38 protein-coding genes, 2 tRNA genes and 2 pseudogenes are annotated in these 42542 nt (G+C 61.9%); 16 read left to right on the forward strand and 26 right to left on the reverse strand.

Annotated elements, in window-relative coordinates:
• Positions 1 to 198 precede the first annotated feature (198 nt).
• Together SxD43FB_RS19230 and SxD43FB_RS19235 are read right to left on the reverse strand one after the other, a co-directional pair.
• Positions 199 to 908, reverse strand: a pseudogene (locus SxD43FB_RS19230) (response regulator transcription factor).
• A gap of 168 nt (positions 909 to 1076) precedes the next feature.
• Complete coding sequence (locus SxD43FB_RS19235; RefSeq protein WP_255245815.1) at positions 1077 to 1613, reverse strand: hypothetical protein; 537 nt, start codon at positions 1611 to 1613, stop codon at positions 1077 to 1079.
• A gap of 226 nt (positions 1614 to 1839) precedes the next feature.
• Between SxD43FB_RS19235 and SxD43FB_RS19240 the strand changes: the two genes are divergently transcribed.
• Entirely contained in the window at positions 1840 to 2808 is a 969-nt protein-coding gene (locus tag SxD43FB_RS19240; RefSeq protein ID WP_096063572.1) for a magnesium and cobalt transport protein CorA, read from the forward strand.
• Positions 2809 to 2936: 128 nt separating this feature from the next.
• Here SxD43FB_RS19240 and SxD43FB_RS19245 read toward each other — a convergent pair.
• From SxD43FB_RS19245 to SxD43FB_RS19265, 5 genes are all read right to left on the reverse strand, one after another.
• Positions 2937 to 3013, reverse strand: a tRNA-Arg gene (locus SxD43FB_RS19245).
• Positions 3014 to 3049: 36 nt separating this feature from the next.
• On the reverse strand, positions 3050 to 3523 hold the full coding sequence (locus SxD43FB_RS19250) for a DUF1178 family protein (RefSeq protein WP_096063573.1): 474 nt from the start codon (positions 3521 to 3523) through the stop codon (positions 3050 to 3052).
• Entirely contained in the window at positions 3520 to 4350 is an 831-nt protein-coding gene (locus SxD43FB_RS19255) for a carbon-nitrogen hydrolase family protein (RefSeq protein ID WP_096063592.1), read from the reverse strand. The genes SxD43FB_RS19250 and SxD43FB_RS19255 overlap by 4 nt, the downstream gene beginning before the upstream one ends.
• 5 nt (positions 4351 to 4355) lie before the next feature.
• On the reverse strand, positions 4356 to 4613 hold the full coding sequence (gene grxC, locus SxD43FB_RS19260; protein ID WP_037472139.1) for a glutaredoxin 3: 258 nt from the start codon (positions 4611 to 4613) through the stop codon (positions 4356 to 4358).
• 50 nt (positions 4614 to 4663) lie between these two features.
• Entirely contained in the window at positions 4664 to 5413 is a 750-nt protein-coding gene (locus tag SxD43FB_RS19265; RefSeq protein WP_096063593.1) for a ComF family protein, read from the reverse strand.
• A 40-nt stretch (positions 5414 to 5453) separates the two neighbouring features.
• Here SxD43FB_RS19265 and SxD43FB_RS19270 point away from each other — a divergent pair, with 40 nt between their 5' ends.
• Entirely contained in the window at positions 5454 to 6302 is an 849-nt protein-coding gene (locus tag SxD43FB_RS19270) for a class I SAM-dependent methyltransferase (RefSeq protein WP_096063574.1), read from the forward strand.
• A gap of 13 nt (positions 6303 to 6315) precedes the next feature.
• Here the strand turns inward: SxD43FB_RS19270 and SxD43FB_RS19275 are convergent, their stop codons facing one another.
• Positions 6316 to 7062 carry an HAD-IIB family hydrolase gene (locus tag SxD43FB_RS19275; protein ID WP_096063575.1) on the reverse strand — a complete coding sequence of 249 codons (747 nt, stop codon included), beginning with the start codon at positions 7060 to 7062 and terminating at the stop codon, positions 6316 to 6318.
• Between the two features lie 353 nt (positions 7063 to 7415).
• On the opposite strand from SxD43FB_RS19275, the gene SxD43FB_RS19280 reads away from it, so the two are divergent.
• The 4 genes from SxD43FB_RS19280 (at position 7416) to SxD43FB_RS19295 (ending at position 12064) form a co-directional block, all read left to right on the forward strand.
• Positions 7416 to 8114, forward strand: coding sequence for a hypothetical protein (locus tag SxD43FB_RS19280; RefSeq protein ID WP_176482850.1), 699 nt, complete (start codon positions 7416 to 7418; stop codon positions 8112 to 8114).
• A 258-nt stretch (positions 8115 to 8372) separates the two neighbouring features.
• The gene (gene rfbB / locus SxD43FB_RS19285; RefSeq protein ID WP_096063577.1) at positions 8373 to 9443 is read left to right on the forward strand and encodes a dTDP-glucose 4,6-dehydratase; all 1071 of its coding nucleotides are present in this window, start codon (positions 8373 to 8375) and stop codon (positions 9441 to 9443) included.
• A gap of 66 nt (positions 9444 to 9509) precedes the next feature.
• A complete protein-coding gene (locus tag SxD43FB_RS19290; protein WP_096063578.1) occupies positions 9510 to 11861 on the forward strand; it encodes a glycosyltransferase in 2352 nt (783 codons plus the stop codon).
• Between the two features lie 129 nt (positions 11862 to 11990).
• Positions 11991 to 12064 (forward strand) — tRNA-Gln (locus SxD43FB_RS19295).
• A 50-nt stretch (positions 12065 to 12114) separates the two neighbouring features.
• Here SxD43FB_RS19295 and SxD43FB_RS19300 read toward each other — a convergent pair.
• The 8 genes from SxD43FB_RS19300 to thiS all read right to left on the reverse strand — a co-directional run bounded on the left by SxD43FB_RS19300 (position 12115) and on the right by thiS (position 20042).
• The gene (locus SxD43FB_RS19300; protein ID WP_096063579.1) at positions 12115 to 13398 is read right to left on the reverse strand and encodes a capsular biosynthesis protein; all 1284 of its coding nucleotides are present in this window, start codon (positions 13396 to 13398) and stop codon (positions 12115 to 12117) included.
• On the reverse strand, positions 13391 to 14905 hold the full coding sequence (locus tag SxD43FB_RS19305) for a beta-3-deoxy-D-manno-oct-2-ulosonic acid transferase (RefSeq protein WP_096063580.1): 1515 nt from the start codon (positions 14903 to 14905) through the stop codon (positions 13391 to 13393). The genes SxD43FB_RS19300 and SxD43FB_RS19305 overlap by 8 nt, the downstream gene beginning before the upstream one ends.
• A 52-nt stretch (positions 14906 to 14957) precedes the next feature.
• Complete coding sequence (locus SxD43FB_RS19310) at positions 14958 to 16253, reverse strand: glycosyltransferase family 1 protein (protein WP_037477285.1); 1296 nt, start codon at positions 16251 to 16253, stop codon at positions 14958 to 14960.
• Positions 16254 to 16286: 33 nt separating this feature from the next.
• Positions 16287 to 16727 (reverse strand): HIT family protein, encoded by a 441-nt coding sequence (locus SxD43FB_RS19315; RefSeq protein WP_096063581.1) that lies wholly within the window; start codon positions 16725 to 16727, stop codon positions 16287 to 16289.
• A gap of 10 nt (positions 16728 to 16737) precedes the next feature.
• On the reverse strand, positions 16738 to 17373 hold the full coding sequence (locus tag SxD43FB_RS19320; protein WP_096063582.1) for a CoA transferase subunit B: 636 nt from the start codon (positions 17371 to 17373) through the stop codon (positions 16738 to 16740).
• A gap of 2 nt (positions 17374 to 17375) precedes the next feature.
• A complete protein-coding gene (locus SxD43FB_RS19325) occupies positions 17376 to 18203 on the reverse strand; it encodes an HAD family acid phosphatase (protein WP_096063594.1) in 828 nt (275 codons plus the stop codon).
• A 44-nt stretch (positions 18204 to 18247) separates the two neighbouring features.
• A complete protein-coding gene (locus SxD43FB_RS19330; protein ID WP_037477278.1) occupies positions 18248 to 18958 on the reverse strand; it encodes a CoA transferase subunit A in 711 nt (236 codons plus the stop codon).
• Positions 18959 to 19040: 82 nt separating this feature from the next.
• Positions 19041 to 20042: a sulfur carrier protein ThiS gene (thiS, locus tag SxD43FB_RS19335; protein ID WP_076605529.1), complete on the reverse strand. Its 1002-nt coding sequence runs from the start codon at positions 20040 to 20042 to the stop codon at positions 19041 to 19043.
• 123 nt (positions 20043 to 20165) lie between these two features.
• Between thiS and aroQ the strand changes: the two genes are divergently transcribed.
• From aroQ to arsC, 4 genes are all read left to right on the forward strand, one after another.
• A complete protein-coding gene (aroQ, locus tag SxD43FB_RS19340; RefSeq protein ID WP_037477276.1) occupies positions 20166 to 20606 on the forward strand; it encodes a type II 3-dehydroquinate dehydratase in 441 nt (146 codons plus the stop codon).
• A gap of 118 nt (positions 20607 to 20724) precedes the next feature.
• The gene (gene accB, locus SxD43FB_RS19345; protein ID WP_037477274.1) at positions 20725 to 21198 is read left to right on the forward strand and encodes an acetyl-CoA carboxylase biotin carboxyl carrier protein; all 474 of its coding nucleotides are present in this window, start codon (positions 20725 to 20727) and stop codon (positions 21196 to 21198) included.
• A 14-nt stretch (positions 21199 to 21212) separates the two neighbouring features.
• Entirely contained in the window at positions 21213 to 22565 is a 1353-nt protein-coding gene (gene accC, locus SxD43FB_RS19350) for an acetyl-CoA carboxylase biotin carboxylase subunit (protein ID WP_037477272.1), read from the forward strand.
• Positions 22562 to 22906: an arsenate reductase (glutaredoxin) gene (gene arsC / locus SxD43FB_RS19355; protein WP_037477270.1), complete on the forward strand. Its 345-nt coding sequence runs from the start codon at positions 22562 to 22564 to the stop codon at positions 22904 to 22906. The genes accC and arsC overlap by 4 nt, the downstream gene beginning before the upstream one ends.
• A gap of 42 nt (positions 22907 to 22948) precedes the next feature.
• Here the strand turns inward: arsC and SxD43FB_RS19360 are convergent, their stop codons facing one another.
• Entirely contained in the window at positions 22949 to 25081 is a 2133-nt protein-coding gene (locus SxD43FB_RS19360) for a TonB-dependent siderophore receptor (RefSeq protein WP_096063583.1), read from the reverse strand.
• A gap of 174 nt (positions 25082 to 25255) precedes the next feature.
• Here SxD43FB_RS19360 and SxD43FB_RS19365 point away from each other — a divergent pair, with 174 nt between their 5' ends.
• Positions 25256 to 26005 (forward strand): ParA family protein, encoded by a 750-nt coding sequence (locus SxD43FB_RS19365; protein ID WP_037479079.1) that lies wholly within the window; start codon positions 25256 to 25258, stop codon positions 26003 to 26005.
• On the opposite strand, the gene SxD43FB_RS19370 is transcribed toward SxD43FB_RS19365, so the two are convergent.
• Both SxD43FB_RS19370 and SxD43FB_RS19375 read right to left on the reverse strand, forming a co-directional pair.
• Positions 26006 to 28303 carry an EAL domain-containing protein gene (locus SxD43FB_RS19370; protein WP_096063584.1) on the reverse strand — a complete coding sequence of 766 codons (2298 nt, stop codon included), beginning with the start codon at positions 28301 to 28303 and terminating at the stop codon, positions 26006 to 26008.
• Between the two features lie 116 nt (positions 28304 to 28419).
• Positions 28420 to 30156 (reverse strand): fatty acyl-AMP ligase, encoded by a 1737-nt coding sequence (locus SxD43FB_RS19375; protein ID WP_096063595.1) that lies wholly within the window; start codon positions 30154 to 30156, stop codon positions 28420 to 28422.
• A gap of 186 nt (positions 30157 to 30342) precedes the next feature.
• Here SxD43FB_RS19375 and SxD43FB_RS19380 point away from each other — a divergent pair, with 186 nt between their 5' ends.
• Positions 30343 to 30870 (forward strand): RecX family transcriptional regulator, encoded by a 528-nt coding sequence (locus SxD43FB_RS19380; RefSeq protein WP_096063596.1) that lies wholly within the window; start codon positions 30343 to 30345, stop codon positions 30868 to 30870.
• Positions 30871 to 32163: 1293 nt separating this feature from the next.
• Here SxD43FB_RS19380 and SxD43FB_RS19390 read toward each other — a convergent pair.
• A complete protein-coding gene (locus SxD43FB_RS19390; protein ID WP_096063586.1) occupies positions 32164 to 33381 on the reverse strand; it encodes a dipeptidase in 1218 nt (405 codons plus the stop codon).
• Positions 33382 to 33486: 105 nt separating this feature from the next.
• On the opposite strand from SxD43FB_RS19390, the gene aat reads away from it, so the two are divergent.
• Positions 33487 to 34236 carry a leucyl/phenylalanyl-tRNA--protein transferase gene (gene aat / locus SxD43FB_RS19395; protein WP_096063587.1) on the forward strand — a complete coding sequence of 250 codons (750 nt, stop codon included), beginning with the start codon at positions 33487 to 33489 and terminating at the stop codon, positions 34234 to 34236.
• A gap of 35 nt (positions 34237 to 34271) precedes the next feature.
• Here aat and SxD43FB_RS26365 read toward each other — a convergent pair.
• From SxD43FB_RS26365 to SxD43FB_RS19425, 6 genes and pseudogenes are all read right to left on the reverse strand, one after another.
• Positions 34272 to 34679 (reverse strand): annotated as a pseudogene (locus SxD43FB_RS26365) (DUF2155 domain-containing protein); the annotation flags it as partial.
• Positions 34676 to 35074 (reverse strand): NADH:ubiquinone oxidoreductase subunit NDUFA12, encoded by a 399-nt coding sequence (locus SxD43FB_RS19405; RefSeq protein ID WP_096063588.1) that lies wholly within the window; start codon positions 35072 to 35074, stop codon positions 34676 to 34678. The pseudogene SxD43FB_RS26365 and the gene SxD43FB_RS19405, both read right to left, overlap by 4 nt.
• 195 nt (positions 35075 to 35269) lie before the next feature.
• Positions 35270 to 35797: a DUF192 domain-containing protein gene (locus SxD43FB_RS19410; RefSeq protein WP_096063589.1), complete on the reverse strand. Its 528-nt coding sequence runs from the start codon at positions 35795 to 35797 to the stop codon at positions 35270 to 35272.
• A gap of 168 nt (positions 35798 to 35965) precedes the next feature.
• Complete coding sequence (locus tag SxD43FB_RS19415; RefSeq protein WP_037476896.1) at positions 35966 to 36769, reverse strand: LytTR family DNA-binding domain-containing protein; 804 nt, start codon at positions 36767 to 36769, stop codon at positions 35966 to 35968.
• A complete protein-coding gene (locus SxD43FB_RS19420; RefSeq protein ID WP_037476898.1) occupies positions 36766 to 37872 on the reverse strand; it encodes a histidine kinase in 1107 nt (368 codons plus the stop codon). The genes SxD43FB_RS19415 and SxD43FB_RS19420 overlap by 4 nt, the downstream gene beginning before the upstream one ends.
• Positions 37873 to 37916: 44 nt before the next feature.
• The gene (locus SxD43FB_RS19425) at positions 37917 to 38399 is read right to left on the reverse strand and encodes a helix-turn-helix domain-containing protein (RefSeq protein WP_037478935.1); all 483 of its coding nucleotides are present in this window, start codon (positions 38397 to 38399) and stop codon (positions 37917 to 37919) included.
• A gap of 110 nt (positions 38400 to 38509) precedes the next feature.
• Here SxD43FB_RS19425 and SxD43FB_RS19430 point away from each other — a divergent pair, with 110 nt between their 5' ends.
• The 3 genes from SxD43FB_RS19430 to rplL all read left to right on the forward strand — a co-directional run bounded on the left by SxD43FB_RS19430 (position 38510) and on the right by rplL (position 42021).
• On the forward strand, positions 38510 to 40615 hold the full coding sequence (locus SxD43FB_RS19430; RefSeq protein WP_096063590.1) for a bifunctional (p)ppGpp synthetase/guanosine-3',5'-bis(diphosphate) 3'-pyrophosphohydrolase: 2106 nt from the start codon (positions 38510 to 38512) through the stop codon (positions 40613 to 40615).
• A gap of 442 nt (positions 40616 to 41057) precedes the next feature.
• Positions 41058 to 41573, forward strand: coding sequence for a 50S ribosomal protein L10 (gene rplJ / locus SxD43FB_RS19435; protein WP_043149471.1), 516 nt, complete (start codon positions 41058 to 41060; stop codon positions 41571 to 41573).
• A 76-nt stretch (positions 41574 to 41649) separates the two neighbouring features.
• On the forward strand, positions 41650 to 42021 hold the full coding sequence (rplL, locus tag SxD43FB_RS19440) for a 50S ribosomal protein L7/L12 (protein ID WP_037476909.1): 372 nt from the start codon (positions 41650 to 41652) through the stop codon (positions 42019 to 42021).
• Positions 42022 to 42542 lie beyond the last annotated feature (521 nt).

Consider the following 42542-nt stretch of genomic DNA (forward strand, 5'->3'; position numbering starts at 1 on the left):
CAGCGCCGCATTATACGCGCTCCAGTTTGTCGTGCGATACTTTGGTGAGGCTGGCTTGGGCATAGCCGCCCCCTAAAGCACTCGATTCACCTGAGGAATCCCCCAGGCGCAATTTCGCAACAAAGCCGTCTGGATGGCAAAATCGTTACGGGGTGATCGCCATTGCGAAAAACCAGCAATTCCGGGCGTTTTGGTGGGTCAGCGTCGCTCCACCGCCGCGCTGAACATATAGCCTGCGCGTCTTACGGTAACAATTGGGGCAGGTTCATTGCCCCATTGCAGCTTTCGACGCAAACGGCTGACCAGCACGTCGATGCTGCGATCGGACGATGGCGCATCGCGCACACCTGCCAACTCCATCAGTCGCGCGCGCGTGAGCACGATTTGCGGATGATCGAGCAATACGCCGAGCAAGGCGAACTCGGCCGCCGTCAGACCAACAGTTGCGCCCGCCGGATCAGCCAGCGTCCGGCGCGAAAAATCTACGGTCCATCCGTCGAAGAACGCCATGGATTGGCGCGGCAGGCCGATCGCGCGCTCGCCCCGCCCCCGCCGCAGGACGGCACGCAGGCGCGCCGCCAGTTCACGCGCGGAATAGGGTTTGTTGATATAGTCGTCCGCGCCAAGCTCCAATGCGACGACGCGATCGACCTCCGAACTATTGGCACCCACCAGGATCACCGGCACCTCGCTCCGCGCACGCACGTCTCGGCACAAGTCCATGCCATCCGCGCCGCGAAGCGCGGCGTCCAGCACTATGACGCCAACGGGCATGGTAGCCAGCGCCTGAAAATCTGGGCAGCACCACCGCTTGGCACAACTCTAAAGCCGGTTTCCTCCAGATGCGTGCGGACCGCTTGCTGCTGCGCGGCTTCCGTTTCCGTCACCAGAATGAGCGGCGGAGTCATGCCCAACGATCGTGCCATCCACACTTGCCTCGATCGCCGATCATGCGCGTACCTCCAGAAACAGACAGACGCCCGCAATGCGCCCACAACGCACCCGGACTTAGATCGCCTGAATGTCTCTGAAATTTGCCGAACGTTACAAATTATTGCGCAGGCGACACAGCAGCGTCAAACCGACGATAATTCCGGCATTTTCGTCCCAATCTGCGGTGGTGCAGAGGTGGGAAGATGCGCCAGCATGGTGGCGAGCCACAAGGCATCGGTGCCCGCGCGATGGCGTGTGGGGCATCGGCGGTCGGCGATCGCTACGGCCTCACGGACTTGCGCATCGTCGGCATGCCGTTCCGCAACAATCGCAGAAACATGCTCGATCAGGAACGGCGTGGGTCGACCCGCAGCGGTGGCGAGCGTGTCCAGCCATTGTTGATCGATGCGGCTGTCGGCCACCACGCGCCGACCGATCGCGGCATCGCTCAGCAATGCCCATACCGCATCAACATCCAATCCTTTTTGCACGAGCGTCGATCGATCAAGACCGTGCAAGGCCTGCGCCTCCTGCGTCCAGCCCCAGTCTTCCCAATCCTGATGCGGCCGTATCAACCAACTGCACGACCAGCCTTCCACCGCAATACCGACCTCGATCGGGAAGGACCGACCATGGCGCGGGAGGCAGGATGCCTCGAAATCAATGGTCAGGATAGACACGGATGTAGCTCCACTGTGCGCGTGACCCGGTTTATCCCGGCCTGGGTGCCCGCATCGATACATCCCTTTCGCGCTCGACTGTGTCAGAGCGAAGTCAGCTTACGATGGTTCCCGATAAAATTGCGCCGGGCGAGGCTGGCGAGCGACGAACGGATGGGCGTGCCTGGAGGACGCGGGAAAGGCCATCTGCTAATCGGCATGTCCGACTCCACATGCAGGATCACTCATGACCGTCATCGCCGCCTATCTCTATCGCAATGGCCGCCGCGTCAGGCCGGTGACGATCGACGAGCGGATCGACTGCGCGCATGACAAATCCGAATTCGTCTGGATCGGCATGGCTGAACCGACGATCGCAGAAATGGAGACCCTCCGGCGCAGCTATGACCTGCACCCGCTGGCGATCGAAGATGCCATCAAGGCCAATCAATTGCCCAAGGTCGACATTTATGGCGACCAATTGTTCGTCGTGGCACGCACGGCCCATGTCGAAGAGGGCAGCATTTGCTATGGCGAGACCGCGATCTTCGTCGGCCACAGCCATATCATCAGCGTGCGTCATGGATCGGCCCGCGCCCATCGCGCCCTGCGGCAGGAATTGGAAGCCGTGCCGGATCGATTGGCGCAAGGCGTGGACTATGTGCTGCATGCCGTCCTCGATTTCATCGTCGATGGCTATCTGCCGGTCATCGAGGGCGTGGAGGACGAAGTGCTGGCGATGGAGCAACAGACCGTCGATCAGTTCCTGGGGCGGGAAGACATCACCCGGATATTCAATCTGCGCAGGCAGGTGATGCGCTTCCAGCGTATCCTGACGCCCATGCATGAAGTCGCCAACAAGTTCGTCAAACTGGACCTGCCGTGCATCGATGCGGATACGCGACCCTATTTCAGCGACGTGCGCGATCATGTCCGCCGGGTCCAGACCATGGTCGATGATCTGCGCGAGATATTGATGTCCGTGTTCGAATTCAGCAATCTGCTCGAACAGCAGCGGACCGGCGCGATCACTCGGCAACTTGCCGCCTGGGCCGCGATTCTGGCGGTGCCAACCGCGATCGCGGGCATATATGGCATGAATTTCGACAATATGCCCGAACTGCGGACGCGCTACGGCTATTTCGTCGTGTTGGGCGTGATCACAATCATCTGTAGCCTACTCTATGCCCGCTTCCGCAAGCTCAAATGGCTGTAGGTAGATGGTGCACCCGGTAAGAGCGATTTCGAACCCGCTAGGGTTCGCAAGGCCGAACGGCCGCCCGAGCTTATGCGAGGATAGCCAAGCGGGCGGATGCCCGCGCCGGCGCTTGAGGCTAAAAAAGATGGTGCACCCGACGGGATTCGAACCCATGGCCCTTAGATTAGGAATCTAATGCTCTATCCTGCTGAGCTACGGGTGCACGCCTCGGTCGCTCTATTATGCGCGAACGGTGCGGTCAATTCTTCGCTTCGGGCGGGATAACCGGGAAAGGTAACGGCGCGACTTCAACCCCCTCGGCGATGAGCGCCTTAGCCTCCTGCGGCGCGACCTCGCCATGGATGCTGGCGCGGTCCTGCTCGCCATAATGCATGGCGCGGGCCTGTTCGGCAAAGCCGCGCCCGACCCAGGTCGATCCCTCCAGCGCCTTGCTTTGCGCCTTTGCCAGTGCATCGACCAGCGCCCGCATCTTCGCCTCGTCGCCGCCATTGGCGACCACCGGGGTTGTGGCTTCTGGGCGCGGTACCACCGCGCGACTATTGCCCTTGGCCGCAACGGCCGGGGCCATCACTGCTTTCATCACGCGCGCGTCACCACAAAGCGGACACGCAATCAAACCGCGCGCCTGCTGGTCGGCATAGTCGTTGCTGGAGCCGAACCAGGCTTCGAACACATGGCCCTGCCCTTCGCATTTGAGGTCGAACACGATCATGCCAGCGTCACCTGCGTCGGGATCGGGCGGCGGTTGGCAATGGCGGGCACGCGTCCGCGCACGGCCTCGATCCGCGACAGGTCGAGATCGACAAGGGCGAGCCCAGCCGTCTCGCCCATGTCGAGCAGAACATCGCCCCACGGATCGACCACCAGGCTATGGCCATAGGTCGTCCGGCCATCCGCATGATTACCGACCTGCGCCGTCGCGATCAGGAAGCAGCCCGCTTCGATCGCGCGGGCACGCAGCAGCACATGCCAATGCGCCTGTCCCGTCGGCACGGTAAAGGCAGCCGGTGCCAGCAGGATCGTGGCCCCTGCATTGGTAAGCGCGCGATACAGGTCCGGGAAGCGCATGTCATAGCAGATCGAAAAGCCCATCCGGCCCCAGGGCGTATTGGCCGCGACCACTTGTTCCCCCGGTCCATAGACCGACGATTCGCGCCAGCTCTCGCCCGTCGCCAGATCGACATCGAACAGATGGATCTTGTCATAGGTCGCGCGGATCGCGCCTGTATCGTCGATCAGGAAACTGCGATTGGCCCAGCGCCCGTCCGTTCGCTCGTCCTTGAGCGGCAGTGAACCGATATGCACCCACAGCCCTTCGCGCGCCGCCGCCTCGCACACTGCCGCCAATACGCCATCTTCCGCCTGGCAACGCAAGGTCGCCGCCGCGCGTGCCCGGTCCCGATCGAGATAGCCCGCCATTTCGGGCGTGAAGAGCATGTCTGCCCCCTCGCCCTTGGCGCGCGCGATCATCTCCACGATCGCGGCGGCATTGGCGGCGGGGTCGATCCCGCTGGTCATCTGGAACAGCGCGGCGCGCATGTGCATCAGAGGCCGAGCAAGGCGTCGAGCTTGCCCTGTCGGTTGAGCGCCGCCATATCGTCGCTGCCGCCGATATGCGTACCGTCGATGAAGATTTGCGGCACGGTCACCCCGCCATTGCTGCGCGCCAGCATTTCCTCACGCTTGGGGCCGCCCATGCTAATGTCATATTCCTCGAACGCCACGCCCTTGTCGCGGAACAACGCCTTGGCGCGCGCGCAATAGCCGCAAAATGCCTTGGTATAGATTTCGACCTTCGCCATATGCCTGTCATACTCCTTAGCGTCCGAAATTGGGCGCGCACACCGCTTTGTCAATCCGCAGCGTCGCGCGGCAAGGCCCGTGCCCAGCACAATAGACGCACATGACTCGCCCCGCCACGATGCAAAACTCTTGCGCAGGCTCCGGCTGTCGCGCCGCTGGTGTGGACATCGTCGATGAGCAGTATGCGCCGCCCCTTCACCCCATGCCCATCCGCCAGCGCAAAAGCACCGCGCACCGTCTTCGCCCGTGTCGCCGGATTCATGCCCCGCAAGGGCTGGGTCCGACGGGTCCGCAGCAACAGATGTTTTTCCACCCGCAAGCCTGTCAGGCGACCCAGGTGATCGGCGATCAGCGCCGACTGGTTGAACCCCCGCCCCCAAAGCCGCCAGCGATGCAGCGGCACTGGAACGATCAGTGGCGGATCATCGCTACAGTCAGGCACATGCCGCACCATCTGCCGCGCAATCAGCCGCGCCAAGCCGATCCGCCGCCCATATTTGAGCCGCAGCGCGACGGTGCGCGCGACATCGCCATAGGCCAGCACCGCCCGCGCGCTGTCGAAGGGCGGCGGATCGGCGAGACACCGCGCGCACTCCGCCTCCTCCCCCATGTCATGCGGAAAGGGCAGGCCGCAGCGCGCGCAGCAGGGTTCGCCCAGCAATTCCATCCCGCCCCAGCAATCGAGGCAGAAAGCAAAATCCTCCTGCACGATCGCGCCGCAACCTGGACAACGCGGTGGCAGCGCATAATCGACCAGCGGACGGACCGCGCCCTTGAGAAGCGGCAAGACGGACATCATCTGCTTGTTCCCGCTTGCCGCCCGATGCACAAGGCCCGCCATGACCGCCCCTGACATATTCGACCGATCGCGCCGTGCCCAGGGCCGCGACCGCATGATCGCCCGCTTTGCCGATCACGACTTTCTGTATCGCGCCATGCTGGAGGAATTGCTCGACCGGCTGGCCGACGTGCAGCGCGACCTACCCGAAGCGCTGGTGATCGGCTGCCCTGACGACAGCCCGAAGGCGGCGCTGGAAGCGATGGGCAAGCGCGTCGCCTGCATCGATCCCGGCTTCCTCGCCGCGCGCGGGGCAAACGGCGTGCAGGGCGACGAAGATGCCCTGCCCTTTGCCAATGACAGTTTCGACCTCATCATCGCCTGCGGCACGCTGGACAGCGTCAACGACCTGCCCGGTGCGTTGATCCTGATCCGGCGCATCTTGCGACCCGACGGATTGATGCTCGCCGCCTTCACTGGCGCGGGCAGCCTGCCAAGGCTCAAGGCCGCATTGCTGGCGGGCGAGGGCGACCGGCCAGGCCAGCATATCCATCCCCAGATTGATGTCCGCGCGGCCGGCGATTTGCTCAGCAGAGCGGGCTTTGCCATGCCGGTCGCCGATGGCGAGACGCTCGTCGTGCGCTACGGCGACATGCTGCGGCTGATGCGCGACTTGCGCGGCATGGGCGCGGGCAACCGACTGGCAGAGCAGCCACCGCTATTGAACCGCGAAACGCTGGCAAGAGCAGGCGCGCATTTCGCGCAGGCAGCGGACGCTGACGGGCGGACGGCAGAGCAGATGGCGATCGTCTATCTGTCCGGCTGGAAACCCGACGCCAGCCAGGCCGCGCCTGCCAGACGTGGCAGCGCCACTGTGTCGCTGGCCGCCGCGCTCAAGGGCAAAGGCTAAGCTGTCGGCACGCCTATTTCTGGCACGCCACGATCGCCGCGATCACCGCCAGCGTTTCCTGCGGATCGCGCACGCGCACCGTGTCCAGCCCGATCTCCTTGGCCGGGTAATCATTGCCGCCCGGAAAGATGGCGTCGCCGATGAACAGCATCGCGTCGAGCGCGATCCCACTGGCATCGCGCAATTTCTTGAGGCCATAGCCCTTGTCCACACCTTCACGTGTGATGTCGATCGACGTCGCACCACCCATGTTGATCGACAGGCCCGGCAGGCGCTGCCGCAAATCCGCCTGGATGATCCGGCGCTTGGCGAAATCGGGATCCCATCCCTCCTTGGCGTGGATCGGTGCCTGCTGACCCAGTGCGGAGAAAGTGATCTGGCTGCCGCGATCCTCGATCCGCTCGCCCCATGTCTGTTCGGGCGCGAATCCGGTCGCCACCAGCGCCGCGTCGAACGCCGCCAGAATCGCGGTCTTCTGGGCATCGTCGAACAATTCCGCATAAACTGGCGACCAGTCGCCATCGCCATGGGTGTAGAGCTTGGTGCCGGTGGTCGGCATCAGCCATAATCGCGATCGGTCCGCGCGGGCGGGCAAGCGGCTGGCCACCTGCTTTTGAAACTGGGGCCAATCGCCGCCGGAAATCACCGCGACATGCGCCACCGCCAGCAGGTCCGCCAGCGCCTCGCCCATCTCTTCCCCCAAAGGCTGTTTGCTTTCAGCAAGGGTGCCGTCGAGGTCGAAGGCGATCAGGTCTTTCATGGGCGGATGTCCGTAGAGAGAGAATATGTGACCTGCGCCGCTACACCATCATGCCGCCCGCCATCAACCGCGCTAACCATTGACGTGCGCCGCCATATCTCGCACCCACCAGCGCCATGGACTTTTCGCATTCGCCGGACGACTTGTCGGTCATCACACCCTCCAATCGGGCATGCCGCGAAGAGATATTAACCACGGCTGCGTGAGGGCAAAGACCCACCCATTCTGTACGTCACACATGATCTTCAGGAAGCCGAACAGCTGGCAGATCTGATCGTGAAAATGCCCGCGGGCTGCCGCATTTCCCCATTTTACGGTCGACAGTCTGGCGATTGACCGCCATTGCAAAGACGATGCAACCGCCAGAAAATGACCCCTCCAACAGCTTGGCTTTCGTGCCGGATCCGTCCGGCGCGACGGATAATCCGCTGTCGGCCGCCGCGATGGACAAACGCCTGGCGATGCTCGAACATATGATGGCCGATAGCATCAACAGGCTCGATCGGGTGCAGCATCTGGTCGAACTGTTGCTCAACGAAGCCCATGCGCGGCGTCGCGCGGACGGTGCGCCCGCAGATGGGAAGACTCACTGGTCGGATGCGGGCTTTCCTATCATCCCTCGCAACTTGCCAGTGGATTTCGGAACCCTGCGCGACAATGAGGCTGTCAATCCGGACGATTTTCTCGCCAGCGGATGGTATGCCCGTGAGGCTTGGGGCGTGTGGGGCCGTGATTCCGTACAGGCGCTCCGTTTTGCTCTGGAGGAATATCGGGGTGGGTATGCCACCGTGAACCTGGCCCTCCAATGTTTCGTAGCGCCAGGGATCGACCATCATAGTGTCGATATTCTGGCCAACGGCTATTTTCTGGGCAGCCACAAGCTGGGTGCAGCCGCCCAGAGGGTGTCATTGCGGCTACCGCCATCATGCGTCGGCGACGGCAATATCTTGCTGCAAATACAGCATGATGCACCTCAATCCCCTGCCGCAGCCGATGTCAGTGCCGACACCCGCATATTGGGCGTTGGCCTGGTCTCGCTTGATGCTGGCTGATCATATGGGCGGCGGCGGTCAAAGCTCGGCCTCTCGCCCCACCGTACCCGCATCAACATTCATAAGCGGCCATAATGGATGCCACCGTCTTCGCCGTGGCAAGGCGATACAAAAGGTCGCATCCCGATTGCAGAGCCAGACATTTTGCGGCTACTGCTCGGACGGGGCATGGGGACTCACCAGTCCTGAGCTATACGAATAGTTTAATCCGGCGCGGTTCTTCGGCGCGGGGATCTTGAGGGAGCGAAATACGGGCATATGGCCAATCTGATCATCACTGGAGGAGCCGGTTTCATCGGCGCGAATTTCGTCCGTCACTGGCGCAAAGCGTCTCCCGATGACGGGATCGTCGTCCTCGATGCGCTGACCTATGCAGGCAATCCTGCCAACATTACCGATGTGCCCGACGTCGAATTGGTCGTCGGCGACATTTGCGATACCGACCTCGTTTCCCGACTGATGGCCGATCATGATATCGACACGATCGTTCATTTCGCGGCGGAAAGCCATGTCGACCGCTCGATCACTGGCCCTGACGCGTTTGTGACGACCAATGTCATCGGCACGCATAGCCTGCTCAAGGCAGCCAAGGCCGCTTGGCTCGACAAGGGGACGGGTCGCCCCCACCGCTTCCACCATGTTTCGACCGACGAAGTCTATGGCACGTTGGAACTGGACGATCCGGCCTTCAGCGAAACCACTCCCTATGCCCCCAACTCGCCCTATTCGGCGTCAAAGGCGGGATCGGACCATCTGGTTCGGGCCTATCATCACACCTATGGGCTGGAAACGACGACCAGCAATTGTTCGAACAATTATGGTCCCTACCAGTTTCCCGAAAAGCTAATCCCGCTATTCACCATCAACGCCCTGTCGGGTAAGAATCTGCCTATCTATGGCGATGGCATGAATATCCGCGACTGGCTGCATGTCGAAGATCATTGCATCGGCATCGAACTCATTCTGCGCAAGGGCCGGATCGGCGAAACCTATAATGTCGGCGGTGGGCAGGAATTGCCTAATATCGAAGTGATTCGCGAAATCTGCCGCGGTGTGGATGCCGCTTTCGAGCGCAATCCAGGCCTTGCCACCATCTTCCCCGATGCACCCGCCGCGCAGGGTCGCCCGTCGATCGACCTGATGACCTATGTGCAGGACCGCAAGGGCCATGACCGTCGCTATGCCATCGACGAAACCAAAATTCGCAGCGAATTGGGCTACGCTCCATCGCGTGATTTCCCGCAGGGTTTTGCCGATACGCTCAACTGGTTCCTGGATAACCAGGACTGGTGGCGTCCATTGATGAACCGCGCCGCGCTCGGTGCCTGATTAAACCGGAATTTCCTTCGAATACGCCTGAACCAGGCAGAGCCAGTCAGTGACCAAGGACTATTGATGAAACTCAATCTCATCATCCCCGTTTATCGTAACGTCGAACTGGTGAAGGCCTGCTTGGAATCGCTCAGTGCGAATCTAGAGGAAATTAGCGCCTATTCTCCCAAGATTATCGTCATCAACGATTCGCCTGATGATGAAGCGGTCAATACCTATCTGGCGGACCGTCACGCAGCGGGCCTGATCGACCTGTATATCCGGAATCAGGCCAACATCGGTTTCGTCCAGAGCGTCAACAAGGGGCTGGCGATCAGCCGCAAAAATGGTGCCGGCGCGTTGCTGATCAACAGCGACACGATCACCTACAAAAATACCTTGGCCGAATGCGTTGCGGTCATGTTGTCGGATCCGCAGATCGGTTTTGTCTGTCCACGGTCCAACAACGCCGCCATCGCGACATTCCCGCAGACACCCAACAATCTGTCAGGCATCGCGACAACGCCGGAGGTTTGCCGGATCGGTTGGGAATCGGTCTATCACTACCTGCCGCGATATACCTTCGCGCCCACCGCCGTGGGATTCTACATGCTGATCTCACCACAGGTCGTGGCCAATTTCGGCTATCTCGACGAAGAATTCGGAGTCGGTTACGAGGAAGAAAACGACCTTGTCATGCGCGCCGGGAAGGTCGGCTATCGCGCCGTGCTGGCCAACCACGCCTATGCCTATCATGCCGGGTCAGCCTCCTTTTCCTTGCAAGATCTCGACCTTAAAGGCCATCAGCAAGGCAATCTAGCCAAGATAATGGCCCGCCATCCCGAATTTCTGCCGCTGGTTCAGGAATTTGAGCGGTCACCCGAATATCGCGCGATGACCCAGATCAAGAATTTGGTACCCACCGCCGATGGCAAGCTCAAGATCGCACTTCATCTCCTGAATATGGGCTGCCACCATAATGGCACCAATGAACTTATCACGAATTTTTTGCATTGGGCCGATCGGGAAGCTCAGGATGCGTTCGAAATCTACGCCATCTGCAAAAAGTCCGTCGCTCAATTCCATGGCTTCGACAAGTTGCAGAATATCAGCGTTCGCAGCGAGATAGCCCCGGTCTATGCCGCGGCCATCTTCTTTGGTCAGCCCTTCTCCATCGATGATATCAATGTGATGGAACATCTGGCTCCGGTGAATGTCTATGGCATGCTGGACATGATCGCTCTCGACTGCAGCCATTTGCGCGGCGAAAATGACGTTCAGCCACTGTGGTCCCATGTCGCCCGTAATGCGAGCGGCCTCTTCTTCATCAGCCAGTTTTCAGAAGATACGTTCCGTCACCGCTTTGTCCGCAAGGACCGGGCAGCGCGCTATACGGCGCTGTTGCCAACCCAACCTTCTGCCTATGCCAGCCGCTATGCAGGGCTCAAAATGGCGCGTGAGCATGTCCTGGTGATGGGCAACCACTTCGTTCACAAGGCCGTGGATGTTACCGGCCGGACCATTGCGCACGCCATTCCCACTATTTCCGTCGTAGTGCTGGGTAGCGATACCGATGATGTGCCGGACAACCTTACCGAGTTACACGCCGGGGTCGTTCCCGAAGACGAGATGAACGATATTTTCGTGCGTAGCAGCCTGGTCGTGCTACCCTCCTATTATGAGGGGTTCGGTCTATCTCTGATGCATGCCCTCGCCTTGGGCAAGCCGATCGTCGCGCGCGACATTCCGGCAACTCGTGAAATTCTCGCGACTTTTGCCTCGGTGGAGGGTGTATTCCTTTATGTGGACGACCGGGATCTGCCCGACCGTGTCCGCGCTGCCATCGCATTTGGCCATTCCGCTGTCGTGGAACAGGGCGGAAATAACTGGGATCAATGGTCAAAGGGCCTGTTTACATTTGTCACTGGACTGACGTCACGCGCTGACCTGTATGATCGGTTGATGGACCGGATCGAGGACGGGGATATGCTTCGCCAGTTTCTCGCCGACGAAAATAGCGAAAGGCAAGTCGTAGCGCCGCCCGTTACTGCGCACGCGCCAGTAGCGCAGCAACCGCAGGCCTGGCGCAGGCCAAGCGACAAGGCACCGCAGCGCCCTGCCAAGCAGCCACCGGTTACCCCTTCAGGTGTAAACCTAGCACCGGCAGCAACAATCGACGTCGCAGCGCTCTTGGCCCTTGATGGCAAGGCCTTTGTCGAGGCCTTTTATAGGAAGGCACTCGGTCGTCGCGCAGATCCAGCTGGGCTCACCCATCACTTGGCCCTGTTGAGCAGCGGCACGACAAAAACCGACATGCTCCGCTCCATTTTTAACTCCCCTGAATTTGCCGAACGGCGCGCGACAATCCATGTCGTTGGCGGAGAATTGCTTGATCGCCAGCCGAAACGTCGTCGGTGGCTACCGCTGAACCGTTAATGGTCGGGGCAATTTCGACCGCTACCGTTGCTCCTGAAAAAGTCGCCTGAGACCAGCGAGAAGCTCTTGACCGGAGGAAAATCACCGCCTATCTGCGGCCTCCCAAGCGGGGCTTAGCGCCGCTTCTGATGCCCGATCGTCTAAAGGTAAGACAACGGACTCTGACTCCGTTAATCGAGGTTCGAATCCTCGTCGGGCATCCAAATCTCTCTTCCGACTGACAATTACATTCTAGAAGCCGCGCGATGATGCCTCACGCGGCATCGCCGCGCACGATCTTCATCCCGCGCTGACGCCGACGCGGTTGCCGCGGGAGCGCCAGGACTTCCGATGGGTCTTTCTCCAACCGATCGACAGCATTGGCTACCAATAGTTGCAGTCCCTCCTCGCTCAGCAAGCCGCCCCGGATCAGGCAGCGATCGACAAGAACACGGCGGAAGGCGGAGTAAAGTTTCAAGTCGGGCTGACGCGGTGCCGCCCAGAAATCATCCAGGCTGCTTTGATGAACCACTCCGGGCACCTTGTAGACCGCATGGCCCAGCACCACGACAGGCTTTCCGCTGTTGAGCGCCAACGTCCCAACCGTACTATTGACAGTAACGACGCCTAGCGACTTGCTAACCACCTCGGCAATGTCCCAGTCGGGTAGATAAAATACCCGATCCGCTATCCCATAATGTTTTGCAATCCGATGCGTCAGTCGCCGCCAGGCAACCAATCCCGGATCCAGCGGATGCCGTTTCACCAAAAGAAAAACGCCTTCTGGCGCATGCTGTGCGAAGCTCTTGATCACGAAGCGCAACGCGGCGCGCATGTTGCCAAAGGGCGAATGAACCCGGATCTGATAGTCGGAATTGAGCTGGAGCGGCAGCGTGAAATAGGGCTTGTCTTTGACCGCTTCCCAAACGGCCGCCGAACGCTGAATTTCGCTCTGCCGCGTCAGTAGCTTGTAGCACCAGGCAACGGATTCGAGCAGGAAACTGTGCGGACGATGGGTCTGATAATAGGGAAAATAGGGCCGCATCCAGGCCGATGCCATGCCGTTCCGCATGGTGTTGCGCGCGCGCGCTCGAAAAGTCGACGGCACCGGTGGCAAGTCGCCATCATATGGTGACAGTTGTTCGGCCTGATCAAGATACCATTGCGGATCGAGCGGCAGGGTGGAGTTGCCGTTCACCCCATCATCCTGCAAAGTCAGGAAGTCAGGGCGGATATAGCCCTCCTCCATGACATGGACACGCAAGCCCCGCAGCCGCGCCATGCCATGCGCGGACGCATGGTAGGGGCGGCAATCCCCATAGAGGATCAGGTCGGTGACGCCATGATTGACGACGAAATCATCGAAGAATAACGGCCAGTTGCGGAACGTGCCGCGATAGTCCGTGGCGTCCCCAGGCCAGTCGATCTTGTCACCACCATTGATATTGATCCGCAGGGCATAATGCCCTCGCGCCCGAAGGGCATCCGCCAGCATTGCGAAATAGGGGCCGTGAGGCCCTTGCAGAAAGAGAAAGGTCTTGGTTGGCACGTCAGCCATGAAGATACTCAGCCGTCAAAGTCATAAACCGTCGTAACTTTCCCTGCATGGACCGCAACCGGATCAGCCATGTCGTCGGTGGCACAACGCCATTTGCCAGGCGATCCGTCATTACTTCAGGGCCGCAGGGCAACCGGGTTACCGGGTCCAGATACCGTGGATAGAGAATGAGGGCGGCGGCGACAAGTTCGTCCAGCAACAATTGCCGCCCACGCCGGGCAACTGGGGCTGCAAGGTCGCGCGTCAGACCCCAACCTGCGTAGAAAGGCATACCATGAACCGTCACGCGACATCCCCGCATCAGAGCTTCGAACCCGGTCAGCGAAGACAAGACATGGAGCTCATCGACCGCTTGCACCAGAGCCATGAGCGGCGAGCCACGGTCAATCGCATCCGCATATGTCAGCACGGCCGCATCGGCCAGATGTCCTTTGCGATGCCCCGCCTCCACATCGGGGTGGGGGCGATAGATGATCCAGGCATCGGGCTCGGCGCGTCGCACCCGGCCAAGAAAATCGAGATTACCGACGACCCCTGCCCCGCCAAGTTGTACCGACAAGTCATCATCGACCTGCCCGATTGCCAGTACCGTGCGGCGTCCGGTGGGTAAATCAGGCAACCGCCCCGTATCCTGCCCATATTTGGTGACCCCGCTGGCGCATATACGCGCGCGCAGGCGGGCGGCACGCTCGACAAGAGCGGGAGAGAAATCCTGCGTCGCCAACAACGTTTCCAAGTCATTGGCGGCCAGCGCATTATAATAGATGCCGCTGCGGTCCACGACGATCGATCCCGGCGGATGCAGCGCCGCACCCAGCCCGCGTGAGCGCAGGAAGCCATCCTCCACCCGCACGAGTTGCACGCCCTGCGCCTGCGCGTCCGCCACCAGCGTCGATGGCACCCGCGAAGGCCAGATGGCCAGCGCACCGCGCCCATAACGGGCACGACGCAACCCCTGCGCTGCAGACAGGAACGGCGGTGAACGCTGTCCATCCCAAAGAAAATGGCGCATTGCCTCCCGCTTCCAGAAGGCCATGCCACAGGCGACTGCGATCCCTCGATTGCCGTCCAGATGCCGCCGCCAGTCCGCCAACTGCTCTACCGCCTGCGCCGCATCGACAGGCGCGCCACTGAAACAGTCACGGTAGCGGGCCGCGGCAATGCGCCGTTTCAGCGTCGCGCGGAGCATGGCAGGATCGATCCGCACGCCATCCGGGCCAATCACTGGCACATCCAGCAGTCCAGCAATCAGCGCCACTTCATCGTCGGCGCTCGCCTCAATGCTCTGCACTTGCGCGACCTGTGTCCAGGGGTCGTCGACACCGGCCCAGAATGCCCCACCGACGCGCGCATCTCGGATCAGGTCGAGCAAGTCGTCAGCCACCTCGCAATCACACTCGATGGCAGCCTCGCTGATCGCAGCGACCGATGGCGCAATGCCGGGAAACGGGGGCGACCGCAGAAAGGGCGGCAAAGTTAGGGGCCGGCGCGCAGCCCCTGCTGTCATATCCGAAGGCGATAGCGTCACTGTTCATCCATGCGCGGCGGCCAGTCGCAGGTCAAGAAACAGACTCTGTCACTTCTTCCAGAAGACCCGTGATAATGTCGAAATAGTCGCGCCAGGTCGGGGCACGCCACTGTGCAATACGCGCGCGCTGCGCCGCGCGTTCCGGCGAATCCTCAGCGACATAGGCACAGATTATCCGCATCCAGCCTAATCCATCGAGTGGATCGAGATAATCGGGCGCATCACCGCCCACTTCGCGATGGGCGATAATGTCGCTGCAAATGACCGGCACGCCCGCCGCCAGCGCTTCGACGACCGGCATCCCGAACCCCTCGATGAAGGACGGCATCAGCATCGCGCGGGCATGGGCGAGCAAGGCCTGCATCCGGTTGTCGGACACCTCGCCCGCTTCGATCACATGGCCACGCAACACTTCGCCGCGCTCCAGCATGTCGATGACATTTTCGTTTTCCCAGCCGCGCCGACCGATTAGCACCAGCATGGGTGCGTCATCGCCCATCGTCTCGATCAAGCGCCGCCAGATATTGAGCAGCAGCAGATGGTTTTTGCGCGGCTCGATGGTGGAGATATAAACGAAATAGGGGCGATCGGGGACGTCCTCGCGCGGGGCGCCGAATATGTCGGGCGCGTCTGCCCCGAAATGCGCGACGCGGATCGCTCTTCCTTCCAGCCCCCGCCGCATATGCGGGGCCAGCGCGTCGATCGTCGCCTGGCTATTGCCGATGATGCCATGGGCGAAGGCATCGATGGACCGCACGCGCCGCAAATGCTCCTCCGCCCCCTGCGGTCGGGCGAACTCTGGATGGCTGAGCGGGATCACGTCATGCACCAAGGTCACGAACTTCGCGCCTTCCGCGCGCAGGATCGCGCCGACCTGCTTCGGATCATCGAGATGATGCGGGGACACCTGCAGATAGATGCGCGGTCGGGTAGCACGCGGCACTGGGCGCGGCCGGGTGGCGAACATATGGCGGATCGCCGCCGCCTTGCCCTCTGCCGCATCATATAATCCAGGGTTGCGCCATTTGGCGGCGGTCGATGCCAAGAATTGCCGGACTGCGGCGCTGTTCAGCCGCCCATAATAGCCACCCGCCGGATGAACCGCTGCAAAGGACAGGCGATCGGGCATGCGCTCCAGCAATTCGCGCGCATAGACATATTCGACGCGGTCGATGCCGGTGGGTGCTGCATGAAAGGAGCGCGAGAGCAGCCGCGACAGATCGAGGATGATCTCGCTATCGCCCGCGCCGCCGGTCAGATTTGGGCTGGCACGCTTAGACCGCAGCGCGAGCCGCGCACCGGGAGCATTGAAAGGACGCAGCACCATGTCAGCGCGCGCCGATGATCGGGAGCCAGGCCATCAAAGCTGCGCGCGAATCTCGTCGGCAAGCGCGCTGAGTGCGTCCGCATCGGCCATCTGACCCTGCCCATGCGCGGCGAAGCCGACGGCCTGCCCGTCCCAGCGGGGCACGATATGGACGTGCAGGTGAAACACCGTCTGTCCGGCCGGTGCGCCATTGAACTGCGCGATATGCAGGCCGTCGGGCTTCAGCGCGGAGCGGATGGCGCGCGCGACTTTCTGCACCGTCGCCATCACCTGCGCCAGCGCCTCAGGCTCAATCTCCAGGATGTTGCGTGCCTTCGACCATTTGGAAATGACCAGCGCATGCCCCTTCGACTGCGGCTGTATGTCCAGAAAGGCGAGCGTGTCGTCATCCTCATACAGCTTGGTCGCGGGTATTTTCCCCGCGATGATCAGGGCGAATGGATTGCCCGCATCATAGGTGCCATCGAGGCTCATCGGCCGTCCCTTATTGCACGAAATGCGCGGTGGTCTTGGCGGTGATATCCTCGACCGTGACGCCGGGGGCCAGCTCGACCAGCTTGAACGGGCTGTCATGGTCGGGTCGCTGGAACACGCACAGGTCAGTGATGATCATGTCGACGACATTGCGGCCGGTCAGCGGCAGGGTGCATTCGGGAATGAATTTGGGATCGCCATTCTTGGACGTATGCTCCATCACCACGATGATCTTCTTGACGCCAGCGACCAGGTCCATGGCACCGCCCATGCCCTTGATCATCTTGCCGGGGATCATCCAGTTGGCAATGTCGCCATTTTCCGCGACTTCCATCGCGCCCAGCACGGTCAGGTCGATATGCCCGCCGCGGATCATCGCGAAACTGTCAGCGGAGGAGAAATAAGCGGTTTGCGGCAATTCGCTGATGGTCTGCTTGCCCGCGTTGATCAGGTCGGCATCCTCTTCGCCCTCGAACGGGAACGGGCCAATGCCCAACATGCCATTTTCGGACTGGAGCGTCACTTCCACGCCATCAGGGATATGGTTGGCGACCAGCGTCGGAATGCCGATGCCAAGATTGACGTAGAAGCCGTCCTTGAGTTCCTTTGCCGCGCGTGCGGCCATTTCGTCACGAGTCCAGGGCATCTTCACTTCTCCCCATCGGCAGGCAAGTCCCACCTCTTATCCATTGGAAAAATATCGTCAAAGCCGCCTTTGAGGCCGCTGCCATATACCGGGTTGGGCAAAACGAACCAGCCCTTCCCCCATAAGGTTGCGATCGAAGGAGCCTCTGTCGCCGCACGACGCACGGCTACGGGCTGCCCGGCATTGAACAGGTCGGAAAAATCACCGAGCTGATCGCCACCCATGGCAATAACGCAATAGCGCCCAGCAATCGTCGCGCGGCGGCCATCCTTGCCCGATCCCATGGCGTCATCGCCTTTGAGAAACAGCGTCTGGCCATGCACCGCGTCCCCGAGCCCCGCCCCGCGGATCGCCCGCTCTGTGGAGGCGGCATTGACAGACGATCTGTTGGTGTTGAAAATCACGGTCACGCCTGCCGCCCGCAATTGCGCCAGCGCATCCACAGCGCCCGGCACGGGGCTGACTGCGCCAGCGCCGGTGCGCTCCCACGCATCCCACGCCGCTTCGTCATAGCCTTTGCCCGACCGCGCATCATGATATTCGTAGCCGACGTTAAGCAGCACGGTTTCATCGACATCGAACACGGCGGCCAAAGGCTTGTCCCCGCACGGCACGAAGCGCGGCTGGTCGAGCGACGCGCTCGATGCCAGCACGACGGACTGCGCCGGTCGCGCTTTGGCCGTCGCGGTGGCATGGGACGCCAGCACGGCGAATGCCTGCACCGACAGCGCAGCCGCCTCGCCCGACCCGTAGAGATATTGCATCCCGGCGGGCGGATTGGCGGGCGGCGGGGCAATCGGTTGCGGCATGGGCGCACAGGCGGCAACCATCGTCAGCAACGATGCCACAGCTACCGCGCGCAGCGCCACTGCCCTCACGCCGCTTCCCGCTGCCTTACGGTGCGAAATTCGATCTTCTTGTCATAGGGCGCGCCGACGATCATGCGCTTCACATAAATGCCGGGCAGATGAATCGTATCGGGGTCCAGGCTGCCGACCGGCACCACTTCCTCGACTTCGGCAACGCAGATCTTCGCGGCAGTCGCCATCGGCTGGTTGAAGTTACGCGCGGTCTTGCGGAAAATCAGGTTGCCGCTCTCATCGGCTTTCCAGCCCTTGATGATCGCCACGTCGGCGAAGATGCCGCGCTCCAGGATATAATCCTGCCCGTCGAAATTCTTGACTTCCTTGCCCTCGGCCACGGCCGTCCCGACGCCCGTCTTGGTGTAGAAGCCCGGAATGCCAGCGCCCCCTGCGCGGCAACGTTCGGCCAGCGTCCCCTGGGGGCAGAACTCGACCTCCAGCTCGCCCGCCAGATATTGCCGCTCAAACTCTTTGTTTTCGCCGACATAGGAGGAGATCATCTTCTTGACCTGCCGGGTGCGCAACAGCTTGCCCAGCCCCTCGCCGTCGATCCCGGCATTGTTGGACGCGATGGTCAAATCCTTGACGCCCGAATCGCGGATCGCATCGATCAGTCGTTCGGGAATGCCGCACAGGCCAAATCCGCCCGCACATAGCTGCATCCCGTCGAAGAGGAGGCCTTCCAGAGCCGATGCCGCATCAGGGTAGAGCTTGTTCACCATCGCTTATTCTCCTCCTCAACTTGATCCTGCCCATAGGGGACAAGCGGGCCGCCGGTCAATTTACTGCGGTCGCGAAAGCGCGTCAGATCAATCCTGCCAGAGGGCTGGACGGGTCGGCATACATACGCTTGCCCATGCGCCCGGCGCGATAGGCCATACGGCCCGCCTCGACACCGGCCTTCATCGCCGCAGCCATCAGCACCGGGTCTTTCGCCTCGGCGATTGCCGTGTTCATCAGCACCCCGGTACAGCCCAGTTCCATCGCCTGCGCCGCTTCCGACGCGGTGCCGACCCCTGCATCGACCAATACCGGCAGCTTGGTGCCCTCCACGATCAGCCGGATCGTCACTCGGTTCTGGATACCCAGCCCCGACCCGATCGGCGCGCCCAACGGCATGATCGCGACCGCGCCGACATCCTCCAGCCGCTTGGCCGCGATCGGATCATCGACGCAATAGACCATTGGCTTGAAGCCTTCCTTGGCCAATATCTCGGTCGCGCGCAGCGTCTCGACCATGTCGGGATAAAGCGTCCGCGCTTCACCCAGCACTTCGAGCTTCACCAGCTCCCAACCGCCCGCCTCCCGCGCCAGGCGCAGCGTGCGGATGGCGTCCTCGCCCGTGAAACAGCCCGCCGTATTGGGCAGATAGGTGATGACCTTGGGGTCGATATAGTCGGTCAGCATCGGCGCCTTGGGATCAGACACATTGACGCGGCGCACGGCGACCGTGACGATTTCTGCCCCCGACGCCGCGACCGCCGCCGCATTCTGCTCGAAACTCTTATATTTGCCGGTGCCGACGATCAGCCGCGATCGGAAGGTCTTGCCCGCGACGCTCCAACTATCGTCGCCCGCTGGAGCGATGTCGCCACCGCCGACGAAATGCACGATTTCCAGCTCATCGCCATCCTCGACCATCACGTCCTGCAATGTCGAGCGCGGCACGACCGCCAGATTGCGCTCCACCGCCACCTTTTCCGGCACGAAGCCCAGTTCGCTTGCCAGCGCCGCCAGCGTCAGCCCTTCGCGCACGCGACGATGCTCGCCATTGATATGGATGGATATGGTGCCGTCGACGCTCACGATATGCGGTCCCGTTCTTGCAAAAAGGAAACGTGCCTCGACTTGGCGCGGCACGAAAGGCTAAGGATTGTGCCGCATATAGGGGCGGCATCGCCCCAGCCGCAACATGCAAGGGGGATCGCCATGGCGGATAGTCGCAAAATCTATGTTCTCAACGGCCCCAATCTCAATCTGCTGGGCACGCGCGAGCCGGAAATCTATGGCTATGACACGCTCGACGACATTGCCGAGCGTATGGAGGATGCGGCGACCCGCGCGCATGTCGTCATCGATTTTCGCCAATCGAACCATGAAGGCCATTTGATCGACTGGCTGCAGGAAGCCCATGGCGAAGGCGCGCATGCGGTTATCATCAATCCGGGCGGCCTGACCCACACCTCCGTCGCCCTGCATGATGCGATCAAGGCGATCAGCGTGCCGGTGATCGAAATTCACCTGTCCAACCCCCATGCCCGCGAGCCTTTTCGCCATAAAAGCTATGTCAGCATGGCGGCGAAGGGGACGATCGCGGGCTTCGGGCCGCTCTCCTATATGCTCGCGCTCGAAGCGGCGCTGGAACTATAGCATCGGCGGATACGGCGTTGCGCTCGATCGGCCGGACGTTACAAAGTTGCGCTTTGCCGCAAACCGGCATAGGCGCTGGCCGCAACAGATACGTTAGAATGGCAAACAAGGGTCAACCATGAACGACAAGCAAGACAAGGGCGCGATGCAGGTGGACGTTACCCTGGTGCGCGAACTGGCCGCGCTGCTGGACGACACCAACCTGACCGAAATCGAGGTCGAAGACGGCGATCGCAAGATCCGCGTCGCGCGCAAGGCCGGGGCCATGGCCCCCGTCTATGCCGCGCCGCCCGCAGCCCCCGTCGCAGCGGCACCGGTTGCCGCGCCCGTGGCAGCCGCTGAACCCGCCATGCCCGCCGGCACGCTGGTCCGCTCGCCGATCGTCGGCACCGCCTATCTGTCGGCCGAACCCGGCGCCGCGCCCTTCGCCCGCATTGGATCGCAGGTTGCTGCGGGTGAAACCGTGCTGATCGTCGAAGCCATGAAGGTCATGAACGCGATTCCCGCGCCGGTATCGGGCACGGTAAAGGCCGTATTCGTCGACAATGGCCAGCCGGTCGAGTTCGACCAGCCGCTCATCGTGATCGAATAAGGCCGCTATACCCCATGGCCATTGAAAAGCTGCTCATCGCCAATCGCGGCGAAATCGCGCTCCGCATCCATCGCGCCTGCCATGAAATGGGCATCAAGACGGTCGCGGTCCATTCCACCGCCGACGCCGACGCCATGCATGTGCGCCTCGCCGACGAGGCGATCTGCATCGGGCCGCCCGCGGCGCGCGACAGCTATCTGAACGTCGCGGCGATCATCTCTGCCGCCGAAATCTCCGGCGCGGACGCGATCCATCCGGGCTATGGCTTCCTGAGCGAAAACGCCAAATTCGCCGAGATCGTCGAAGCGCATGGCATCGCCTTCGTCGGCCCGAAGCCCGAACATATCCGCACCATGGGCGACAAGATCGAGGCGAAGCGCACCGCTGGCGCGCTCGGCCTGCCGCTCGTCCCCGGTTCTGATGGCGCGATCAGCGACCTGGAAGAAGCGAAGGCGATCGCGGAGAAGGCCGGCTATCCGGTCATCATCAAGGCCGCGTCCGGCGGCGGCGGTCGCGGCATGAAGGTCTGCACCTCGCCCGACGATCTGGAAACGCTGATGCAGCAGGCCGGGTCGGAAGCGAAGGCCGCGTTCGGCGACGCGACCGTCTATCTCGAAAAATATCTGGGCAACCCCCGCCATATCGAAATCCAGGTGTTCGGTGACGGTAAGGGCAATGCCATCCATCTGGGCGAGCGCGACTGTTCGCTCCAGCGCCGCCACCAGAAGGTGTTGGAAGAAGCCCCCTCCCCGGTGCTGGGCCAAGCCGATCGCGAGCGTATCGGCGGCATATGTGCCAAGGCGATGGCCGACATGGCCTATCGCGGCGCGGGCACGATCGAATTTCTGTGGGAAGATGGGGAATTCTACTTCATCGAAATGAACACCCGGCTGCAGGTCGAACATCCCGTCACCGAGATGATCACCGGCGTCGACCTGGTGCGCGAACAGATCCGCATAGCCGAGGGTCGGCCACTGTCGGTTGCGCAGGAAGATATCGTGTTTTCGGGCCATGCGATCGAATGCCGCATCAACGCCGAAGACCCCCGCACCTTCGCCCCCTCGCCCGGCACCGTGACCAGCTATCACGTCCCCGGCGGCATGCACGTCCGCGTCGATAGCGGTCTGTATCAAGGCTATAAGGTGCCGCCTTATTACGACTCCATGATCGGCAAGCTGATCGTCTATGGCCGCACCCGCGAGGGCGCGATCATGCGCCTCAAACGCGCGCTGGAGGAATATGTGATCGAGGGGATGAAGACCACCATTCCGTTGCATCAGGCGCTGCTGCGCGATCCTGAGTTCCTCAACGGCGACTATACGATCAAGTGGCTGGAGGAATGGCTGGCCCGCGACGGCCAGCCATGAAGGCCAGCATCTGGCATAACCCCCGCTGTTCGAAATCGCGCCAGGCGCTTGCGATCCTGCAAGCGACGCCGGGCGTGGAGGTCGAGATCGTCGACTATCTCAAGACCCCTCCGAGCCGTGCCGAACTCGAAGCGCTGTTCGCCAAGGCTGGCGTCACCCCCGCGCAGGCGCTGCGCAAGGGAGAGGCCGTGGTGAAGGAGATCGGCCTCAATACGGACAGCGATTCGGACATACTTCATGCAATGATATCGCACCCGATCCTGATCGAGCGACCGATCGTGATCACGGAAAAGGGCGCGGTCATTGCCCGGCCGCCCGAAAAGGCGCGTGACGTTCTGTGACGCTGGAGCGAAGGGCAGGCGACGTGCCTGCCCTCCGCCTTCTCAAAAGCGATATTGCAGCGTCAGCGTGACATTGCGTGGCTCGCCGAAAGCATGTTGGTTGTAAAAGCCTATCTGCGAATAATAATGTTTGTCGAACAGATTTTCGACATTGACCTGAGCCGACAGGCCAGGCTTGAACTCATATCGGCCCATCAGGTTAACCAGCGCATAGGGTTTGACCTCTAGCCGTTCCGCTACTCCCGTCACCGGATTGACCGCGTCGGTATAGCTCAACCCTTCCCAATTGACCCCACCGCCTATTGTGAGGCTGTTCAGCTTATAGGTGGTGAATAGGCGCAACAACTTCTGCGCATACAGCGTGTTGATGCGCGCGCCGTTCGCATCCTTGGCGCGAAACTGGGTGTAGTTGCCGCTGACCGACCATCCGGGCAGCACTTCGCCATTCGCCTCGACTTCGAATCCGGTGCTTCTGGCGCCCTTGATCGCCCGATAGGCTTGCTCATTTTCCGTACCCGGCACCGGAATGTCGCCGTCCAGCACGCCGAAATTATCCTGCTCGATGCGGAAGACCGACAGCGCTGTGTTCAGCCGCCCGCCAAAGAAGCTGCTCTTGAGCCCGGCCTCATAGGTGCTGCCCGATAGCGGATCGAGGAACTGGCCGTTGCGGTTCCGTATCTGCTGCGGCTGGAAAATGTCGGTATAGCTGACATAGAGCGTATGGCCCGGTGCGATATCGTACAGCAGCCCGGCATAGGGCGTGAACTTGTCGCGGATGCCGTAATCGATTGCCATGCCATAATAGCCGCCGGTGCGATCCCAGCTGTTCAGTCGCCCGCCCAATATGAGCTTGAGCGAATCCGCCAGGTTGACCCGCGTCGACGCGAAATAGCCCCATTGCTTGGTGGCGAGGTCCACCTGATGGCTGCGCGCCCCCCAGGTCGGTTCGGCATAGCTGCCATCCCAGGTCAGGAAATTGCCCGGCGTTGCGACATTGCTGCGCGCATAGCCGAAAAAGTCCATATCCTGCTTGGCATAACTTGCCCCGACCATCAATTCATGGTCGCGACCGAACAGCGCGTAGCTGCCATTCAGCCGGATGCCGACATCGAACTGGTTGCGCCGCGCGTCAAAGCGACTGGGCGAGGCCGTCATGCCAAGACCCGTATCTTTGTCCGGCTGCCCCGACAGGAACAGCAATCGCATGTCGCTGCTGTTCTGCGTATAATTGCCATAAACGCGCAATTGCCACCGTTCGCCGAGTTGCTGCGTCGCATCGGCAAAATAGGTGGCATTTTTCGCCGGCCATGTCGTCCAGTCCGCACCGATACTTTGGGACCGGTTCCAATCCGTGCGCGAACCATCGGAAAACCAGGTCGGCAAGCCGCCCCATTGGGTGCCGCTGGCATCATGATCCTGATAGCTGGCGCCGAAGCGCAGATGGGTGTCCACCGTGACATCGGCGTCGATCACGCCGTATAGGACGAGTTTCTTGTTGTGCAGGCGGTCAATGAAACTGTCGCCTTCCTCATATTTGGCCACGACCCGGCCGCGCACGGCGCCATCGGCGGTGATGGGCGCACTGATATCGCCCATGACGAAAATATTGTCCCAGCGGCTTGCCGAAGCGGTCAACGTTCCGGTCAGATGGTCGCTGTCGGCATGTTTGCGCACCAGGTTGACTGAAGCCGAGGGATTGCCGACGCCGGTCAGCAGCCCCGTGGCCCCACGCACGATCTCGACCTGCTCATAGATGATGACGTCCAGATTGGATTCGCCCGCGCTGAAGCCCTGGTCCCATTGCACAGGGATGCCGTCGATCTGATAGATATTGATGTCGAAGCCGCGCGCCGAAAAGCCGTTGCGCGAACTGTCCAGCGCCTTGACCGAAACGCCCGCCGCATTGTTCATCACATCGCTCAGCGTTCGGATCGCCTGATCCTCCATACGCTGCGCCGTCATCACCGTGACGGACTGGGGCGTTTCCTGAATGGTCAGGCCCAGTCCCGTCGCTGACCCCAGTTTCTCATTGGTGGTGTAGGAACCCGTGACGATGATCTGGTCTGCTTCCGTCGCATCGGTCGGCGCAGAGGTCTGCGCCTGTGCGGGCGCGACGAGCAACAGCGCAAGCGGCGATGCCGTGATGGACAAAAGAATGACGTGCGACTTTGGCATGGCGATGCCCCCCGATGATCTGCTTATAATGATATTGCGAATGATTCGCGGTCGCCATATGCGTTTCTGCGTCCACACTGTCAATCGGCATGGTTTGCGTCACCGTCACCGTCGCGTAACATGAGGATGATTGAGCGCTTGCTTTGGCGGACGGAAGCCGTAGCTTCACGCCTCATGGCAAAGGAACCGGCATTGGCGACCATCGCGGTCTACAGTCTCAAGGGTGGCGTGGGCAAAACCACATTCGCGATCAACCTCGCCTGGGCATCGGCCAGCATATCGAAGCGGCGCACCCTATTGTGGGATCTCGACCCGCAGGCGGCGTCCAGCTGGCTTGTGTCCACCGACAGCAAGAGTCGCGATGCCGCGCAGGCGATCTTCAGCAAGGATGTCGAGGTCAGGAAACTGATCCAGCCTTCGACCGTGCCGGGGCTGGACCTGATCGCGGCGGACACGTCGCTGCGCAGCCTCGATCATCTTTTCCGGGAGATGGACAAGAAGAAGCGATTGTCCAAGCTGATCGAGAGCTTAGGCAAGGATTATGACCGCATCATTCTCGATTGCCCGCCGGGCCTCACTGAAACCAGCGAGCAGGTGTTGCGCGCCGCCGACCTGATCGTCATTCCGGTCATCCCCTCCCCCTTGTCGCAGCGGGCCATGGGCGAGGTCGCACGCTATCTGGTCGAACGCGGCGGGGCGCATGCGCCTATCCTGCCGGTTTATTCGATGGTCGATCGCCGCCGCAGCCTGCATCGTAAGGCGCTGGACGAACATCCTGGTTGGCCCGCCATCCCGATGGCCAGTATGATCGAGCAGATGACGGTGCGCCGCAAGCCGCTGGGAAGCTTCGCGCCCAATTCGCCCCCGGCCAAGGATTTTGCCGCGCTCTGGACTACCGTCGAACGGTTGCTGCGGGGCGGTTGATCAGGCGATCAGCCGTTCGGGCGCCGCCAGAAACAGAGCGCCTGCGTCGTCGGCGGACATGGGCCGTCCGAAATAGAAGCCCTGTACCTTCTTGCAGCCCAGCGCCAATACCATCGCCAGTTCCGCCTCTGTCTCCACGCCTTCCGCCGTCGTCGCCATCCCCAGACTATCGGCCAGTGTAACGACGGCGCGAATGATGGCCAGGCTTTCCGCCACATCCTTGGACGCGCCGACCACGAAACTGCGGTCGATCTTGATCGTGGTGAAGCGCGTGCGGCTGAGATAGCCAAGCGAGCTGTAGCCAGTGCCGAAATCGTCGAGCGAGAGCTGGATACCCAGCCCAAGCAACTGATCCAGCACGCGCAAAGCACCCGCATCTTCGTTCATGAACACGCTTTCGGTGACTTCCAGTTCCAGCCGCCGTGCGTCCAGGCCACTCTGCGCCAAGGCGGACACGACGGTCGCGACGAAGCTCGGATGGCTCAACTGTTCGGCCGATACATTGACCGCGATCCGCACGTCATCGGGCCAGTTCAGCGCCTCGGTACAGGCCGTGCGCAACACCCACTCGCCGATCGGTGCGATCAACCGCGCTTCTTCGGCCACCGGCACGAATTTGGCGGGCGAGATCGGCCCCAGTTCAGGATGCGTCCAGCGGGCTAGCGCTTCGAAGCCGACCACCCGGCCGCTATCTGCCTGCACCACCGGCTGATAGAGAACGTGCATCTGGTCCTTTTCCAACGCCGCGCGCAGCGCCAGTTCCAGCAGACGGCGTTCCTCGGCCTTGGCATGGAGTTGTGGCTCATAGGCGTAATGGACCCCGCCGCCGTCATCCTTGGCGCGATACAATGCCAGGTCCGCGCTGCGGATAAGCGCTTCGGAATCACGGCCATCGACCGGCGACAGCGCTGATCCGATCGACGCGCCGATATAGAGGATATGGCCATCGATTTGATATGAGGCCGACAATATGGCGATGATGCTGTCTGCCAATTGGGCGATCGCATGATTGTCCAGAGCGGACGGCACGACCACGGCAAATTCATCGCCGCCGATCCGTCCGCAAAATTCCTGCCCACGACAGGCCTTGCTCAAACGGCGCGCGACCTCGCTCAGCAATTTGTCGCCAATCTGATGGCCTAGGGTATCGTTGACCGACTTGAACCGGTCGAGATCGACCATCAGGAAAGCGCAGCCGGGGCGGCGCGCGCCTGCGGCGGTCACCGCTTGGTCCAGCACTTCGCGCAGATGGCTGCGGTTGGGCAGACCGGTCAGCGGATCGAAACGCGCCAGTTGCGCAATCTTGTCCGCCGATTCGCGCTGTACCGTCACATCCGATGCGACGCCACGGAAGCCAAGGAATGCGCCATTATCGTCATAGCGGGGCGAGGCCGACAATTCCCACCAGCGTGTCTTGCCTGCCACCTCGACCGGCAGCACGAGGTTGGAAAAGCTTTCGCGCCGCTTGAGATGATCGGCCAGGCTGTGCAGTCCGGCGGCGAAGCGTCCGCTTCCCCAGGCGCTGCCCGCCAATATCTGAACCAGCGGCACGCCCTCCAACTGTTCGGGCGGCAATCCCAGCGTCTCGGCAAAACGCTTGGATGCGCCGTTGATGCGGCGCATCGTGTCGGTCTGCCACAGCCAATCCGAGCCACCTTCTTCATATTCGCGCAGCAGCAGGCTGACCACTTCGGATTTTTCCGCCAGTTGCGCGGTGCTGCTATGCTGGTGCGCGAATGTGCGCGCATAGATGAAGCAGCCAGCGAGCAGCGAGAGCGCATAGCTGGTCGCGAGCGCGTGCAGCGGCAGTTGCAGGCCATCGCCGAACATGGCGAACAGGCCGCCGATGCAGGGTAGCAGAAACGCCGTAGCCGCCAGCGGCGTGGCGGCATAGCTGATCGCGCTGCAGACCATGATGCAACTGACCAGCGTCCACAGCGCGACCAGTTCCTCCGTTTCCCCGGCATGGGCCACGATCATCATGCATCCCGCCCAGGACAGGCCCAGCGCCAAGCCCCCCATCCCATGGCGACGCAAATCCCGTGCAGTCAGGCCGACATTGGCTGAAAGGCGACGATTGCGGTCGAGCCATAGTCCCAACATTATCGTGCCGATCAGCGCCACGCTCCACCCGGCCAGCAAGATCGGCGAACAGCAATGGGCGAAAACGGCCCAGACGAAAATCAGGCCCAGCAGGTTCATCACATGGCGCAGCAGGGCGACGCTGTCGGCGGCGCGGAACTGCGCCTCCAGCACGCGATATTGCGCGTCGTCGGCGATTGTGCCCAGACCCGTCATCGCCCGGAGACTTATCCGCTCCCGGCCATCCGCGTCGCGTTGCTGATGATCCCTCTTGCCCACCGTGCCGCGATAACGGCTATGGGTTATGATTTGGTAACCTCGATCCGACTTTGTCAGGCGGCGATGTCGTAGGGGCGGATTTCGCCGGTCAGATAGAGGTTGCGCGCTTTCGACCGGCTCAATTTGCCTGAACTGGTGCGCGGCAGGGTGCGCGGCGGCACCAGTTCGACGACGCAGTTCATGCCGGTGATGGCGCGCACGCGCTCGCGGATCTGATCGCGCAGGCGCGAGCGTTCCTCATTGTCGGAGGTGCGGCAATGGACCAGAACGGCGGGCGCTTCCTCGCCGCCCGGCGTGGTGATGGCGAAGGCGGCGATGTCGCCCTGTTTGAAGCCGGGCAATTGTTCGACCGCCCATTCGATATCCTGCGGCCAGTGATTCTTGCCGTTGATGATGATCATGTCCTTGGCGCGGCCGACGATGTAGAGATAGCCGTCGCTGAGATACCCCATGTCGCCGGTGTCGAGCCAGACGCGGCCAGAGGCATCGGAGGCCATGCAGGCGTCGGTCGCGGCCTGATCGCGGAAATAGCCGACCATCAGGCTTGGCCCCGTGGTCCACACCTTGCCGATCTGACGCTCGCGCAGCGGGCCGCCATCTTCGTCGCGGATTTCCACGACCATGTCCTTGGCAGGCTTGCCGCAATTGACGATCGAACGGAAGCGTTGCGGCCGTCCTTCGGTCGCGTCACCGCCAGACAGGTCGGTTTCCTCGACCAGTTCGACGATGATCCCCTCGCCCGGCGGCATGATGGTGACGGCCAGCGTCGCTTCGGCGAGGCCATAGCTTGGCAGGAAGGCGCTGGGCGAAAAGCCCGCATCGGCAAAGGCATCGACGAAGCTCTGCATCACATCGGGACGGATCATGTCCGCGCCATTGCCCGCCAGCCGCCAGCGCGACAGGTCGAAACGATCCTGCGCCTTGGTCTGGCTCGACATGCGGCGGGCGCAAATGTCGTAGCCGAAGGTCGGCGAATAGCTGATCGAGGTGCCTTCGTTGCGGCTGATAAGGTCGAGCCAGGCGAGTGGACGGCGGGCGAAATCCTCGGTCTTCATATAATCGGTCGACACCTGATTGGCGACGACGGACAGGAAGCAGCCGACCAAGCCCATGTCATGATACCAGGGCAGCCAGCTGATGCAGCGGTCGCTGTCCTGCACCTGCATCCCGTGGCTGTGCGCCGACAGGTTGGACAGCAGGGCATGATGCGTCACCGCGACGCCATGGGGGAAGCGGGTCGATCCGCTGCTATATTGCAGATAGGCGATCTCGTCACTGCGCGCTTGCGGCAAGGCGCAGGGCACGGCGTCGCGGGCGATAAAATCCTCGAACGCGATGCTTTCGACCGCCTTTTGCCGACCCGATTCCCCGGCCATGTCGGCCAGTTCGCGGGGAAAGAGGAACAACATGGGATCGCAACTGGTCAGCTGGACATTGAGCTGATCGATATAGCTTTCCTTGCCGCCGAAGCTGGTCGGCAGCGGCAGCGGCACGGGCCAGGCCCCGGCATAGACGATGCCGAAGAAAAGCTGCGCGAAGTCGGCACCCGTTTCCGCAACCAGCGCGACGCGGTCGGCGGGCTTGACGCCATGAGCGATCAGGCGATGGGCGCAGGCAATGGCATCGGCACGCAATGCGCTGAACGGATAAGGCCGCGCCAGATTGCCGCGCGCATCATGGAAATTCAGGCCCCGCTTGCCGCGCGCCGCATAGTCCAGCGCCTCGCCCAGCGTCTCGAAGTCCGAGAAGCGGCGCGGCAGGTCATCGGTGGTCGGCGTTGGTGCCATCATCTCTTGCGAACCCGTCATATTGGCGTGACCATATGGTCTAAAAATCGTGAAAGCGCGGCCGCTATCATCTTTGACTGCGACATGCACCGGATATTGCACTCCAACATCCACTCATAGCGGACCAGGAACGGTAAAATTCCGGCCCGACTGTGGCATAAACATGGCGCATGGCCCATGAAAGCGAATATGTCCGGCAAACGCCTCCCTCCGCCGCTCGATGAGGCGACGATGCGCGACATGGCGCTGCGCCATGTCGCCCGCTTTGCGACCAGCCGGGGCAAGCTGCTCAGCTATTTGAAGCGCAAGATCAAGGAGCGCGGCTGGGGCGGCGAGCAGCCTGCCGACCCGGACGGGCTGGCCGACCGCTTTGTGGACCTGGGCTATATCGATGATGCGGGCTATGCGGTGATGAAGAGCGGGGCGCTGGCCCGGCGCGGCTATGGCGCGCGGCGGATCGACCAGGATCTGCGCGCGGCCGGGATCGGCGAGGAAGACCGGGTGCAAGCGGACGCACAGATCGCGGCCGAAGCCTGGGCGGCGGCGGACCGCTTTGCCCGGCGCAAGCGGGTCGGCCCCTATGCGACCGCGCCGCTCGACCCCAAGCAGCGCGAGAAAGCGATCGCCGCCTTTTTGCGCGCAGGCCATGATTATGCCGTGGCACGCCGCTGGGTGGACGCCGCGCCGGGGGTGGCGTTGGCGCAGGAGGAGGAATAGCGGGCCTGGGGCACGGCAGGGTCACAGGGCGCAAGTTCACACCGTCGCTGGCGTGATTTTGCGCGGGAAAATGGGGTGTAAAGGCGCGGAAAGTGCCGACGAAGCCCTGGTAACGCGCCTGTTGGGTCACAATGAGGTGCCTGTAGGGTCATAGGGACGCGCCACCTGCGCGTCGGCGACGCGACTGCGGGGTCGTGGGGGCGGGAGGCTATCGCGCACGGCGCGGGCGGATCGGCGGCGGGATCGGGCTTCATCGACAAGGATAGATCAGATGAAATCCTATTTTGGAAGAGGGTTTTGGCGTGGGATGGATGGGCACGCGCGATCTATTCCGTCATCCCCGTGAACGGCAGGGCTACGTGGGGAGCCATCTCCGCAGCGTCGTGCGTGGGGTGAGCGCAGGAAATGGGTTCCCGCGTTGGCTTGCGGCCGCCCTTCGGGTCGCGGGAATGACGAAGAGGGGTGGATTGCGGAATGTCTGGTATCAAGGCCGAACCATGCCAAAGCCGACATCAACAATGCATGTTTCAATATGGCTGTAGCACTTGTCGAGCTACCGGACGGCGTGTCGTCAGTGATCGTTATGCCCAATGTCCTCGCCAGACTGCCATGCCTCAGGGTCGCCTGTATTATGTGGACTTTGTGGCCGCATGTTCCAAAGAACAACGGCGATGACAACGCCCCCAAAGCCCACAGCTATCATTTCCCCAACATCCATTCCGACTTTCCTCCGGACTATTTATCGGGCGCTTCATAGACCCGATTGGCAAGCGCGTCGAAAGTCTGCTGCCAATTGAACATGAATAAGCGGCTTATGGCGTATTCTGGTCGATACACGCCGGACAGCTACCCTATTCCGTTTCCAACCCCAGCAATCGCCTAGCCTCCTTTTCGGCGTCTTCGACCGACCCATATACGCCCGACACAGGTTCGATGTCGTTGTATAGAAGAGCATCATAGGCGGTCGTCCAGCGGCGGTCTTCACCATCGCCTAGGCCCGCTGATCGTTGGACCTCTGGCGTCCAATGCCAGTGCTGGTAAAGGCACAGAAGGCCATCCTTCCGCCTTACGATGGCGACCCGCCCATATTGGTCTGCGGAAAGCAGCACTTTAACTTCCTGAATGTCCATGTTCGGGATGCTCGCATACCCCGCCTGAGGCCCACAAGTGGTCGTTAGCAGCCTGTCCTTTTTTCTCCGCCTTTGCTGCTGTGTCCGTCGGACGCATTAAAAACCGGCCGTAATTTTCCCACGTCATGCCAGCGAAGGTTGGAGAGGGAAAAACAGGCAGCATCTACTTCTCCGACGCCACCTTCTCCGCCGCCGTCATCACGCGCAGCACATTTTCGCCCGCCAGCTTCGCGATATCCTCGTCGCTCCAGCCGCGCCGCATCAGTTCGGACAGCAACGCCGGATAGGTCTCGACCCCACCCAACCCCTGCGGCAACGCACCCACACCATCGAAATCGCTGCCGATGCCGACATGGTCGACACCCGCCACCTTGACGATATGATCGATATGGTCGGCGACCTGCGCGATCGTGGTGACGGGTTCGGGATGCGCCTTTTCCCAGTCGGCCAGCGCCTGCGCCGCGCCCTTGGGGTCGCCGATATGCACGCCGCCAAAGGGTGGGGCGTTGTTACGGGTGATTTCCGCGCTGCGATCCGCGCCCCAGATGCGCCGCGCTTCGGAGACATATTGGGCGGCGAAATTGACCATCACCACCCCGCCATTGGCCGCGACCTGGCGCAGCACCGTGTCCGACACGTTGCGCGGCGTGTCGCACAGCGCGCGGGCGTTGGAGTGGGAGAAGATCACCGGCGCTTGCGTGACGCGCAGCGCGTCGAGCATCGCCGCTTCGCTGACATGGCTCAGGTCCACCAACATGCCCAGCCGATTGAGTTCGCGCACCACCTCTTCGCCGAACGGGGTCAGGCCGTCATGCTGCGGATTGTCGGTGGCGCTGTCGGCCCAGGCGATGGTGCGGCTATGGGTGAGCGTCAGATAGGCCGCGCCAAGCTGGCGATAGGCGCGCAGCACCGCGAGGCTGCCGTCGATCTGGCCACCGCCCTCGACCCCGTTCAGCGAACCGATCCGCCCCGCCTTGTGCGCCGCGCGCAGCTCCGCTGCCGTACGGACCAAGGTGATATGCCGGGGATAGCGCGCGGCCAGACTATGGACCATGCCGATCTGGTCGAGCGTATCCTTGACCTGCTGCACCTGCGGCAGGTCCGCCGACACCCAGACCGACCAGAACTGCCCGCCGACCCCACCCGCGCGCAGCCGATCGAGATCGGTATGATAGGTCGCCGGATCGAGCCGGGTCAGGTCCATCGTCCAGCGTGCGTCCTTCGCCTTTTCCGCCAGCGCTTCGGGCCAGTCATTATGCCCGTCGATCAGCGGGGTCGCCTTCAAGATACGGGCGATGCGCGCCGCATGAGGATCGGGCGCGGCGTGGAGCGGCAGCGGGGCGAGCAGCAGCGACAGGGCCATCAGGCGAAGGGGGTTCATGGCGTCTGAGCCTATGGTGGCATCCCCCCACGTCAATGGCTAAAAATCGCCCGCGCCGCCCAAAGCGCTTTCGCCCGGTGCCGAATATGCGCCATAAGACGGGCAATGATGATCGATCCCGCGATATTGCTCCAGGCCTATTCGATCGGCGTCTTTCCCATGGCGGACGATCGCGATGCCGCCGAAGTCTATTGGGTCGAACCCAAGCAGCGCGCGATATTGCCGCTCGACGGCTTCCATCTGTCCCGCTCGCTCGCCAAGGCCATCCGCCGCGATCCGTTCCGCGTCACCGCCAATCGCGCTTTCCCCGACCTGTTGGCGCTCTGCGCGCAGCCCGCGCCGGATCGGCCATCGACCTGGATCAACCACGAGATCGAGAGCGCCTATCGCCACCTCCATGCCATCGGCTACGCCCATTCGGTGGAGGTGTGGGAGGGGGAGCAACTGGTCGGCGGCCTCTATGGCGTGGCGCTGGGCCGCGCCTTTTTCGGCGAATCGATGGTGTCGCGGCGCACCGATGCGTCGAAAGTGGCGCTTGCCTGGCTGGTGGCGCGGCTACGCTATGGCGGCTTCACCCTGCTCGACTGCCAGTTCATGACCGACCATCTTCATTCGATGGGTGCGGTCGAAATCAGCCAGCGCGACTATCTTCAGTTGCTGGGTGCGGCCGTGGGCGATGCGGCGCTGGGCGCAGGCGTAGGCGCACTGGGTTCAGGTTCGGGGGCCGCCGCCGAACTGGCATTCGCGCCGCTCGCCGGGCGCGCCGATGCCGGTTCGCCCTTCGCACCCAACGTCACCGTGTCGGGGCCACTTTCGGGCCATGCCATCGTGCAGCTTCTGACCCAGATGTCATAGATCGGGTGCTGGACGACATTGCGGTCGGGCCGGTCGCGGAACAGCCAGCCGGAAAAATTGCGCCGCCACTTGCCATCGGCGCTGCTACGCACGTCGAGCTGCACGAACACGCCCGTGTCCTGCACATTTTCCCAAGGCGCGCTGGTTTCGCAGGCCTGCAGGCGCACGATCGCGTCGCCCACCCGCACCGCTTCGCCCGGCTTGAGCGTCAGGTCGCGGGTCAGCCCGTTGCGTTTGTTGAGCAGGCCGACGACGGCGCTACGTTCGGCCATCGGCGTGCCGGGCAGGCTGTCCTTGTCGGCGGAGCGGATCGCGGTGCCCTGCACCTTGACCGGGCCGGTCTGGTTGGCGACCGGCACCTCGCCATCGCTACAGGCGGCAAGCGCGAGCAGCGACGCGCCGATCAGGATCGACGGGGCAATGCCCGCCGCACGCCCGATCATGATGCGTCGGGGCTCCACGCCTCATAGTCGCCGGTCGCCTTCTGGCGCAGGCCGCCCTTTTCCATCGCGCCGGACGGGCGATAGGCATTCACTGTGCCGGTGGCGTTGGGGGTATATTCGCGTTCCCAGATGCGCGGCGGCGGCAGGAAACTTTCGGGCGCACCCTCAATCGAATGATGCAGCCAGCCATGCCATTCGGCTGGCACCCGGCTGGCGTCGTTGGCGCCATTATAGATGACCCAGCGCCGCGTCAGGCCATTGGGGTCGACCCCGCCCTGATAATAGACATTGCCCTGATGATCCTCGCCCACTTTGCTGCCCTTGCGAGCGGTGAAGAGCGAAGTGCCGATGGTCGCGCCATCCCACCAGGTGAAGATCTTGCCGAGGATTCCCATGGCCCAAGCGCTTAGCCGCTGGAGCGGGGCGTTGGCAAGGCGGATATGCGAGAATCGAGAGGCGGATCGGGATGCCCTGCGGCGGATCGGTTCCCCCCATCTCCGTTCGTTTCGAGCGAAGTCGAGAAACGCAGGGCACAGCGCGAGAGGCTTCTCGACTATGCTCGAAGCGAACGGTTGGTGGCTATGCGTCTTTTACCGAGAGGCGGACGGGCAGAAATTGCGCTCGGTCGTCACCTTGCCCCCCGACACCGCGCACCCACCCCACGCAACCCGGTCGCCTTCCTTGATGCCGAGCGCCGCAGCGCGCCCGCCCGCCAGTTCCAGCACCGCCGCCACCGGCACACCCGCCGACACCGGCACGCGCGAATAGGGTTCGGTATCGGCCTGCAGGAAGGCGATCGTCCCGTCGGTGCGGATGAAGATCATGTCGAGCGGGATCAGCGTATCCTTCATCCAGAAACTCGCCGTGCGCGGCGGGTCCATCGGAAACAACATGCCGCTATTGGGGCCAAGTTCCTTGCGGAACATCAACCCCTTCTCCTGCGCCTCCGGCGTATCCGCAACCTCCACATCGAACCGATGCACGCCCTTGGCCGAACGAATGACGACCGGCAGCAGCGCAGGCACGGCCTGCGCCTGCGCACCATTGTCGGGCGCGGCTTGCGGGCTGGAACAGGCGGCGAGCAGGCCAAGGGCGAGAATTGCGGCAAATCGGATCATGGCGATGTGCCTAAAGCGATTCGGCAAAGATGGGGAGGGGCATTGACCGCGCCGACCGCCTTTTTTGGCAGGCCCCCAAAACGAAAATTCCTTCTCCCCACCGGGGAGAAGGATAGGAAGCCTTACCGAACGCAATGAGGATAGGCGGGAGAGAGCAGAGTGCTCGCCTCAATGTACGAAGCGGGCTACCACGTCGCGGTAGGAGCGGCTGACTTTGACTTGGGCGCCGGATTCCAGCACCAGGAAACATTCGCCATTGGTGTGCGGCTTGACCTGCTTCACCTGGCTCAAGTTGACGATGGTGGAGCGGTGGACGCGCTGGAAGTTGCGGGGGTCGAGGCGCTTTTCCAGATCCTTCATCGTTTCGCGCAGGATCAGGCTGTTGTCGGCGGTGTAGATGCACATATAGTCGCCCGCCGCATCGATGCGTTCGATCGAATCGACATCGACCCGGAAAATCTGGCCGCGATCCTTGATATTGATGAGCTTTTCGAAGCGGTTGGAGGCTGGCCCTTCTTCATCGCCCGCGGCGAAATCGGTCATCGCCTGGGGCGCGACTTCGGCCAGCACTTCGCGCAGTTTTTCCGCTTCCTGCACCTGGCGCTTGTCGGACAGGCGCAGCCGCACGCGGTCGAGCGCATCGGCCAGGCGGCCTTCCTCGACCGGCTTCATCAGATAGTCGATCGCCTGCGCTTCGAACGCGCGGATGGCATGGTCGCTATAGGCGGTGACGAAGATGAATAGCGGTGGTTCGACTTCCATCATCCCCTGCACGACGGAAAATCCATCGAAGCCAGGCATTTGAATGTCGAGGAACACGAGGTCGGGCTTGTGCGTCTTGATCGCACGGATGGCTTCGCGGCCATTGGTGCAGGTTTCGATGATGTCGACATCCTCATGCGCTTGCAGACGCAGGGCAAGGCCCTGGATGGCCAGGCTTTCGTCATCGACGAGGATAGTTCTGATGGTCATGCGGCCACTTTCGGTTTGTCTTCCATGTTCAGCGGAATTTCGATGATGACCGAAAATCCGCTTGGGCTGGAACGTGTTTCAAAGCGCTGTCGTTCCCCGAAAGCCTGAATTAACCGGTCCCGGATGTTCGGCAGGCCCACGCCCATGCCCTCGCTGACCATCATGTGCGGCTTCATTCCACCTTCGTTCAATCCCGGACCGGTGTCCGATACGACGATCCGCACATTTTCACCGGCAGGCTGCGCGCTGACCGAGATTTCCGCCCCCTCCTCCTTGGGCGTGACCGCATATTTGATCGCATTTTCGACGAGCGGCTGCAGCAGCAGCGATGGCAGCCGCGCATGGCCGACCGCCGGATCGATGATGAAGACCGGCCGCAACCGCTCCTCGAAGCGCATCTTCTCAATCTCCAGATAGAGTTTGAGCGTCTCGATCTCCTGTTCGATCGTCACCTGCGCGGTCGGTTCGTTGACGAGCGTGTAGCGCAGGAAGGAGGACAGGCGCGAGAGCATCGCATTGGCGCGATCGGTCTGTTTGAGCAGCACCAGCGTCGAGATGGAATTGAGCGTGTTGAACAGGAAATGCGGGTTGAGCTGATAGCGCAGCATCGCCAGCTGCGCGTTGGCGGCCTGCGCCTCCAGCCGCAACAGCTGGTCGGCCTGTTCCTCCACCGTCAGATAGAAGTTGATCGCATAATAAAGCGCCGACCAGGCCCCGATCAGCGTGACCGACAGGTAGAAAGCGCCCAGGAACAGTTGCACCCCGGCCGTCTCGCTGCCCTTATTCTGGGTCGAAAAGACCCAGGCGTCGATGAACGCGACCAGCCCGGCGGCGATCAGCACGGCGAGGATGGATACGCCCCAGGTGATGATCGGCCGCTGTTTGAGCAAAAAGCGGAACATCACCGCGATCAGCAGCGTGACCGAATAGCCGGTCGCGGTGGAGATCATCACCGGCACCAGGCTGGAGAAGGACTGGCCATTGGCGATCGTGGACGAGCCGCGCAGCAGGAAGGCACCAGCCCATCCCAGTGATTGCAGGTTCCAGAAAGCGCGGTTCTTGTCAGCGAAAAAGGGCTGAGGCTGGATACGGGGTACGGACATCGCGCGGGAGACTAGGCGATTTCCGCGCGGGGGTGAAGCCGGGTTCAGGCTGCGGCTGCCGGTTCTTCCGCCATCGGCGTGATTTCATCCGGGCACAGCCACACCAGATCGGCGAAGCTGAGCGGCCGTCCGTCATGCGCGTGGATGGCGATGGGACGGATCGGCTGGCCATCGCGCTTGTCGGCCAGCACCTGGCACGACATGGTGCCGCATCCCCACCGTTCGCCCCATTGGCGCAGCGCGATCATCGCCGGCACAAGATCCTCGCCCTTTTGCGTCAGGCGATATTCGACCTTGCGCCGGTCGCACTGCATCGGCTGGCGCAGCATGATGCCATTTTCCACCAGCCGCGACAGGCGGTTGGCCAGGATGTTGCGGGCGATGCCCAGCGTCGATTGAAATTCCTCGAAATGGCGGATGCCCGACAAGGCGCCACGCAGGATCAGGAAGGACCAACGTTCGCCCATCATCTCCAGCGCGCTGGGCAGCGCGCATTGTTCCAGATCCTGGGCGAGATTATGTTTCATCGTCATAGCATATAGCGCAAAGCCACAGGCGTTGCAAAAGTGCAGCCTTATTCAGGCAAATGGGATTTTTTTGTTGCGTAACAAGGCACTTCCCACACAATCGGGAAACGATGTTACGCCAGTATGAACTTGTCGAACGAGTAAAGCGCTACGATCCCGATGCGGACGAAGCGATGATCAACCGCGCCTATGTGTTTTCGGTGCAGAAACATGGGAGCCAGAAACGCGCGAGCGGCGACCCCTATTTCAGCCATCCGATTGAAGTCGCGGGGATATTGACCGACTTCCATCTCGATGATCAGACCATCGTCACTGCCCTGCTGCACGACACGATCGAAGACACGCTGGTCACCTATGAAGAGATAGAGGCCGCGTTCGGCAAGGATGTCGCGCGCATGGTCGACGGCGTGACCAAGCTGTCGAAGATCGAAGCCATGTCCGAAAATGAACGGGCGGCGGAAAATCTGCGCAAATTCCTGCTCGCCATGTCCGACGATATCCGCGTGCTGCTGGTCAAGCTCGCCGACCGGCTGCACAATATGCGCACGCTGCATTTCATCAAGAATGAAACCAAGCGTCGCCGCATCGCCAAGGAGACGATGGACATCTATGCGCCGCTCGCCGAGCGGATCGGCATGTATGATTTCATGCGCGAGATGCAGCTCCTGTCGTTCCGCGAGCTGGAACCGGACGCCTATGACAGCATCACCAAGCGGCTGGAGCAGCTGAAGGAAGGCGGCCATGACAAGGTCGACCGCATCGGCGCGGAACTGCAATTGCTGCTGGGCAGCCGCGACCTGCCCGTCACCGTGTCGGGGCGCGAGAAGCATCCCTATTCGATCTGGCGCAAGATGCAGGAGCGCCACATCAGCTTCGAGCAGCTGACCGACGTCATGGCGTTTCGCGTCATCACCGACAGCCCGGAAGATTGCTATCGCGCGCTGGGCGTCATCCACCAGACCTACAAAATGGTGCCCGGCCGCTTCAAGGATTATATCTCCACGCCCAAGCGCAACGGCTATCGGTCGATCCACACCACGGTCATCCATCAGGACAATGCCCGGATCGAGGTACAGATCCGCAGCCGCGACATGCATAATCATGCCGAACTCGGCCTGGCGGCGCACTGGGCCTATAAGCAGAAGGGCGACGCCACCGACCAGCAGGCCGCGTGGCTGCGCGACCTGGTCGAAATTCTGGAGCAGAGCCAGGATGCCGACGAACTGCTCGAACATACGCGCATGGCGATGTATCAGGATCGCATCTTCGCCTTCTCGCCCAAGGGCGAGCTGCATCAATTGCCCAAGGGATCGACCCCGGTCGACTTCGCCTATGCCGTGCATACTTCGCTCGGCAACCAGACGGTGGGGGCGAAGGTCAATGGCCGGGTCGTGCCGCTGCGCACCTCTCTCGAAAATGGCGATCAGGTCGAAATCCTCAAATCGGGCGGGCAGGAGCCGCAGCCCGGCTGGCTGACCTTCGCCATCACCGGCAAGGCGCGCGCGGCGATCCGTCGCTATATCCGCCAGAAGCAGCGCGGCGAGGAAATCAAGCTGGGCGAGAAGCTCTATGACGAGATTCTCGGCCGCTTTTCGCCTGACCTTGCCAAGGAATTGGGGGACAAGGCGCTGGCCGGGGCGCTGAAACGCTTGAAGCTGGAGGATCGCGCCGCGTTGATGGTGGCGATCGCCACGCATCGCCTGCTCGATTCCGAAGTCATGGAAGCGCTCGTCCCCGGCTCCACCAGCGCCGTCGGCATGGAGGAAACCCACCCCCGCCAGCATGCGCCGGTGTCGATCCGCGGCCTGACGCCGGGCATCGCCTATAATCTGGGCGATTGCTGCCATCCGGTGCCGGGCGACCGCATCGTCGGCGTCCGCCGCACCGGCGAGCCGATCGAGGTCCACACCATCGACTGCCGCGCGCTCGAAGCCGGGCAGGATGACGACTGGATTGACCTTAGCTGGGACAGCAAGTCCAAGGGCGGCACCGCCCGCCTCTCCGTCATCGTCAAGAACCAGCCCGGCGCGCTCGCCGCCGTTGCCAATGTGTTCGGCGCGACCAAAGCGAACATCCTCAACCTGCAACTGGTCAACCGCGAAGGCCCGTTCCACACCGACGTCATCGACCTGGAAGTCGCCGACGCGCAGCATCTGATGCGGATCTTGTCGGCGCTCCGCGCGATCGACGTGGTGGTGCAGGCGGACAGGGTTTAGGAGGCTCCCCAAACACCTCTCCCGCCTTCGCGGGAGAGGGAGGGGCCCGCGCCGCAGGCGTGGGAGGGTGAGGGTCTGTCTAACGCTGCAAGAAAGACCCTCACCGACTGCCGCGAAGGCGGGAGAGGGTGAAGTTAGGCCGCCACGCCACCCCACTTTCCACGTGACAAAGCACGCCTCTTCCGCTAACGGCCCGGCAGCGAACCCTTCGGGGTTCACCGTCCGAGACAGTTGGTGAAGGGAATATGCCCTTCTTAATGTCCAGCCTAGACGGGGAAAAGTTCTTTACCGAACGGGCCATGCGCCCGATTCGGGTCTGCCTGTTCCACTCAAACGGATGCGGGCCAGTCGATCTCTCCCCTTCGGACTTAGTGCCCCGTGGCTTACACCACGGGTTTTAAGCGTTCGCCGGATTGCCGGCGGACAGAAAGTGGAGAATGGCATGGATCGTAATCAGAAAGCTGAGGTCGTTTCCGCGCTGAACGCAGAGCTGGCAGAAGTTGGCGTGGTCGTCGTGACCCGCAACCTTGGCATGACCGTCGCCCAGTCGACGGTTTTGCGCCAGAAGATGCGGGAAGCGGGCGCGACCTACAAGGTTACGAAGAACCGCCTCGCTCGTATCGCCCTTGATGGCACCGACTATGCCGGCCTCAGCGACATGCTGACCGGTCCTGTCGGCCTTGCCACCTCGGCCGATCCGGTTGCAGCCGCCAAGGTTGCAGTCGAATTCGCAAAGACCAACGACAAGATCGAAATCGTTGGCGGCGCGATGGGCGGAATGCTGCTCGATGCAGAGGGCGTCAAGGCGCTCGCATCGATGCCGTCGCTGGACGAACTGCGTGCAAAGATTATCGGCCTCATCCAGGCGCCGGCAACCAAGCTCGCTACCGTCATCCAGACACCGGCTTCGCAGCTCGCGCGGGTCTTCAACGCCTATGCGGAGAAGGACGCAGCCTAAGGGCTGCCCCCGACCCCTTTTCGTTTGACTCATTATCTGACGGGGCAAACGGCCCCAAAGTAAGGAAATATTGCACATGGCAGACATCAACGCACTGGTCGAACAGCTTTCGGCCCTCACCGTCCTCGAAGCCGCCGACCTGTCGAAGGCTCTGGAAGAAAAGTGGGGCGTTAGCGCCGCTGCTGCCGTCGCCGTCGCTGGCCCGGCCGCTGCCGCTGCCCCGGCTGCTGAAGAGCAGACCGAATTCGACGTCATCTTGACCGGCGACGGTGGCAAGAAGATCAACGTCATCAAGGAAGTCCGCGCCATCACCGGCCTGGGCCTGACCGAAGCCAAGACGCTGGTCGAATCGGCTCCCAAGGCCGTCAAGGAAGGCGTCAACAAGGACGAGGCCGAGAAGGTCAAGAAGCAGCTTGAAGAAGCCGGCGCGACCGTCGAACTCAAGTAATCGGTGCGCCCCGCTTCCTGCGGGGCACAACGTTCCGGTTTTGGCCGGACGATATCGGGCGGCTCCTCATGGGGCCGCCCTTTTTTGTGGGGTCAGGGGTGGGTGGCGGCGTTTGGCACGAGAAAGTCGGATTGCCATCGAGCGCCGTAGCCCCCGACCTTCGGTTGGTCGAGGATGGGCTTGCTCCAGGGTTCTGCGGCGTACCGGGCAGTTATATATTTGAGTGAGCAACAGAGATGTACGATTGTGTGCAGCATCAGGCCCGCAAACCATCCTCGCTCAAGGATAAATTAGATCAAGTTTGAGCCCGAAATTGCGGAGTTCGGCGCTGGCAAGTACGTCTATAGCGATCTAGCGGCTATGCTTTGCAAGCTCACGTTTTGCTATTTCGTTTGGCTTTGTTGCGAAATTGCGCCTGGGGGATTCCTCAGGTGAATCGAGTGCTTTAGGGGGCGGCTATGCCCAAGCCAGCCTCACCAAAGTATCGCACGACAAACTGGAGCGCGTATAATGCGGCGCTG

Origin of the sequence: Sphingobium sp. D43FB, assembly GCF_002312805.1 — a bacterium.
Taxonomy (GTDB): Bacteria; Pseudomonadota; Alphaproteobacteria; order Sphingomonadales; family Sphingomonadaceae; genus Sphingobium.

Coding starts and splice junctions, on each gene's coding strand:
- SxD43FB_RS19240 (WP_096063572.1), top strand. CDS start 1,840: ATGACCGTCATCGCCGCCTATCTCTATCGCAATGGCCGCCGCGTCAGG.
- SxD43FB_RS19250 (WP_096063573.1), bottom strand. CDS start 3,523: ATGATCGTGTTCGACCTCAAATGCGAAGGGCAGGGCCATGTGTTCGAA.
- SxD43FB_RS19255 (WP_096063592.1), bottom strand. CDS start 4,350: ATGCGCGCCGCGCTGTTCCAGATGACCAGCGGGATCGACCCCGCCGCC.
- grxC (WP_037472139.1), bottom strand. CDS start 4,613: ATGGCGAAGGTCGAAATCTATACCAAGGCATTTTGCGGCTATTGCGCG.
- SxD43FB_RS19265 (WP_096063593.1), bottom strand. CDS start 5,413: ATGATGTCCGTCTTGCCGCTTCTCAAGGGCGCGGTCCGTCCGCTGGTC.
- SxD43FB_RS19270 (WP_096063574.1), top strand. CDS start 5,454: ATGACCGCCCCTGACATATTCGACCGATCGCGCCGTGCCCAGGGCCGC.
- SxD43FB_RS19275 (WP_096063575.1), bottom strand. CDS start 7,062: ATGAAAGACCTGATCGCCTTCGACCTCGACGGCACCCTTGCTGAAAGC.
- SxD43FB_RS19280 (WP_176482850.1), top strand. CDS start 7,416: ATGCAACCGCCAGAAAATGACCCCTCCAACAGCTTGGCTTTCGTGCCG.
- rfbB (WP_096063577.1), top strand. CDS start 8,373: ATGGCCAATCTGATCATCACTGGAGGAGCCGGTTTCATCGGCGCGAAT.
- SxD43FB_RS19290 (WP_096063578.1), top strand. CDS start 9,510: ATGAAACTCAATCTCATCATCCCCGTTTATCGTAACGTCGAACTGGTG.
- SxD43FB_RS19300 (WP_096063579.1), bottom strand. CDS start 13,398: ATGGCTGACGTGCCAACCAAGACCTTTCTCTTTCTGCAAGGGCCTCAC.
- SxD43FB_RS19305 (WP_096063580.1), bottom strand. CDS start 14,905: ATGACAGCAGGGGCTGCGCGCCGGCCCCTAACTTTGCCGCCCTTTCTG.
- SxD43FB_RS19310 (WP_037477285.1), bottom strand. CDS start 16,253: ATGGTGCTGCGTCCTTTCAATGCTCCCGGTGCGCGGCTCGCGCTGCGG.
- SxD43FB_RS19315 (WP_096063581.1), bottom strand. CDS start 16,727: ATGAGCCTCGATGGCACCTATGATGCGGGCAATCCATTCGCCCTGATC.
- SxD43FB_RS19320 (WP_096063582.1), bottom strand. CDS start 17,373: ATGCCCTGGACTCGTGACGAAATGGCCGCACGCGCGGCAAAGGAACTC.
- SxD43FB_RS19325 (WP_096063594.1), bottom strand. CDS start 18,203: ATGGTTGCCGCCTGTGCGCCCATGCCGCAACCGATTGCCCCGCCGCCC.
- SxD43FB_RS19330 (WP_037477278.1), bottom strand. CDS start 18,958: ATGGTGAACAAGCTCTACCCTGATGCGGCATCGGCTCTGGAAGGCCTC.
- aroQ (WP_037477276.1), top strand. CDS start 20,166: ATGGCGGATAGTCGCAAAATCTATGTTCTCAACGGCCCCAATCTCAAT.
- accB (WP_037477274.1), top strand. CDS start 20,725: ATGAACGACAAGCAAGACAAGGGCGCGATGCAGGTGGACGTTACCCTG.
- accC (WP_037477272.1), top strand. CDS start 21,213: ATGGCCATTGAAAAGCTGCTCATCGCCAATCGCGGCGAAATCGCGCTC.
- arsC (WP_037477270.1), top strand. CDS start 22,562: ATGAAGGCCAGCATCTGGCATAACCCCCGCTGTTCGAAATCGCGCCAG.
- SxD43FB_RS19360 (WP_096063583.1), bottom strand. CDS start 25,081: ATGCCAAAGTCGCACGTCATTCTTTTGTCCATCACGGCATCGCCGCTT.
- SxD43FB_RS19365 (WP_037479079.1), top strand. CDS start 25,256: ATGGCAAAGGAACCGGCATTGGCGACCATCGCGGTCTACAGTCTCAAG.
- SxD43FB_RS19370 (WP_096063584.1), bottom strand. CDS start 28,303: ATGACGGGTCTGGGCACAATCGCCGACGACGCGCAATATCGCGTGCTG.
- SxD43FB_RS19375 (WP_096063595.1), bottom strand. CDS start 30,156: ATGATGGCACCAACGCCGACCACCGATGACCTGCCGCGCCGCTTCTCG.
- SxD43FB_RS19380 (WP_096063596.1), top strand. CDS start 30,343: ATGTCCGGCAAACGCCTCCCTCCGCCGCTCGATGAGGCGACGATGCGC.
- SxD43FB_RS19390 (WP_096063586.1), bottom strand. CDS start 33,381: ATGAACCCCCTTCGCCTGATGGCCCTGTCGCTGCTGCTCGCCCCGCTG.
- aat (WP_096063587.1), top strand. CDS start 33,487: ATGATGATCGATCCCGCGATATTGCTCCAGGCCTATTCGATCGGCGTC.
- SxD43FB_RS19405 (WP_096063588.1), bottom strand. CDS start 35,074: ATGGGAATCCTCGGCAAGATCTTCACCTGGTGGGATGGCGCGACCATC.
- SxD43FB_RS19410 (WP_096063589.1), bottom strand. CDS start 35,797: ATGATCCGATTTGCCGCAATTCTCGCCCTTGGCCTGCTCGCCGCCTGT.
- SxD43FB_RS19415 (WP_037476896.1), bottom strand. CDS start 36,769: ATGACCATCAGAACTATCCTCGTCGATGACGAAAGCCTGGCCATCCAG.
- SxD43FB_RS19420 (WP_037476898.1), bottom strand. CDS start 37,872: ATGTCCGTACCCCGTATCCAGCCTCAGCCCTTTTTCGCTGACAAGAAC.
- SxD43FB_RS19425 (WP_037478935.1), bottom strand. CDS start 38,399: ATGAAACATAATCTCGCCCAGGATCTGGAACAATGCGCGCTGCCCAGC.
- SxD43FB_RS19430 (WP_096063590.1), top strand. CDS start 38,510: ATGTTACGCCAGTATGAACTTGTCGAACGAGTAAAGCGCTACGATCCC.
- rplJ (WP_043149471.1), top strand. CDS start 41,058: ATGGATCGTAATCAGAAAGCTGAGGTCGTTTCCGCGCTGAACGCAGAG.
- rplL (WP_037476909.1), top strand. CDS start 41,650: ATGGCAGACATCAACGCACTGGTCGAACAGCTTTCGGCCCTCACCGTC.